We start from the raw sequence: 56,947 nt of genomic DNA, 5'->3' as shown, positions 1-56,947 counted from the left end.
CCCCGGCTTCGATCCGCACCGGATAGTTGCGCACACAGCCCTCGTCCGGCGCACACGCATGACCGGAATCGAGTTCGATGTTCCAGTTGTGCAGCGGGCAGGTCACCTTCTGCCCATGCACGATGCCCTGCGAAAGGGGACCGCCCTTGTGCGGGCAGGCATCGGCAATCGCGTACACGTTGTCGCCTTCGGCACGGAACACCGCGATGTCGCCATCGGCATGCGCGACGACGCGCGCACCGAGTGCCGGGATTTCTTCAAGAGGACACAGTTTCTGCCAGGCCATGGCGATCTCCGTTGCTGTTGTTCAGGTCGATAGTCTGGTAGTTGCGCACCAGGGGCGCTGTACGCTGCTCGGCCCAGGGATCGGGCGCGTCCTTCAGTGCAAACAGCAGGCGCTCGTACAGCGCCTTGCGGTTGGCGGCGTCTTCGACGACGCGCTTCTTCGCATGCTCGAGACCGACACGCTCGATGTAGTGGCAGGTGCGCTCGAGGTAATAGGCCTCCTCGCGGTAAAGCTGCAGGAAGGCACCGCCGTACTCCATCACCTCCTCGTCGCTGCCGACCTTGCAGAAGAACTGCGCGACCTCGGTCTTGATGCCGCCGTTGCCGGCCACATAGAGCTCGTAGCCGGAATCGACGCCGATGATGCCGACGTCCTTGATCCCGGATTCGGCGCAGTTGCGCGGGCAGCCTGACACCGCCAGCTTCACCTTGTGCGGACTCCACATGCCGAACAGCATCTTCTCCAGCTTGACGCCGAGATCCATCGCCAGTTGCGTGCCGAAGCGGCAGTGCTCCATGCCGACACAGGTCTTCACCGTGCGCAGGCTCTTGCCGTAGGCGTGACCGGAGACCATGCCGGCTGCGTTGAGGTCGGACCAGATCAGCGGCAGGTCGGCCTTCTTCACGCCGAGCAGGTCGATGCGCTGGCCACCGGTGACCTTGACCGTCGGCACCTTGTACTTCTCGGCCGCGTCTGCGATCGCACGCAGTTCGTCCGGCGTGGTCAGCCCGCCCCACATCCGCGGCACCACCGAGTAGGTGCCGTCCTTCTGGATGTTGGCGTGGGCACGTTCGTTGATAAAGCGGCTCTGCGGGTCGTCTTCGGCCTCGAACGGCCAGGTGGAGATCAGGTAGTAGTTGAGCGCAGGACGGCAGGTGGCGCAGCCGTTCGGCGTGCTCCATTCCAGCGCCCGCATGGTGTCCGGAATGCTGAGCAGCTTGTGCTGACGGATCGCCTCGCGCACTTCTCCATGCGTATGCTCGGTGCACCCGCACACTGGCTTCGCATACTTGTCGGTGGATTGGTAGGCGCCACCGACGGTCGAGGCGAGAATCTGCTCCACCAGGCCGGTGCATGAGCCGCAGGAGGACGACGCCTTGGTGTGCTTCTTCACCTCTTCGAGCGTGAACAGCCCCTTCTCGCGGATCGTCTTGACGATGGTGCCCTTGCACACCCCGTTGCAGCCGCAGATCTCGGCACTGTCGGGCAGGAGTGCGGCCTGGCTCTGCCCCTGATGGCCAGCGTCGCCCAGTTGTGACTGGGTGAAGCTCTGACCGAACATCAGGTGATCGCGCATCTCGGACACATCCTTGCCCTCGCGTACAAGCTGGAAGTACCAGGCGCCGTCGGCAGTGTCGCCCACCATCACCGCGCCCGCGAGCTTGTCGTCCTTGAGCACCAGCTTCTTGTAGACGCCACCGGCCCGGTCATGCAGCACGATCTCGTCGCAGTCGGCACCACCCTGGAAGTCGCCAGCGGAGAACACATCCACGCCTGTGACCTTGAGCTTGGTCGAAGTCACCGAGCCTTCGTAGCGGCCGATACCGAAGCCCGCCAGGTGGTTCGCGCACACCTTGGCCTGATCGAACAAGGGGGCCACCAACCCGTAAGCGGTGCCACGATGGTTTGCGCACTCGCCCACCGCATAGACACGCGGATCGGTGACCGTCTGCAGGGTGTCGGTGACGACGATGCCACGGTCGCAGAGCAGACGGGCCGACTCGGCCAGGCTGGTGCTGGGGCGAATGCCCGCCGCCATCACCACCAGGTCGGCAGCCAGTTCGGTGCCGTCCTTGAGCCGAACGGCGCCCACACGACCGCTGTCTGCCGCCACCAGTTCCGCTGTCTGCGCCTGCAGGCAGAACTTCATGCCTTTGGCTTCGAGCGAGGCCTGCAGCATGTCCGCCGCCGATTTGTCGAGCTGGCGTTCCATGATCCAGCCACCGAGGTGCACCACGGTCACCTCCATGCCGCGCAGAATCAGGCCGTTGGCCGCTTCGAGACCGAGCAGGCCGGCACCGATCACCACTGCGTGGCGGTGATGCCGTGCCGCGTCGATCATGGCTTCGGTATCGGCGATGTCGCGATAGGCGATGACACCCGGCAGATCCTTGCCCGGTACCGGCAGGATGAACGGCACCGAACCGGTCGCCAGCAGCAGGCGGTCGTATGCGACCTCGGTGCCATCATCGGCACGCACCGTGCGCCGCGCGCGATTGATCTCGACCACCTTGCGCCCGGCATGCAGGGTGATGCCGTTGTCGCGATACCAGTCGAGATCGTTGAGCATGATGTCGGGCAGGGTCATTTCCCCGGCCAGCACCGGCGACAGCAGGATGCGGTTGTAGTTGCCGTGCGGCTCGGCGCCGAACACGGTAATGTCGAAGCAGTCGGGGGCGTGCTTGAGCAACTCCTCCAGGGTTTTCACCCCTGCCATGCCGTTACCAACCATGACCAGTTTCTGTTTCTGCATGATGTACTCCTTCAGGCCGCGAGGATGCGTGCCGAAATGTCCGGGGTGGAAACCGTCGCCACGGCCAGCGCGGCGACTTCGCCCACAACGATGATCGCCGGCGAGGCCAGCCCTTCAGCACCGACGCGCGCAGGCAGGTCGGCGAGCGTGGCCTTGACGTGGCGCTGGCCGGGCAGAGTGCCCGATGCGATGGCAGCGGCAGGCGTGTCGGGGGGCAGGCCGGCGGCGATCAGCCGTGCCACGATATTGAGCAGGCGGGACAGCCCCATGTAGATCACCAGGGTCGTGCCGCCTTGGGCCAGCGCACGCCAGTTGGGCTCGTCGCAGCCCTCGCCGGAGGTACCGGTCACCAGCGTCACGCCCTGGGTGTAGGCGCGGTGCGTCACCGGAATGCCGACTGCGGCCGGCACCGAAATCCCTGCTGTCAGCCCCGGCACGACTTCGGCTTCGATGCCGGCTGCGGCGAGTGCTTCGACCTCTTCACCGCCACGCCCGAACACGAAGGGGTCTCCCCCCTTGAGCCGCAGCACGCACTTTCCGCGACGCGCATAGCGCACCATCAGCCGATGAATGAAACCCTGCGGCGTGGATGCCTTGCCGCCACGCTTTCCCACTTTCAGCACCCGCGCGTCAGGCCTCACCATGGCGAGGATCTCGTCGGAAACGAGGTCGTCAGCAAGCACGATTTCGGCCTTCTCCGCGAGCAGCCGGGCCGCACGCAGCGTGAGCAGGTCCGCGGCACCCGGTCCGGCACCGATCAGATACACGTTTGACATGTCCGTCTCCGGGTCAGGCTGCGCGTTTGAGCTGCTTGTTGTATAGGAACTCCATGATCGCCGCGCGGCACTCGCCGAAGTGATGATCGTGGGCCAGGGCGAGTCGTTCTCGCGGGCGCTCGATGTTCACCTCGAGGATCTCGCCGATGGTCGCCGACGGACCGTTGGTGAGCATGACCACGCGGTCGGACAGCAGCACGGCCTCATCGACATCGTGCGTCACCATCACCATGGTCGCCCTGGTGGCCGCGAGGATCTTCATCAGTTCATCCTGCAGATTGGCGCGGGTCAGCGCATCGAGCGCGCCGAAGGGCTCATCCATCAGCAGGATTCTTGGCTGCATCGACAGCGCGCGGGCGATGCCGACACGCTGCTTCATGCCACCCGAGATCTCGCTCGGATACTTGTTCTCGGCGTGCGTCAGGCCGACGAGTTCAAGCGCCTCGTGGGTACGCTCCCTGAGCTTCGCCTTGCCTTCCCTGGCCGAGAACACGCGCTCGACCGCGAGGTAGACGTTGTCGAAGCAGGTCAGCCACGGCAGCAGGGAGTGGTTCTGGAACACCACCGCCCGCTCTGGCCCGGGGCCTGCGATCTCGCGGCCGTCGCACAGCATCACGCCGCTGCTGGGCAGAGTGAGTCCGGAGATGAGATTGAGCAGCGTCGATTTTCCGCAGCCGGAGTGACCGATCAGGGAGATGCTCTCGCCTTCGCGAATCTCCAGATTGACGTCGCGCAGTGCGACGAACGGCCCCTTCTTGGTGTCGAAGGACTGACCGACACTTTCGATCTGTACGATACGTTTGGTCATGACGATCTCCTTAGCGGCTTTCGTAGCTGAAATGGCGGGCCACCATCATCAGGGCCTGCTCGAGAATCAGGCCGACGATGCCGATGATGAAGATGGCGATGATGATGTGCTCGACCTTGAGGTTGTTCCATTCATCCCATACCCAGAAGCCGATGCCGACGCCGCCAGTGAGCATTTCCGCGGCGACGATCACCAGCCAGGCGGTACCGATGGCCAGGCGCACGCCGGTGAGGATGTTGGGCAGGACTGCAGGGAAGAGGATTCGGGTGACCACCTTCCATTCAGACAGGTTGAGCACCCGGGCAACGTTCAGATAGTCCTGCGGCACCGAGCGCACGCCCGCCGCGGTGTTCATGATCATCGGCCAGATCGAGCAGATGAAGATCACCCAGATCGCGGCAAGGTTGGCCTCCTGAAACACCAGCAGACCGATCGGCAGCCAGGCCAGCGGCGACACCGGACGCAGCAGGCCGATGACGGGTTCGGTGGCCATGTTCATGAACTTGAAGCGACCGACAATGAAACCCAGCGGGATGCCGACCACCGCAGCGAGGCCGAAACCGACACCGACTCGCCCCAGCGAATACAGCACGTTCCAGCCGATGCCCATGTCGTTGGGGCCGTTGTCGTAGAACGGGTCGGCCAGCAGCTCGACTGCCGCATCCCAAGTCACCAGCGGCCCGGGAAAGATGTCGATCCGGCTCGACACCGCCCACCAGATCGCGAGCAGCAGCCCCATGCCGGCGGCCATGGCCACCAGGCTGCGCGCCAACCCGGACGCGATCGGGCGAAGTCGCTCCGCCAGTCCGGGCGCTGCCGGCTCGGTGACAACCGGATGAACCACCGCACGAGCCGCGGCATCCGCAGTCCCTGCCATGCTTTCGGTCGGCTCGGCAACAGGCCGGCCTGCAGTCACTGAAATCGCAGTCATATCCTTGTCCTTTTCTGTCGTCATGCACGGAATCAGGCGTTTGCCTTGGCAAGTGCATCGAGGCTGACCTTCATCGCATGCACCTTGAAGCCCTTGAGGTAATCCACCGGCCTGGACGGGTCGAAGCTCACGCCGTCGAAGAAGCGATCCGGCCCCATCGCGATCGGCGACGTGGCCTTTTCCAGCGTCCACGCCGCTGCGTGGGAGCCTTCGGTCTTGTAATCGATGGTCGGGATGGCGATGCCAAGATCCTTGGCTGCGTCGCGGTAGATGTCGCTTCGATAGACCTGTTCGGCCACTTTCCTGAAGTTGATCGCGCTCTCGATCTGGCCCCATCGCACCATCTGCGTAAGGAACCACACCGCATGCGAACGCCACGGGAAGGTCGCCGCGTAGCGGTAGAAGACGTTAAAGTCCGGCATCTTCTGCGGCCCCTCGGCCTTGGTGTACATCCAGGTCCCGGTCATCGAGTTTTCGACCACCGACGCCGGCGCATTGACGTAGGACTTGGCGGAGATGATCTTCACGACCTCGTCGCGGTTCTCGGGCTTGTCCATCCACTGCGCGGCCTCGATCAGCGCGCGCACCGCAGCCTTGTGCGTGTTCGGGTTCTTGTCGGCCCATTCGCGGGTGACGCCGAAGACCTTCTCCGGATTATTGTTCCAGATTTCGTAGTTGGTGATGATCGAGCGGCCAATGCCCATCTCCACTGCGCGCTGGTTCCACGGCTCACCCACGCAGTAGCCGACGATGTTCTTCGACTGCAGGTTGGCCACCATCTGGGGCGGTGGAATCACGATCAGACGCACGTCCTGGTCGGGATCGATACCGGCCGAGGCCATCCAGTAGCGGATCTCATAGTTGTGGGTGGAGACCGGGAACACCATGGCGAAGGTCATCGGCTCCTTGCCAGCCTTCTTGTCCTCCTCGATCACTTTCTTCAGCGCCAGCGCTGAGGTCGGGCGACCCTGCATCGCGGCCGGGTCGGCGGCGAGCATGCGCTCGTAGAGTTCATTCGACACGGTGATGCCGTTGCCGTTGAGGTCCATCGAAAAGGCGGTGACGGTTTCCTGCTGGTTGGCGCCGACCCCGAGCGTGGCCGCAAGCGGCATGCCGGCCAGCATATGAGCACCGTCCAGTTCGCCCAGCGAAACCTTGTCGCGGATGTTGGCCCACGACGCCTCCTTCGACACCTCGACATCAAGGCCGTGCTTCTTGAAGAAGCCCTTTTCCCTGGCGATCACGATCGGCGCACAGTCGGTAAGCGGGATGATGCCGAACTTCAGCGTGGTTTTCTCCAGCCCTTCCGAGCCTGCAGCCCAGACGCCGCCGGGAAAAAGACCGGACAGCATCGCTGCAGTGCCTGCCGCAGCACCGGCCTTAATAAAACCGCGACGGGTCAACTCGGGGGTTTTGTTCGTCTGCTTGGTCATCGTGAACTCCTTGATTGAAATCTGAAATGCAAGAAAGGCGCCCATTCCTGTTCGGCGCTTGCAGCGCGGAGGGAATGGACGCCTTTGTCCAGTGCTCGGGATTGTGTCGAACGCCGGACCATCGTTGATCCAGCTTTGCGTTTTCTAATGCAGTAAGCGTGCCAGTTCCGCGCATGAGGCCGCAGCCCCCGAAAACACTGGGATCAGGGGAAAATAGCGGTAACAGGTGCCAAGAGGCTGACGCACTGCTGCAGTGCAATGTCGCGGCACCTGCACAGGCTTAGTGCAGACGTGCGCCCTCAGCGTCCCATCGCCGGAGGGGCGAACTGCGACATCCGGGGCATGAGGAGATCCGTCTGAAGGCTGCCGTGAAGCGCGGGCTCACGCCCCTTTTCGGGGCCGCCACCCGCTGCTGCGGCTCAGTCGGGCTTGAGGAACTCGGCGAGCGAGAGCGTCGCCTCGGCAACATCGACAAGGCGACGATGCTGATCCATTGCGGTTTGTCGCAACAGTTTGTAGGCCTCGTCTTCGCTCAGGCCGCGCCTGGACATCAGCAGACCCTTGGCGCGCTCGACCAGCTTGCGTTCATTGAGCGCCGCACGCGCGGTATTGAGTTCATCGCTCATGTCCTGCAGTCGCTGCGACTGCAGCTGCATGAGATCGAGCACCGAACGCCCGAGCTTGGGACTGAGTCCGTCCGCCTCCACCAGCCCGGCTGCATCGCCCTCGGCGGGCGGCGCCGAGGTGGCCGACTTGTCGAAAAAAACCGCCAGCGGCGCCGCACTCTGTCCGCCGAGCGCCGAAAGTGCATCGAGAAAGCGCTTGTGATCGTGCAGATCGGAGCGCGCTTCGAGCAGCTTGGCCTCACACAGATGCAGCAGCGCATTGGTCGCACAGTCTTCGACCTGGCGCATCGCATCGATTCGTGAGGTGGTGCATTCGAACCAGCGTTCGCTGGCCTCGGCCGCCACGGGGGCACTCGACGCAGCGCAGGCGATGCGACGCATCCGTTCCACCTCGGCAATCGCGGGTGAGGTCTGGGCATTGCGCCAGATCGTGCGCAAGGTGGGATCGGCAAACTCTACAAAAATCTGGAAACAGCGGTCCTGGGCATCAATCAGGTGCGCGAGCCGCTGCTGCTCCGTAGCTTCGAAGCGACCGGCTGCAAAACCGGCTGCACCGGCCGCACGCTCCTGCCCGGCCAGCTCCTTGCCCTGCATGAAGTTGAACAGGGCAACCAGCGCCCGCGACACCGCCGGGTCTGCGGCGATATCTGCTGCCTCGAAAACCACCGCCATGAGACCAGCAATTAGCTCGGTAAAGCTGCGGGTGGCTTCTTCGACCCCGAGCGTGCGCCCCGCCACCCGGCTGCGCAAGGCCGGAAGCGCATCGAGGCCGTGCAGCACGTAGGCGATGCGACTGAACAGTCGCACGCCACCCGCCATACGGCCTGAATCGGTATCGAGCTGGACGAAGCGTTCGCGCGCAGCGGCTTCTGCCGCCACGCTGGCCTCAACCCGCTCCAGCCGCTGTGCGGCAAACCGACGCCCGGCCGACGCCAGATAGACGTTGGACACGCCACGCTCCTTCTGCAGCATGTGCACGAGCTCACTCACGCCCTTCACGAGACCACTGGTGATCTCAAGCTGCTCCAGGCCATGAATCTCGCAGCGTTTGGCCGCCACCAGAAAACCCAGCGCAGACTTCATCCCATCTCCTCCACGGACGCCCTATTCGCCTGACCCCGCTACCACATGCAACACCGCCGAAACACCGCGCGAGCCGACTCAGGCTCCGCGCTGACGCCTTGCCTCGAACAGACAGATGCCACTGGCCACCGAGACGTTGAGGCTCTCCACCGACCCCAGCATTGGGATTTTCGCCAGCACGTCGCAGGTATCGCGAGTCAGCCGGCGCAGTCCGTCGCCTTCAGCCCCCAGCACCCAGGCCACCGGCCCCTTCTGGTCGACATCGAACACCGACTGCTCGGCTTCACCGGCCGCACCGATGATCCAGACGCCCGCTTCCTGCATTTCGCGCAGTGCTCGGGCAAGGTTGGTGACGGTGATATAGGGCACGGTATCGGCTGCGCCACTGGCGACCTTCACCGCAGTGGCATTGAGCCCGACTGCGCGATCCTTGGGCGCAATCACCGCATGCGCACCCACTGCGTCCGCCACCCGCAGGCAGGCGCCGAGATTATGCGGATCCTGCACACCGTCGAGTACCAGCAGCAAGGCGGGCTCATCGAGTGACTCGAGCACGTCGGCCAGCTTGAGTTCACGATGCCGCCCATCGATACGGGCGATCACGCCCTGATGGCGACGGGTACCAACCATGCCGTCGAGGCGGTCCGATTCGCTCGGGATCAGGCGCACACCCTGGGCTTCGGCAAGCTGCTGTACTTCACGCGCGCGAATGTCCTGGCGCTGACTCGACAGATAGAGCTCGAACACCGCTTCCGGGTCACGCTTGAGCTTGCCGAGCACGGCATGAAATCCATAGATCAGACGCGACGCGGGACGCCCTGCATCAGCGCTGACGTCCGCTGCGACCGCTTCGTCGACCGCTGCGGTTTCATGACGTTTCGGCTTCGGCCTGTGCTCGCCGCGCACTGGCGGGCGTGCTGCGCGCGCGCCGTCCTCGCTGGGACGTGATCGGGAGCCGGAACGGGAGGGGGGTTTAGCCACGACGCTTGCCTTTCTTCTTTGATGTTGCAGCCGCTGCTGCGGCCTTCGGTTTTGATTTACGTGCTGCGGGTGCTTCGGTGCGGGCCGCTGCATTGGGCTTGCTGCCACGCCCGGCACGTGAAGCCGGGGCACGCTCGGCGGCCGGACGCGGCGCCGGCTCGGAAGCACTGCGCCCCTTGCGCCGGGTCGGCGCTGCAGACCCCGCATCCACAGGCGCATGGTCACGGGCGGTCTTGCCGCTGCGCTCGGTCGGCCGGCTTACGCCTTCGATCAGGCGGAAGTCGATCTTGTTGGTTTCCAGATCCACCCGCACCAGCTGTACCCGCACCCTGTCCGACAGCCTGAAGCGCGCGTTGGTGCGCTCTCCCGCCAGCTCGTGACGCGTCTCGTCGAAGTGGAAGTAATCACTACCGAGGTCCGAGATATGCACCAGGCCCTCGATGAAAATATCGTCCAGCGCGACGAAGAGGCCGAAGGGTACCACTGCCGATACGCTGCCGGAAAATTCCTCGCCGACGCGATCCTGCATGTAATAGCACTTGAGCCAGGACACGACATCGCGGGTCGCCTCGTCGGCACGGCGCTCGGTGCTCGAGCAGTGCGCACCGATCTCGTCCCAGTCACCGGGCTGGTAGCTGTCGCTCTTGAGCGCGGCCTTGATGGCACGGTGCACCAGCAGGTCGGGATAGCGCCGGATGGGCGACGTGAAGTGGGTGTAGGCGTCGTAGGCGAGGCCAAAGTGACCGAGATTGTCCGGGCTGTACACCGCCTGACGCAGCGAGCGCAGCATCACGGTCTGCAGCAACTGGGCATCCGGCCGTTCCTTGACCTTGTCGAGCAGCGCTGCGTAATCCTTGGCGCGAGGCTCGTCCCCGCCACCAATGCCCATGCCGAACTCGGACAGGAATCCGCGCAGCTTATCGAGCTTTTCCGGCGTGGGGCCTTCATGCACCCGATACAGTGCGGCCTGATTGCGCTCCTGCAGAAAATCGGACGCGCAGACGTTGGCCGCGAGCATGCACTCCTCGATCAGGCGGTGGGCGTCGTTGCGCACCTCGGGCACGATGCGCTCGATCTTGCCGCCATCGTCGAAGATCATCCGCGTCTCGGTGGTCTCGAAGTCGATCGCACCGCGCTTGGCGCGCGCCTTGAGCAGCACCCGGAACAGCTTGTCGAGGTTCTGCAACTGGGGCAGCAAGCCGCCGACCTCTTCCAGCGCCGCTGCGTCATGGTCGTACAGCGCCGCAGCGACCTTGGTATAGGTCAGGCGCGCATGAGAGAACATCACGGCCGGATAGAAGCGGTAGGCCTTCACCACCCCGGTCATCGAGATGCTCATGTCCGCGACCATGCACAGACGCTCGACCTGGGGGTTGAGCGAGCACAGCCCGTTGGAAAGCTTCTCCGGCAGCATCGGAATGACGCGGCGCGGGAAGTAGACCGAATTGCCGCGGTCGTAGGCGTCCTTGTCGAGCGCGCTGCCGGTTTCGACGTAGGCGGAAACGTCGGCAATCGCCACGATCAGCCGGAAGCCGCGCCCCTGGCGTTCGCAATACACCGCATCGTCGAAGTCGCGCGCGGTCTCGCCATCGATGGTGACCAGCGGCAGGCCGGTAATGTCCTCCCTGCCAACCCAGTCCTTCTTGCGCACCTTGAGCGGCAGCTTGCGCGTTTCCGCCTTGGTCTCGGAAGAGAATTCATAGGGCAGGTCGTGCTTGCGCAAGGCGATCTCGATCTCCATGCCGGGGTCGGCATAGTTGCCGAGCACCTCGACCACGCGACCGATGGGCTGCGCAAACTTGGTCGGCTGTTCGATCAGTTCGACCGTCACCACCTGGCCCGGCGTCGGCTTCTTGCCGCCTGGCGCCACCAGGATGTCCTGAGCGAGACGCTTGTTCTCCGGCACCACCAGCAGGACACCATGCTCGTTCAGCACACGTCCGACGACGCGCGCGTTGGCGCGCTCAAGGATCTCGACAATCCTGCCCTCTGGCCTGCCGCGGCGGTCCTGCCCGGCAATGCGGACAATCACGCGGTCGCCATGCAGCACCTCGCGCATGTCCTTGGGCCCGAGGAAGATGTCGGGGCCGCCGTCATCACGGCGGAGGAAACCGAAGCCGTCCGGGTGACCCTCCACCCTGCCGCGGATCAGGTCGGCCTTGTCCGGGATCAGATAGGCGTCGCGCCGGTTGCGCACCAGCTGGCCGTCACGCTGCATCGCGCGCAGACGGCGGTCGAAATGCTCCAGCTCGTCGGCGGTGATGTCGAGCGCACGGGCGAGATCGTCGAAAGACATCGGCACGCCCTGATCAACCAGGATCTGTTCGATGTATTCGCGGCTGGGCAAGGGGAGCTCGTATTTGAGCGATTCGCGCTCGAAGAACGGGTCGGCACGACGAATCGCGCTCGGCCCCTTGGCACGGCTGCTTCTGCGTCGCCCGGCCTTGGGTGCTTCAACAGCGGCTTCGGGAACGGCATTGGTTTTTTTGGTGTTTCTGGTCATTGACTTTCTTCTTTAAGTGCTTATAATGCGCGGCTCTTGCCCAGATGGCGGAATTGGTAGACGCACTAGTTTCAGGTACTAGCGCTGCGAGGCGTGGAGGTTCGAGTCCTCTTCTGGGCACCAGTTTCGCAGGAAAGCCGCTCTTCGGAGCGGCTTTTTTGTTTGTATTGTACGCAAGCGCGTACGGGAAAATCGACTGGCAGCTTTGCCAGTCCGCCGCGACGTGCAATCTTCTTCGTCGAATTCACGATCCGGGAAAAATTTTCAACGCTGGCCTTCCATCCACGAAAAGACCCGGCTATAATGCGCCTCCCTGCCCAGATGGCGGAATTGGTAGACGCACTAGTTTCAGGTACTAGCGCTGCGAGGCGTGGAGGTTCGAGTCCTCTTCTGGGCACCAGTTTCAAAGAAAAGCCGACCTTGTGTCGGCTTTTTTCTTTTCTGCGCACCGGAAGCAAACATCCGGTGAAGCCGGCCTTGCGGCCAGCTTCACATTCAGCGCTTTCAGGCACCAAAGGGATGACGACGCAAAATGGTCTCGTCACGCTCGGGACCGGTCGAAATCACGTCGATCGGCACTTCGCAGATCTCTTCGATGCGGTGCAGATAGGCACGTGCCTCCTGCGGCAGCGCATCCCAGCTCTGAGCACCAAAAGTCGTGCCACTCCACCCTGCCATGGTTTCGTAGATCGGCTCGCAGCTGGTCACCTCTTCGGAACCCATCGGCAGCAGATCGATACGCTTTCCGTCAAGCATGTAACCGGTACACAGCTTGAGCTCCGGCAGTCCGTCGAGCACATCGAGCTTGGTGATGCACAGACCCGTCACACCGTTGATGATGATCGAACGCTTGAGCGCAGCCAGATCAAGCCAGCCGCAGCGGCGCTTGCGCCCTGTCACGGTGCCGAACTCACGCCCCTTGGTCGACATCTGCTCGCCCGGCACACCCTTGGTGTCGATATCGAGCTCGGTCGGGAACGGACCACCGCCGACGCGGGTGCAATAGGCCTTGGTAATACCCAGCACATAGTGCAGACGGCCCGGACCCACGCCGGAACCCGCTGCAGCCTGGCCGGCCACGCAGTTGCTCGAGGTCACGAACGGGTAAGTCCCGTGATCGATGTCGAGCAGCGTACCCTGCGCCCCTTCGAACAGCAGGCTGCCACCATTCTTGTTGACCGCATACAGCTCGGCCGAGACGTCGGCGACCATCGGCAGGATCTTCTCTGCGTCGCGCATCGCTTCGTCGAAGACGGTCTGAAAATCGACAGCATCGGCGCCGAGATGCTGGGTCAGCACGAAGTTGTGATATTCGAGGTTGCTCTTGAGCTTCTCGGCGAAACGCTCACGATCGAACAGGTCATACACCCGCAGTGCGCGGCGTGCGACCTTGTCTTCATAGGTCGGCCCGATACCCTTGCCAGTCGTGCCGATCTTGTCGCACGCGGATTTCTTTGCCTCACGGGCGCGATCCAGCGCCGAGTGATAACCAAGAATCAGCGGACATCCCGGGCTGATGCGCAGGCGCTCACGCACCTTGATGCCACCGGCCTCAAGCGTTGCGATCTCGGACAGCAGGTGGTGAACGTCCAGCACCACACCATTGCCGATATAACAGGCCACACCCTCGCGCACGATGCCCGACGGCACCAGATTGAGCTTGTATTCCTTGTCACCGATCACCAAGGTGTGACCGGCATTGTGCCCGCCCTGGAAGCGGACCACGCCCTGGGCGTGATCGGTCAGCCAGTCAACGATCTTGCCCTTGCCCTCGTCGCCCCACTGGGTACCGACAACCACCACGTTCTTCGACATCTATTTACTCTCCCTGAAGCGGCTCGACCGTCCACCGGCCTCCCCGCATCACAAGCTGCCGGTCGCATCCGGCTTCGTTCCAGGTTCCATCGTGACCCGGCAGTGTGGTCACGACGATTTCGCCCTGCTCTCGCAGGACGGCAATTTCGGTCAGCAGCGCCGCATCCTGCGCATGTGGCGCAAGAATGGCACCGATCGCATCGGGGTCAGGCAGACGCAAGGCCAGTTCGCGCAGATCGAGACTGAATCCGGTCGCCGGCCGGGCGCGCCCGAAGGCTTCCGCCACACGGTCGTACCGCCCGCCCAGCGCCAGCGCTGCAGGCGATCCACCACCGTAGGCCGCGAACACGACACCACTGTGGTAATGATAGCCACGCAAATCGGCCAGATCGAAACTGATCGGCAGATCGGCAAGTGCAACGGCCAGCTGACGCAGATCGTCGAGCGCGGCAGCAATCTCGGCATCCTTCGGCAGACGGGCAGCAGCCAGCTCAATCACTTCCGGCCCGCCATAGAGCTCGGGAAGCATCAGCAGTGCGCTGCGCACCGGCTCGGCAACATCGACCAGCATCTCGCGCAGTCCGGGGACATCCTTGCTCTGCAGGAGATCGAACAGCATCTCCTCGCGCCCCGGCACCAGTCCGGCACGCCCGGCAAGCGCATGGAACAGGCCCACATGCCCGATGTCGATGCGAGTCGCAGGCACGTCCGCCAGGCGCATCACCTCGGCCAGCAGGCGCAACACCTCGATGTCGGCTTCCATTCCGGCGTGACCGTAAAGCTCGGCGCCGAGCTGCAGCGGCTCGCGGGTCGCAGTCAGCGTCGACGGCAAGGTATGCAGCACGCTGCCGCAGTAACACAGGCGCGTCACCCCCTGACGATTGAGCAGATGGGAGTCGATACGCGTGACCTGAGGCGTCATGTCCGCGCGCACCCCCATCGTCCTGCCCGACAACTGGTCGACCAGCTGATACGTACGCAGACGCAGGTCGCGGCCGGCGCCGGTGGTAAGCGAATCGAGATACTCAAGCAGCGGCGGCATGACCTGCTGGTAACCGCGCACGCGGAAAGCGTCGAGCAGCTTGCGGCGCAGGCCCTCTAGCTTGTCGGCTTCGGACGGCAAAGCGTCCTGTATGTGATCGGGCAATACCCAGCGCATGAAAGGCTCAACCAAAGACGTACAACAGGATCAGCCCCGCCAGCATCGACGACAGACCGATAAAGCGGATCTGACCGTCAGCCATGCGGGCGAGACGTAAAAAGGTTTCGCGCCAGGTAGCTGGCGCGACGAAAGGGACGATGCCTTCGATGATCAACATCAGCGCGAAGGCCGTCAGCAGGGTAGCACCCATTGGAGATCAGTTCCGCCCGGTCCCCTTGGAGTTCTTCATGAACTTGAAGAAATCCGAACTCGGATCGACAACCATCACGTCATCCTTGCCCGAGAAGCTGGCGCGGTAGGCCTCCAGACTGCGGTAGAAGGAGTAGAACTCCGGACTCTGACCAAAGGCTTCGGCATAGATCGCCGTCGCCTTGGCATCACCCGCACCCTTGGTCCGCTGCGCATCACGATAGGCTTCGGCGATGATCACCTCACGCTGACGGTCTGCATCTGCACGGATCTTCTCAGCTTCGGCGGCACCCTGCGAACGCAGTTCGTTGGCGACCCGCTTCCGTTCGGCTTCCATCCGGCGGTAGACCGACTCGGACACTTCCGACGGCAGATCGACCCGCTTCAGACGTACGTCGATGATCTGGGCGCCGATCTTGCGCGCATCCTGGTCTGCCTTGGCCCGCATGTCTTCCATGATCTGGTCACGCGCACCGGATACAACGTCGTGCACCGTGCGCTTACCGAACTCTTCACGCAAACCGGCATTGACGGTCTGTGTCAGTCGAATGCGCGCACGCGCTTCATCGCCCGCCACCGACTCGTAGTACAGACGCGGATCGATGATGCGCCACTTCACGAAGTGATCGACCAGCACGTTCTTCTTTTCGGACGTAATGAAACGCTCGGGCTCAGGCGTATCCATGGTCAGGATGCGCTTGTCGAAATAACGTACGTTCTGGATCAGCGGCAACTTCACGTTCAGGCCGGGCTCGCTGATGACGTCCTTCACTTCACCAAGCTGGAACACGATCGCGAACTGACGCTGATCGACTGTAAAGAGCGACATCGAGGCAACGGCTGCGAGAAACAGCAGCACGCCGCCAATCAGAGACATCTTGTCACGCATCAACGCTCTCCCCGCTCACGGCTGCGCAGCAGGTCGCGACTACGCGGGTCCAGGCTGCCGGCCGGTGCATTGGTTGCTGCAGGCAGGGTCACCTGCGGGTCATTCACAACAGCAGGCGCGGTCGTGCCGGCCTGCTGGATGATCTTGTCCAGCGGCAGGAACAGCATGTTCCCGTTGCCCTTGGCATCGATCATGACCTTGCTGGTACTGGCCAGCACCTGCTGCATCGTTTCGAGGTACATGCGCTCACGCGTCACTTCGGGCGCACGCTTGAACTCGGTAAACACCTGGTCGAAGCGGCTCGCCTCACCCTCGGCGTTTGCGATGACACGCTCGCGGTAGGCATCGGCCTCTTCCAGCAAACGCGAGGCAGTACCACGGGCACGCGGAATCACGTCGTTGGCGTAGGCCTCACCTTCGTTCTTCTGGCGCTCGCGGTCCTGACCGGCCTTGACGGCATCATCGAACGAAGCCTGAACCTGCTCGGGCGGCTGGGCGTTCTGCATCGTCACTCGGCTGATCTGGATGCCGGTCTCGTAGCGGTCGAGAATGCCCTGCATCAACTCCTGCGCCGTCGCTGCGATTTCTTCACGTCCCTCGTACAGAACGAAGTCCATGCGGCTCTTGCCGACGATCTCGCGCATGCCGGTTTCGGCCACCTGAGCAACAGCCTCGTCCGGGAAGCGGTTGTTGAAGACGTAGTTCTCGGGGCTCTTGAGCACGTACTGGACCGCGAACTGGATGCTGATGATGTTTTCGTCATCGGTCAGCATCAGCGCTTCGCGCAGCGCCTTGTTGCGTTCGGAGCCGCGATAGCCGACTTCCACCGTACGCACGCCGGTCAAGTCGACGATCTCGTGCGTCTCGATCGGTGCCGGCAAGCGCCAGCGCAGACCGGGATCGGTAGTTTCGGTGAACTTGCCCAGACGCAGGACCACGCCGCGCTGGTTGGCATCTACGGTGTAGAAACCGCTCGCAAGCCATACGACCACGACCAGCGCCAGCAAGGCACCGATGCCGCCACCGAACTGCTTGAAGGAGAAATTTGGGAGTTGCGGGCCGTCGCCACCGCCACCATCGCCGCCACCGCCCGAGCCATTGTTGCGCCCGTTGCGCTTGCCGCCGAACATGCCGGAAAGACGTTGATTGAAATCGCGCCAGACTTCCTCTAGATCAGGAGGTCCCTGGTTACCGCCGCGATTGCCTTCGCCGCGATCACCGTCGTTTCCGCGGTTACCCCAGCGTGGATCGTTGAGTGACATGAGAATGCCTGTTATCACTGTTGCAATGGAAAGTTATTGACGGAGTCAGCTTGCTGTTCTAGTTCGGGTGCAACTGCCTCTTGCGCGGCCTCGGCCAGCGCAGCGCGAATCAGATCCAGCCCTTCGCCGGTTCTTGCGCTCAAAAAAACGCGCCTGATTCTATCACAGTCATCCCGCTCGACTGCCGCCCCGGCGTGGGTGAGATCAATCTTGTTCCACACCAGAATCTGCGGCACTTCAGCAGCGCCGATCTCCGACAGCACGTCGTTTACTGCCGCAATCTGCGCGTCACGGTCTTCACTCGCCGAATCGACCACATGAAGCAGAAGATCTGCCTGGGCCGTTTCCTCGAGTGTCGCCTTGAACGCAGCAACAAGCGCATGCGGCAGGTCACGGATGAATCCGACCGTATCCGACAGCACGACGTTCCCCGTGCCGACAAAAAGTCTGCGCGAAGTGGTGTCGAGCGTGGCGAAAAGCTGGTCTGCGGCATAGCCGCCAGCCTTGGTCAATGCATTGAAAAGCGTGGACTTTCCCGCGTTCGTGTAACCCACCAGGGACACCGACAGCACATCGCGGCGATCGCGCGCACGGCGACGGGTACGTCGCTGCTTCTCGATCTGCTTCAAGCGCAGCTTGAGCATTTTTACACGGGTACCGAGCAGGCGACGGTCGGTTTCGAGCTGCGTCTCCCCTGGTCCACGCAAACCGATACCGCCCTTTTGCCGCTCAAGGTGGGTCCAGCCCCGCACCAGACGGGTCGCGAGATGGCTGAGCTGGGCGAGCTCGACCTGCAGCTTGCCCTCGTGACTGCGCGCGCGCATGGCAAAGATGTCGAGAATCAGCGCAGTGCGATCGACGACGCGATGCTGCAGCGCACGCTCAAGGTTTCTTTGCTGACCGGGCGACAGGGCGTGATTGAAGATGACGAGATCGGCCTCGTGCGCACGCAGCGCCTCGGCGATCTCCTCGACCTTGCCGCGCCCGGCAAACAGCGCCGGATCCGGTGCGGCACGACGGCCAGTGACGACCGCCTCCACGCTGGCGCCGGCACTCATTGCCAACAGCTTCAGCTCGGACAGCCGCTCGTCGAACGCCCCCTGGCGCAGGTCGAGCTGAACGAGAATGGCCCGCTCGCCGCTTCCGGGACGCTCAAACATCGTGCGCAACCCCAGCGGACAGGTTCAGGCCCTTCAGCAAAAACGGGAGGGAAATCAGTTGGCGCCCTCGCCCGGCTCCTGCTGCTGAATGGTCACCGGACGGGCGGGTACAACGGTGGAGATGGCGTGCTTGTACACCATCTGCGTGACGGTATTCTTGAGCAGTACGACGTACTGATCGAAGGATTCGATCTGGCCCTGCAGCTTGATGCCGTTCACGAGATAGATCGAAACCGGGACATGCTCACGGCGCAGGGTGTTCAGGAACGGGTCTTGTAGAAGTTGCCCTTTATTACTCATTGTGGAACCTCGATATTTTGTGTTTATAAGAATGTATAGGATTTATTGTTGCACCGCCACATGACAGTATGCGACCAAATCCAGGTGTGGATACAAGGATTTTGCCAATCAGGCTTTGGTCGCATACGGATTGTGCGCAGTACGGAACTGGATGCGCAAGGGGGTACCCTGCAGCTTGAATGCTTCCATGAAGGCACGCTCAAGGTAGCGCACGTATGACGTCGGCAGATTCTCCAGCGAATTTCCGTGGATCACGATGATCGGTGGGTTCATGCCGCCCTGGTGGGCATAGCGCAGCTTCGGGCGCGACGTGCCATGTCGCGGCGGCGCCTGCTTGGCGATGGCGGCCTGCATGATCCGGGTCAGCTGAGGCGTCGACAGATTCGACATCGCCGCGGCATACGCAGCATCGACCGACTTCAGCAGCCCGCCCACACCGTCGGACCTGAGCGCAGAGATCTGGTGAAAGCGGGCGAAAGACAGGAAGCCCAGCTTGCGCGTGATCTCCTGCTTGAGCTGGTCGCGCTGATAATCGTCGACGGCATCCCACTTGTTGATCGCAACAACGAGCGCCCGCCCCGCTTCCAGCACGAAACCGGCGATATGCGCATCCTGGTCCGAGATGTCCTGCGATGCATCCAGCACCAGCACGGCGACGTTCGCCTCCTGGATGGCTTGCAAGGTCTTGATCACCGAGAACTTTTCAACCGCTTCGAACACGCGGCCACGACGGCGCAGACCTGCGGTATCGATCAAGGTGTAGTTCTTGCCACCGCGTTCGAACGGGATCGCGATTGCGTCGCGGGTCGTGCCCGGCAAGTCGAACGCGATCACGCGCTCTTCCCCGATCAGGGTATTGACCAGCGTGGACTTGCCGACGTTGGGACGGCCAACGATGGCGACAGCCGGTCCGCTGTCCTCGCTTGACTGGGGCTCATCGTCCAGCGGAAAGGGCGCGAGCACGAGGTCGATGAGCTGCTTGATGCCATCGCCATGGGCCGCGGACACCGGCAAGGGCGCGCCAAAGCCAAGCGCATGAAAATCCGCGGACGCGAGGGAGCGCTCCAGACCTTCGGCCTTGTTGACCACGAGGTGCACCGGACGCCCGGAGCGCCGCAGGCGCACCGCGATCTGCTCGTCGTGAGGCGTACGCCCTGCGCGACCGTCCACCAGAAACAGGAGCACGTCGGCCTCGGCGATTGCCTGCTCGGCCTGCCGTGCCATTTCGTGCATGATGCCGTCCTTGGCGACCGGATCGAAACCGGCCGTATCGACGACGAGGTAGTCACGATCGCCGACGCGCCCGATGCCGTAGTGGCGATCGCGGGTGAGGCCTGGCTGATCGGCCACCAGCGCATCACGCGTGCGGGTCAGCCGGTTGAACAGAGTCGACTTGCCCACATTGGGACGGCCGACGAGGACGATGGTAGGTTTCACTGAGCGTATTCCGACTTAACGCACGTCGTAGGCGACAATATCGCCATCGCGCGTCTGAACCACAAAACCACTGCCCAGCAGTCGCAGATCAGCGACCACCGGGCTGCTGTCGGCGCGGTCACGGGCCACAAAGGCACCGTCCTCACGACTGAGCAGATGGATATATCCTTGGCCATCGCCGACAACGACATAGTCGCCGACGATGAGGGGGCGCGACACCGCCCGCCGAAGCAGTGCATCCTGCTTCCACATGCTTGCACCACTATAGACATCGAGCGCGTTCACCGCATCGTGGTCATCCGTAATGATCGCGAAGCGGGCGTCGCGATCCATGCCGACGCTGCTCGAGAACTCGCGCGACCACAGGGCATTGCCGTTGCTGCCGTCAAAGCAGGCGGCCCGCCCCTGATAGGTCACTGCGCACACTTCGCGCCGGCCGATGACGGGCGTTCCGGCCACGTCAGCAACGCGCTCAAGTTCGGTCGAGCCACGCGGCGAAGCCACACTCAACTCCCACAGCGCGCCGCCGTTGGCGAGGTTCACCGCGACCATCTTGCCGCCCGGAAAGCCGGCGAGTGCCACGCCGCCCTCGAGCACCACGCCCGCGTAGGAGCGCAGGGCAAGCGGCGGATTGTTGCGCTGATAGACCCAGCGCTTGCTGCCATCACGCGCATTGAGCGCGATCAGACGATGATCGGAACCACGCAACACCACCACATCGTCGTTGACCGCCGGCGGCGCCAGCACTTCGGCACCAATCGGTGCGCGCCAGCGCTCCGAACCATTGGCTGCATCGTAGGCAATTGCCACGCCCGAAGACGTCACCACCACGGCAAGCTTGCCGTCGCTGCCGACGCCGGCAGACAGGTCGGTGTCGGCATCTGTACGCCACACTGCCCGCCCTGCCTCGAAGCGGGCTACATCACCATCGGTGGCAGCCGCATAGACACTGTCACCCACGACGGCGGGATGGAACACATAGGGACCGGACTCACCAATGCTCGCTTGCCAGACCACACGCAGGCCGGCAGTCGGCTTGAAGTCGACGAGTTCTGCGGGCTTGGGCGCGCTGCTTGCGAAAGGATTCAGCGAAGAACAACCGGCAAGCAACACAAATGCGCCCAACAGCGGTACGGTGCGCAGGGATGAAAATTTCATGGCTCAACCTTCCAGCGATTCAAGTTTGATGCGCACGACCTCGCGCAGGGTCACCGCCTCTTCGCCAGCGGTAGCCAGCGCATCGATCGCGGCCTGATAGGCAACACGAGCCTCGGCCGGCTTGCCCTGGGCGGCAAGCGCATCACCGCGCAGATCTTCGAAACGGGCCTTGTACGCACTGTCAGGAACCGGCTGCAGCCGCGCCAGGGCCTTGTCAGCCGCGTCCTGCTGCAACAGCACGGCTGCGAGGCGCAGACGCGCAAGCTCACGCAATGCGGGGTCCTTGCCTTCATCTGCGGCCCACTCGAGCTGCGAGCGGGCATTGTCCAGATCGCCCTTGGCAAACTGCACCGAGGCGGAAAGCAAGGCGCCGAGCTGCGCGTAGGCGGTGCTGCCGTAGTCGCCGATCAGACGGCCGGCTGCATCACGTGCCTTCTGCGCATCCTGCTCGGCCGCGGCCTGCTGCAGGCTGTAATAGACGGCGCCGGCTTCGGCCGCAGTCTTGTTGGAATACCACTGCCAGACCTGCCAGCCGACCGATGCCAGTGCAGCCACCACCGCAATCGTCGTCACCAGCTTGCCATACTGCGCCCACCAGGCCTTCAGTTCGGAAATCTGCTCCTGCTCTTCCAGGTCATACACCGCCATTGTCAGCCCCTTCGTCGCCTTCTTCGTTAAACAGGACCTCTGCCACTGTCTCAGCCAGCAGGTCCAGTGCTACACGTTGCTGCGCACCGCGTCCGCGCAAGGGCTTCACGCCCACTTCACCCGCCGCAGCCTCGTCCTCACCGATCACGAGCGCGACCGCAGCACCGCTGCCGTCGGCCTTTTTCATCTGCGACTTGAAGCTGCCTCCACCGCAGTGCAGCGTCGCCGCAAAGCCGTGCCCACGCAGCGCCTCGGCAGCGCGGAAGGCCAGGCGCCGCGCTTCGTCACCCATGTGCACGACGTAAACATCGGGCACCACGCGCTCGGCCTCGCCGCCGCATTCCTTCCACAAGGCGAGCAGGCGCTCGACCCCCATGGCAAAACCGGCTGCAGGCTGGGGCTTTCCGCCGAGCTGGCTGACCAGTCCGTCGTAACGCCCACCGGCACAGATGGTGCCCTGCGCGCCCAGCCGGGTAGTAACCCACTCGAACACGGTGCGGTTGTAGTAATCGAGGCCCCGCACCAGCCGATGATTGATCCGGTACGGAATACCGGCGTCCTTGAGCAGCACCTGCACGGCTTCGAAGTGCTCGCGCGACTCGTCGCCGAGATAGTCAGCCAGCTTCGGCGCAGCCTCGACGATGTCCTGCAGCTCGGGATTCTTGGTATCGAGGATGCGCAGCGGATTGGAGTACAGGCGACGCTTGCCATCCTCGTCCAGACGTTCCTGGTGCTGTTCGAGGTACGTGATCAGCGCCGCACGGTGCAGGGCACGCTCTTCGGCCGAGCCCAGCGAGTTGATCTCGAGACGGACGTCCTCGAGTCCGAGGTCGTCCCACAGCCGGGCACACATGATGATGTGCTCGGCATCGATATCCGGACCGGCAAAGCCGAGGGCTTCGATGCCGATCTGGTGAAACTGCCGGTAACGGCCTTTCTGCGGACGTTCGTGACGGAACATCGGGCCGTGGTAGTACAGGCGCTGCGGGCCGCCCGACGCCACCAGGTTGTGCTGGATCGCGGCACGCACGCAGGACGCAGTGCCCTCGGGGCGCAGCGTGAGGTGTTCCCCGTTGAGCGCATCCTCGAACGAATACATTTCCTTCTCGACGATATCGGTCACTTCGCCGATCGCGCGCTTGAACAGCGGCGTCGGCTCGACGATCGGCATGCGGATCGGGCGGTAGCCGTAGCTGCGCAACCAGTCGCGCACGATGTCTTCGAAGTGTTCCCAGATTTCGGCCTCGTCGGGCAGGATGTCGTTCATCCCGCGTACGGCCTGCAAGGTCTGACTCATTGATGATTCTGCTTGTCGTTGTCTTGTTCTTGTCGGGGCCGGCGTTCAACCGGCCTTGCGGGTGTAGCGGGTGGCGACGTAATCGTCCACGATCGCCTTGAATTCGGCGGCGATATTGTCGCCACGCAGGGTGACCGTCTTCTGCCCGTCAACAAAGACCGGAGCAGCCGGCGTTTCACCGGTACCGGGCAGCGAGATGCCGATGTTGGCATGCTTGCTTTCGCCCGGACCATTGACCACGCAGCCCATCACCGCGAGCGTCATGTTCTCGACGCCGTCGTACTGGTCACGCCAGGTCGGCATCTGTTCGCGCACGTAGTTCTGAATGCCGGATGCCAGTTCCTGGAAGAAGGTGCTGGTCGTGCGGCCGCAGCCGGGGCAGGCCGTGACCATCGGCGTGAACGCACGCAAGCCCATGGTCTGCAGGATCTCCTGCGCCACCACCACTTCCTGAGTGCGGCTGCCGCCGGGCTCGGGGGTGAGCGAGATGCGGATGGTGTCGCCGATACCTTCCTGCAGCAGCACGGCCAGCGCGGCGGTGGAGCCAACGATGCCCTTGCTCCCCATGCCGGCCTCGGTCAGCCCGAGGTGCAGCGGATAGTCGCAGCGCACGGCGAGGTCGCGATACACTGCAATCAGGTCCTGCACGCTCGAAACCTTGGCCGACAGGATGATGCGATCGCCCGCCAGACCATATTCCTCGGCCTTCGCGGCCGATTCGAGCGCAGACACCACGAGCGCCTCGCGCATGACCGCACCGGCGTCGCGCGGCTCGGCACGCGTCGCGTTCTCGTCCATGATCCGCGCCAGCACCGACTGATCGAGACTGCCCCAATTGACGCCGATGCGCACCGGCTTGTCGTACTTGCACGCAATCTCGACGATGGCAGCGAACTGCGGATCGCGCTTGCTGCCCGCACCAACGTTGCCGGGGTTGATACGCAGCTTGGCCAGCGCCTCGGCGCAGGCGGGGTGCTTCGACAGCAGCGTATGGCCGTTGTAGTGGAAATCGCCCACCAGCGGCACATCCATGTTCAGCGCCAGCAAGCGGTCGCGGATATGCGGCACCGCACGTGCGGCCTCTTCGTTGTTCACCGTGATGCGGACCATCTCGGAGCCGGCGCGGGCGAGTTCGGCCACCTGCATCGCGGTACCGAGAACGTCGGCGGTGTCGGTGTTGGTCATCGACTGCACCACCACCGGTGCCCCTGCGCCCACGGCAACCTGTCCGATACGGACCAGGCGCGTGCTGCGGCGTGGGGAGGGCGCGGAAATCAGGCTGGATTGCGTCATGTCATTGAACCGTGAGACGTGCGACCGAAACCTTGGTGTGAGGCACAAGGTCGACCGGTTTACCGTTGAATTCGAGCCGGACGCTGCGCGCATTGCCGATCACGAGCGAAAACGGCGGCGCCCCCTGAACGGTCCGCGAGCTTCCGGGAACGCCGATGCCCGAGAACAGGATTGCGCCAGATGCGTCCTTCACTTCGACCCAGGACTCACCGGAGAACACGAAGCGTAGCGGCGGTGGCGCATCGGCGGCAGGCGTAGCAGCATCGACCGGCGCACCAGCAGACACGGCGGGATCGGCCACTGGCGGCACGACCGGTGCAGCCGCGGCAGCAGGCGTCGGAGGCGTTGCAGATTCCGGCACAGCCACCGGCGCTGCGGCGGGCTCGGCAAGCGGCGGATCAAGCTCAACTGCGACCGGCGCAGACGCAGCCAGCGCTTCTTCCGCCTCGCTCTGCGTCATGGGCGCCATGCCTGGCTCGATGACGTCGACTTCGGACTGCATCGGCGTTTCGAACCAGCCGAAGTACCCGCCGGCCGAAATCAGCACCAGCAGCAGGCCTGCAACCACCGCCGCCGGCACAACGTTGAACTTGAATCCGCGATTGGCGGGCATGTCGCCTTCGGCGTTCGAAACCGGCGTCAAGTCGACTGCTGCGGACGCTTCGGCCCCAACCGCGGCCAGCACCACCTCCGGATCCAGCCCCAGATGCCGGGCGTAATTGCGCACGAAGCCGCGCACGAATGCCGGCCCCGGCAGGATCTCGTAATGCCCGCTCTCGATCGCAACCAACTGCCGCATCGAAAGCTTCAATGCCTGAGCGACCTCTTCAAGCGACTCGCCACGCACTTCGCGCGCCTTGCGCAGCATGGTACCGGCAGGCGTCTGTGCGGTTTCCGTCGTCGTGACGGTCTCGGACTGCGTGCTACTCACTCGTACTTCCCTTGCATCATCAAGACATGTTCCGCGGAGTCGGCGAACCGGCTACGCAACTGTTCGGCGTAACTGGCCTCGGCATTGCGCTCGCCAAGCTTGCGCGCGGTGCGCAAGCCGAGCCAGACCGATGCAGCCGTTGGCCTGAGCTGCTGATGCAAACGGTTGAGCTGTTCGTGCGCAGTCTGAAAGTCGCCCCGCCGATACGCGATTGCAGCCAGCTGATAGAGCGCCTCGCCATTGGCAGGATCGGCCTGTATCGCGAGCATGAACTGCTGCTGCGCCTCCGCGTCCTTGTTCAGCCGCAGTTTGCACAGGCCTGCATTGGTGTACGGGCGCGTCGGATAACGATAGTAAGGGTTGCGGGCAGCGCGGGCAAAGCGCTCCAGCCCCTCGGTCTCACGCCCCTGCAGGCACAGAAACCAGCCGTAACTGTTGTTGAAGTCGGGATCGCCAGGCGCGGCATTGAGAGCCCGGGTAAAGTACTCCCCAGCCGAGCCGTTCTCGTCGATCATCATGTAGGTCAGCCCGAGGAGATGAAAGGCCGGCGCATAAGACGGGCTTTCAGCCAAGGCGAGCCTGCCCTCGTCGAGCGCGACGTCATAGCGCCCGATCTCGAAATAGGCCTGACCGAGATCCACATGGACGCGAGCGCGAGCATCAGGCCCGGCCGCCGGCTGAACATCCGACATCGGACGCGATACGCCGACTGCATCGCCGCTAATGCTGGAAGTCGGCGCCGTGACACAGCCTCCCAGCCCAAGCACCGAAACCAGTAACACCAGCGGCAACATCCTGAACGTCATCAGCGAACCTCCGTCGACTGCTTCAGGCGCACCACCGTGCGCCGGGTTTTGTCCTGAACCTGACCGGCCAACTGGCCGCAGGCAGCATCGACATCGTCACCACGCGTCTTGCGTGTCGTGGTCACGATACCGGCATCGATCAGGATACCTGCAAAGCGCCGAATGCGGTCCGCCGGGGAGCGCAGAAAACCCGAATTGGGGAAGGGGTTGAAGGGAATCAGGTTGAACTTGCATGGCACGTCACGCACCAGCGCAACCAGTTCGTGCGCATGCGCATCACTGTCATTGACGCCTTCGAGCATGACGTATTCGAAGGTGACAAAGTCACGTGGCGCACGATCGAGATAGCGTACGCAAGCAGCCATCAGCTCGCGCAGCGGGTACTTCTGGTTGATCGGCACCAGACGGTCACGCAGCGCGTCATTGGACGCATGCAGCGATACGGCCAGCGCAACCGGACATTCGTCGCGCAAGCGGTCCATTGCGGGCACGATGCCCGAGGTCGACACTGTCACCCGCCTGCGCGAGAGCCCGTAGGCGTGATCGTCGAGCATCAGGCGCAGTGCGGTCACCACGTTGTCGAAATTGGCGAGCGGTTCGCCCATGCCCATCATCACCACGTTGCTGATGATGCGGCCATTGTCCTTCTCGCCCGACTCGAGGTCGGCTGCCTCGTCGCGCGCCGCCCCCAGCAACTTGTTCGCAAGCCACAGCTGGCCGATGATCTCGGCCGCGCTCAGGTTGCGGTTGAAGCCCTGCTTGCCCGTGGAGCAGAAGGCGCAATCGAGCGCACAGCCTGCCTGCGAGGAAATGCACAGCGTGCCGCGGCTGGTTTCGGGAATGAACACCGTCTCCACCGCATTGGCGTTACCGACATCGAGCAGCCACTTGCGCGTACCGTCGGTCGATACCGAATCCCGTACAGGCACCGGCGGCTGGATCAGGGCAACATCCTTGAGTTTCGCCCGCAGCGATTTCGCCACGTCGGTCATCGCGTCGAAGTCGTCGCAGCCTTCATGATGCATCCAGCGCATCACCTGGCGCGCGCGAAACGGCTTCTCGCCCATCCCGGCAAACCAGGCGACGAGACCATCGACATCGAAATCGAGCAGATTGACCGGTTTATTCATCATTACCTCCAATGCAAACGGCCCGCACGCGCGGTTCGCGGTGCATCACCGCGAAGCGGGCGAAGCGGGCCACAAGCATGGACCGCTTAGCGGGAGTAAACGTTCATGCCCGGGAAGAAGAAGGCGATTTCGTTCGCAGCCGTTTCCGGAGCGTCGGAACCGTGCACGGCGTTGGCGTCGATCGAATCGGCGAAATCAGCACGAATGGTGCCCTTGTCGGCCTTCTTCGGGTCGGTGGCGCCCATCAGCTCACGGTTCTTGGCAATGGCGTTCTCGCCTTCCAGAGCCTGGATCATCACCGGGCCGGAAACCATGAAGGACACCAGATCCTTGAAGAAGGGACGCTCTTTGTGGACGGCGTAGAACTGGCCGGCCTCGAGCTCGGACAGGTGAACCATCTTTGCTGCGACAATCTTCAGGCCGGCTTCTTCGAAGCGGGCGTAGATCTGGCCGATCACGTTCTTGGCAACTGCGTCGGGCTTGATAATGGAAAGGGTGCGTTCGATGGCCATGGGGACAGCTCCGGTCTATGTTGAAAAAAGCCTCGTATTTTAGCAGGTTTTACGGAACCGCCGCATGAGAGCCCGCCCACACTGCAAGCAGATGTGACGCCTGCCCAAAGGCCCGGTGACACCTCCCTCGCGATAGCGGGAACCTCTCGCGATCGTCTTGGGTCATTCACCAACACTACGATCAACGGCGTGACCTGCGGCCCACCGACGTCGCGCCCGATGCAGAAGACTGCCCACTCGTGGAGCCTCAATGCTCACTGCGCTTGCCCTGATCGGTCTGACTGCGCTTCTCGCCCCCTGGCTGGGCAAGGTGCTTGGCACGCGCGCCGGCTGGCTGCTGGCGCTTGCGCCGCTGTACGGATTCGGCTGGCTGCTGAGCCAGATCGCGGCCGTCGCCAGCGGCAATTCCGTGCTCGCATCCGTCGCCTGGATCCCTGCGCTCGACGTCGCCCTGTCCTTCCGTCTCGATGGCCTGTCGATGCTGTTCGGCCTGCTGGTAACCGGGATCGGCACGCTGATTGTTCTTTATGCCGGCAGCTACCTGTCCGACCACCATCACCTCGGCCGCTTCTACGCTTTCCTGCTTGCGTTCATGGCCGCCATGCTCGGCCTGGTGCTGGCCGACGACCTGATCGCGATGTTTGTGTTCTGGGAGCTCACCAGCGTCAGCTCCTACCTGCTGATCAGCTTTCAGCACGAACGTGCAGCCTCTCGCCGCGCCGCGCTGCAGGCGCTGCTGATTACCGGCGGCGGCGGGCTCGCGCTGCTCGCCGGATTGATCCTGCTCGGCCTCACAGCAGATGCTTGGCAGTTCTCGGCCCTGTCGGCGGCGGCGATCGAGGGACATGCGTTCTATCCGGCCATCCTGGTGCTGGTGCTGCTGGGCTGCTTCACCAAATCCGCTCAAGTCCCCTTCCACTTGTGGCTTCCGAACGCGATGGAGGCGCCGACCCCCGTTTCCGCCTACCTGCATTCAGCCACCATGGTCAAAGCAGGCGTGTATCTGCTCGCACGACTGAACCCGGTGATGGGCGGCGAGGACGGCTGGGGCACCATCCTGGTCGTGGTCGGCGCTGCCACCTCCCTCGTCGGTGCCGTACTTGCGCTGCGCCAGACCGACCTCAAGCGCATCCTCGCCTACACCACGGTCACGGTCCTCGGTCAGCTCACCATGCTGATCGGCACCAATACCACCTACGGCCTCCAGGCATTCGCCATCTACCTGCTGGCGCATTCGCTTTACAAGGGGGCCCTGTTCATGGCCGTCGGTGCCGTCGACCATGCAACGGGCACCCGCGAACTGGGACGCCTGGGCGGGCTGATCAGGTTCATGCCGCTGACCGGCGCCGCGGTCGCACTGGCCGCCTTCTCCAACGCCGGCCTGCCGCCCTTTTTCGGCTTCATCGCAAAAGAGTTCAAATACACCGGGTTGATCGAGATGGGCCCGCTGGGCTGGGCAAGCACAGCAGTGATGATTGTCAGCAATGCGCTCCTGCTGGCCGCCGCGGGCCTGGTGTTCATCCGCACCTTCCTTGGCCGCCAGGGCGCTTATCCTCGCGCCCCGCACGAGGTCAGCCTGCTGATGTGGCTGGGCCCGATGCTGCTGGCGATTGGCGGCTTCCTGCTCGGCGCCTTCAACGGGATCGCAGAGGTGTGGCTGATTGACAGCGCAGTACAGGCGGTGGCCCGCGACGCGGTTCCGGTCAAGCTGTACTTGTGGGGCGGCACCACCCCGGCGGTCGTCGCCAGCGTGATCACGGTCTGCCTCGGCGCCTTCATCTATCTGCAGCGTCGCCTGGTTCGTCACTGGCTGGCGCGCTGGCGACGTGTGTGGCTGATCAGTGGCGATCTGCTGTGGGATCGCCTGCTGAAGCGCATCTTCATCATCGCCGGAAAAGTCGCCGACCGCTTCCAGCATGGCTCATTGCGTCAGCACATCGCCCTTCTGGCCCTCGTGACTGCAGTGTTCGCCCTGCTCGGCACCGTGCTCGCCAGCAAGCACGGTGCGCGTCTGCCCGCCACAAGCGAACTGTCCTGGCTGGCGATTGCCGGCTGCCTGCTGGCGGTGCTCGGCGCGGCAGGCGCCGCGGCGATGCGCGACCGCATCGCGCTGATCACTGCGCTCGGCGCCAGCGGACTGGGCATTGGACTGTTCTTTCTGGCGGTGGGCGCGCCGGACGTTGCGATCACACAGATCATGGTCGAAACCCTGACCGTGATCTTCCTGGCGCTGGTGCTGAATGGTCTGCCAGCAGTACAGATCATCGGCTGGCGCAATTCACGACGGCGCCGCCTGCACCTGATCGTCGCCGCAGGCTTCGGCATCGCGGTGACGCTGATCATCCTGACCGCCATCGGCCAGCCACTGCCCGGAGGTCTCGCCGACTGGTACCTGGCAAACAGCCTGCCGGGTGGTCACGGCGCCAACGTCGTGAATGTCATCCTGGTCGATTTTCGCGCCTTCGACACGCTCGGTGAAATCCTCGTGGTGGCGCTCGCTGCGCTGGCTGCCGCACTGCTGCTGCGCCCTGACAACGATGTGCAGCGCGGCGGCGACGAGGGCAACCCGGAGTTCGGCAGCGTGATGCTGCGCCAGGGACTGCGCCCGCTCGCGGGCCTGCTGCTGCTGATTTCCCTCGTGCTGCTGTGGCGCGGCCACAACCTGCCCGGCGGCGGATTCATCGGCGGCCTGGTTGCCGTCTGTGCCGCCGTCCTCCTCGCCCTGGGTTACGGGGTCGGTTGCACGCGCCGCCTGCTGCACGTTCAACCCAGCGTCATCACCGGATCCGGCCTGGCGCTTGCCGCGGGCGCCGGCCTGTTCGGTCTCGCCGACGGCCGGCCCTTCCTTGGCAGCGCCTGGCTGTTCCCGGGCGGGCTTCCTCTGGGCAGCCCGCTGCTGTTCGATGTCGGCGTATTCCTCACGGTATTCGGCGCAGTCACCCACATGCTGTTCAGACTGATGGAAAAGGAGGTTTGAGATGGAAATCGTCGCTGCGATCACCGCCGGCCTGCTCGCCGCCATTGGTGTGTGGATGTTGCTCGACCGCAATCTGGTCCGGGTCGTCCTGGGTATCGTGCTGCTCGGCAACAGCATCAATATTGCCGTGCTGACCGCAGGCCGGCTTGGCAACCGTACCGCCGCTTTTGTCTCTTCCAACGGCGTGCCCGAACTGGCCGCCAATCCGCTGCCCCAGGCCCTGGTGCTGACCGCGATCGTCATCGGCTTTGCCCTCTTTGTCTTCGCTCTGGCAGTGCTGCGGCGCACCTGGGAGCTGCATGGCAGCACCGCGACTGACCGTGTCACTGAAGTCGCTGAAGCCCCCTCGCCCGACCTGGACGAGAAGGCGCCGCGATGAGCCCCTCCCCTCACCTGCTTCTTGTTGCCCCCCTGCTTCTGCCGCTGGGCACGCTGATCGCCTGTCTGCTGACCCGTGGCAACCACCGCGCCTGCGCCGGGCTGAGCCTGCTCGGTGCGGCCGGACTGATGGCGGTCGGACTGGCACTGGTCGCATACGCCGGCCGGGGCGACATCCTGGTCAGTCAGATGGGTGGCTGGGCAGCCCCTTACGGCATCACGCTGGTGGTGGACCGGCTGTCGGCAGCGATGGTGGCGATTACCGGGGTGATCGCGACGGCCACCGTGCTCTATTCGCTCGCTCATGACACCGACCCTGCGCGCGGCCGCGACTTTCACCTGCTGACTCACGGCCTGCTGGTTGGCGTCTGCGGCGCCTTCATCACCGGAGATGTGTTCAACCTTTACGTCTGGTTTGAAGTGCTGCTGGTCGGCTCGTTTGCGCTGATCGCCCTGGGCGGTGACAGGCGTCGATTGGCGGGTACCGTGGTCTACGTGATTCTCAACCTGATCGCCACGCTGATGTTCCTGCTCGCTGCCGGCCTTGTGTACGGCAGCGCCGGCACCCTCAACATGGCCGAACTGGCGGCATTGTTCGCGGCTGGCGACACCCCGCCAGGCGTGCAGGCGCCCTTGGTGCTGATGCTGCTCGCCTTTTCCATCAAGGCCGCGCTGTTTCCGGTCTTCGGCTGGCTGCCCGCGTCCTACCATGTTGCGTGGACGCCGGTATCCGCGCTCTTTGCCGGGCTGCTGACCAAGGTCGGCGTGTATGCGCTGATTCGGCTGGTCACCCTGTTGTGGCCGGATGCCGGACTGGTGCATGAGGTGCTGCTATGGGTGGCGTGCGCCACCATGCTGATCGGGGTGCTCGGCGCTGCGGCCCAGACCGAGGTCAGGCGCATCCTCTCCTTTCACATCGTCAGCCAGGTCGGCTACATGGTGCTCGGTCTGGCGCTGGCTACACCGCTGGCGCTGGCCGGTGCGGTGTTCTACCTGATCCATCACATCGTCGTGAAGGCAAACCTGTTCTTCATCGGCGGCATCGCCGCGCGCATGACGGGCTCCGAACGCCTCCCCGCAATGGGCGGACTCTATGCCCGCGCACCGTGGCTGGCCCTGATGTTTGCCATCCCTGCGCTCTCGCTGGCCGGCATTCCGCCGCTGTCGGGCTTCTGGGCAAAGTTCGTGCTGGTGCGGGCGGGGCTTGAGACCGGCGCCTGGATCGCGGTTGGCATCGCGCTGCTGACGGGCATCTTCACCCTGCTGTCGATGAGCAAGATCTGGAACGAGGCCTTCCTCAAGGCACATCCGCTGGGCACGGCAGGCAGCCGCACGCTTAGCGGACAGGCTCCGGCATGGTGGGCCGCAGCTGGCCTGGCTGCGATCACGGTCGGTATCGGCATCGGCGCGGGACCGGTGATGGACTTCGCCAGCGCCGCCGCAGAACAGCTTGCCCACCCCGCGCACTACATCAGCGCCGTGCTCGGCGCGCCAGGGAGGTGATCATGGCGCTTCTTCACCTTGCCCTCGCCTTCGGACTGGCAGCCTTCGCCGACATGCTGAGCCCGCTCGGGGTGCTGGCCACCTTCATGATCGTGTTCGGCGTACTGCGACTCTCCGGCGACCTCTTTGGCATCCGTCGTTACGCTCTTCGAGTCGAGTACGGCGTCCGTTTCGTCGTCTGGTTCATCGGCGAGATATTCAAGGCCAGTTTCGATGTCGCTCGCCTTGTATTGCGCCGAAGGATGAACACCCGGCCGGCCGTGGTGGCGATCAGACTGAAGCGTGCTGACGACGGCATCGCCACACTGATAGGCGCACTGCTGACCCTCACGCCCGGCACCCTTGCGCTCGACTACGACCGCGACAGCCAGCTCATGTACGTACATGCGCTCGACGCCGATTCGCAGGACGCGGTCGAGCGGGGCGTGCGCAGGATCGAATTCCGGCTGCTGAGATGGATCGATGCGGGATCAACGACGGAGGGTGGAGCATGAGCTTTGAGCTGGCCGGTGCAGCCTGGGTGATTCCACTCGCATTCGCCCTGCAGGGCGTCAGCGCTGCGCTGATACTGGCACGCCTGCTGCGAGGCCCCACCGGCCCCGACCGCGTGGTGGCAATCGATGCGCTGACCCTGCTCGGCACCGCCGCGCTGGGGCTGTTCGCGCTCCACTCGCGCCAGGCGGTGATGCTCGACGCCGCCGTCGTTCTGGCGCTGGTGTCCTTCATCAGCACCACTGCCTTCATGCTGATGTTCAGGACACGCGAAGCCGAGTCGCCACCAGCGGCATCGATCAAGGAGGAGCGCGACCAATGACTCAGACACTGCTCGGCATTCTGGCAAGCGGCCTCATCCTGGCCGGCGCACTGCTTTGCCTGATCGGTGCGATTGGCCTGGTGAGGCTTCCCGACTGCTACAGCCGCATGCATTCCGCAAGCAAGGCGGGTTCACTGGGGGCCGCCCTGGTACTCGTGGGCGTCGCGGCAGCCAGCAGCGGAGAGATGGCGCTTGAGGCCGTGTTTGCGGTACTGGTGCTGCTCGCCACTGCGCCGCTGGCAGCACATGCCGTCTCCAGATCTGCCCACCGTGCTGGCCACAAACCTGAAACCGGCCCCCTTGGGGACGCCCTCACTGACCACCAGACAGGGTGCAGCACACCGCCGGCAGGCGGGGAATGACTCAGGAGGACTCGCGCGCGGACGCCTCGGCGGTTTCCGCTGCATCGGACTTGTCGTAGGTGCTCCAGCCCTTGCCCTCAGGCTTCGGCAACAGGGCAGCACTCAGCCGGCTATGCATGTGTGCCTTGGCCAGAAAATGTGCGGTAATCGGCGCAGACAGGAACAGGAACATCGAAATCAGCAGTTCGTGGACCGAAAAACTCCCCTCTTCAGCCAGAAAATAGGCGATCGATGCCAGCAGGGTCCCGCCCACACCAAGCGTGGTGGCCTTGGTCGGCGCATGCAGACGGGTCATCAGTTCAGGCATGCGAATCATGCCCCACGACCCCACAAGCAGAAACACCGCGCCGATGACGATCAGCGCAGAAATAACGACTTCAGCCAGAATGGGCATCTCGCTGTCACTCCTTATTCGATGATGTTGCCGCGCAAGACGAACTTGGCGTAGGCAACCGTGGATACGAAGCCGTACATGGCAAAGATCAGCGCCGCCTCGAAATACACCGGGGTCGTTTCACTGATGCCATACAGAATGATCAGGGCGATGACGTTGATCACCATGGTGTCGACCACCAGCACACGATCCAGAATGCTGGGTCCGCGCACGACCGACCACAGGTTCATCAGCAGGGCGAGCGAAATTGCGCCGAATGCAAAGGTCAGGGCATGCTCGATCATTCGAATATCTCCAACAGCCGCGCCTCATAGCGCGTCTTGATACGCTGCACGGCAGCGTCCGGATCAGGTTCGTCCAGACAATGAACCAGAAGGTGGCGACCGTCTGCGGACAGGTCGCAGCTGACGGTGCCCGGCGTCATCGTGACGGTGCCGGCGAGCAGCGTGATGGCCTCCGGCTGGGTCAGCGCCAAGGGCACGGAGATCCAGCGCGGCCGCAGCGACGACACCTTGGCGAACACGATCAGGCGCGCAACCTCGATATTGGCGACCACGATGTCGCCCATCACGATCAGGAAATAGCCGACTGCCTTGCGATAATTGCGCACACGCGGCCGGTCGGGCCAGAAGCCGGACGTCAGCAGCGGAAACAACACCCCAAGGAAGACGCCGAGCACCACATTGCCAAGGCTGAGGCTGTTCTGCAGCAGCACCCAGATCAGGATCAGCAACAAGGTCATCAAGGGGTGCGGAAGCCAGTTGAGCGCTTTCGCCTGATGCGTCTGAGGCTGGTGAGCCTGCGTCTCATGCTCCATCATTCGTACCCTCCAGCCTCACCCATCACCGCATCGATGTAGTACGCGGGATGATAGATCTGCTCTGCAGCCTGTTCGATCCAAGTCATCATAGGCCCGGCGAATGCGGTCAACAACACCAGCGCCGCCAGCAGGGTGCCAATCGACACCAGTGGCAGCACCGATCGACGCTCCGCGAGCGGCGAATCCTCCGCCAGCACCTGCGCATCCGGCGCGTTCTTCCAGAACACCGCGCTGCCTGCACGTCCGAAGCCGATGATGCACAGCAGGGAAGACACCAGGATCACCGCCCAGATCAACACTGCATTGGGTGCCGTGCGTGCGCTGTCGAGAATCATCAGTTTGCCGATGAAGCCGGACAGCGGCGGCATGCCGCACAGCGCGATTGCCGCGATGAAGAAGAACACCGCCAGCAACCCGCGGTCGGCGAACTCGCCCCCCGGCGACAACCTGTCGGCGCAGGCACGCCGCACCGCAACCTCTCCCGCGATCAGAAACAGCACCGCGGCGGCGAGCGTCGAGTGCATCAGGTAGTACAAGGCCGCGCCTGTGGCCTGCGGCGAAAACAGCCCCACCGCGGTCATCAGGGTTCCGGTGGAGCCGATCACCGCGAAGCTGGCAAGCTGGGTCATGCTGCGCGCCGCCAGCACACCGATCATGCCCAAGGCCAGTGTAATCAGCGCCGCCGGCAGCAGCCAGGGTTCGGCAAGCCCGGACGACATCCCCGCCCCGTCGCCGAAGGCCAGCGGAAACAGCCGCAGGATGGAATACGCCCCCACCTTGGTCATGATCGCAAACAGGGCAGCGACCGGCGCAGGCGCGTTGGAGTAGGCACCCGGCAGCCAGAAGTGCAGTGGCACCAGCGCCGCCTTGATGCCGAACACCATGAGCAGGAGCAGCGCGCCGGTATTGAGAATCGCGCGATCACCCTGTGCAAGCTCCGGCACCTTGAGCGCAAGATCCGCCATATTCAGCGTACCGGTCACACTGTAAATGAGGCCCACCGAGATCAGGAACAGCGTCGAGCCGACCAGATTGACAACCACATACTGCACCCCGGCGCTCATGCGGTCGCGACCGCCGCCATGGACCATGAGACCGTAAGACGCGATCAGCAGGATCTCGAAGAATACGAAGAGATTGAAAAAGTCGCCGGTCAGGAATGCGCCGTTGATCCCCATGACCTGAAACTGCCACAGCGCATGAAAATGACGCCCCTTCGAGTCCCAGCCGCCGATCGCATAAAGCAGCACCAGCAGCGACAGCAGCGCAGTCAGGAGCAGCATCAGCGCGGACAGGCGATCGAGCACAAGCACGATGCCAAAAGGCGCAGGCCAGTCGCCCAGCGCGTACATCTGCGGGGGTTCGGACGACGCCGAGAGCATCAGCGCGACTGCGAGCACAAGCTGGAGAGTGCAGGTTGCCACCGACAGGACACGCGCCAGCACGATGTCGTAGCGCGCGACCAGTACGAGCAGCGGCCCCATCAGGGCCGGCAGCAGGATGGCGAAGACGATCCACTGGGTCACCGTCCGCCCTCCGACACTTCCACCGGCAGCACCGCGGACTCACCCTGGCCTGGATGGGACAGCACCGCACCATCGATATGATCAGAATCGTTCTCGAGATAGCTGCACAGCGCCATCACCACCAGAACCGCCGTCATCCCAAATGAAATGACGATGGCAGTCAGCACCAGCGCCTGCGGCAAGGGGTCCGTGTATGACGCGGCCAGACTCGAAATCACCGGGGGTGCGTTGGGCGCAAGACGCCCCATTGCAAACAGGAACACGTTGGTCGCATACGACAACAGCGCGATACCGAGCACGACAGAAAACGTGCGCGCCCGCAACAGCAGATAAACGCCAGCAGTGGTCAGGCCACCAATGGCACTCGCCACAAGAAATTCCATTTCAGTGCTCTCCAGTGGCAGGCACGACGCGCGACGGATCGACATCCATCGGCTCGCGATTGACCAGCAAGTGTTCGGCATGACGGCCCACGCGCGAGAGATTGGCGAGCGCGAGCATGGTTGCACCTACGACAACCAGAAACACCCCGGTATCGAAGAACATGGCAGAAGCAATGTGCAACTCACCAATCAGGGGCAGGTCCAGGTGCCACGCCGTGCTGGTCAGGAACGGGTAGCCCACCACCAGCGAACCCAGGCCCGTTGCCGCCGCGATCAGCACCCCGACCCCGATCAGTGCGTGATAGTCCACCTTCATGCGTTGTGCAGCCCAGCCAAAACCACTGGCCATGTACTGCACGATCAGCGCCACCGCGACCACCAGGCCGGCAATGAAGCCGCCCCCAGGCACATTGTGCCCGCGCAGGAAGACATAGAAGCCGACCATCAGCGCCAGCGGGAGCATCACCCGCGTCGCGACCGCCAGCATCATCGGATGCCGGTCCGCGGCGCGCGCCTGATCGGGCTGCCAGGCCTGCAGGCGGTGACCTGCAGCGCTGGTCATCAAGCCATCGAGCAGGGCAAAGATCGCGAGCGCGGCAATCCCCAGCACGATGATCTCGCCAAAGGTATCGAAGCCCCGGAAATCCACCAGGATGACGTTCACCACGTTGGTTCCGCCGCCACCGGGGACCGCTTGCTCGAGATAGTAGCCCGACAGGGTCTCCGCATCGCGCGTGAGCACGGCCCATGCGGCCCCGCCCACACCGCCACCGGCAGCCAGCGCGAGCAGCGCATCACGCCAGCGCCGGGGCGCCGCCGACTCGCGCGGCGAACGCTTGGGCAGGAAGTTCAAGGCCAGCAACATCAGGATGACCGTCACCACTTCGACTGAAATCTGCGTGAGCGCGAGGTCGGGGGCGGAAAGATAGACGAAGCCGATCGACACGATGAGTCCGATCACGCCCGCGACCACCAGCGCCTGCAGTCGGCGCTGGTGCATCACCACGACGGCCGCACACGAACCCATCAGCAGGATCCAGCCAACGACCGCGACCGGCGTTGCCGGCACCAGAACACGCTCGCCAAGCGCATGGCTACTGCCGTGGAAGACGGCGAAACCGACAAGCAGCATCGCGGCCAGCATCAGGGCCAGATAGCGCTGCATGGAACCGTTGTGCAAGCCGTGCGTGATGCCTTGTGCCAGGCCGACGATGGCGGCGATGAGTTCGTCAAACACGCGCTTGGCCTGCGGATGCGGCCCCGCCTGCCACAACGCGCGAACCTTCGGGTAGGCGCGGATCATCAGCGTGCCCACACCGATCGCGATCACGCTCATCCCCAGCGCGGCAGTGAAGCCATGCCATTGAGCGAGATGGTAATCGAGCACCTGCCCACCCGTGACCGCCCGGGACACCAGTGCCACGATCGGGCCTGCCAGCGTATCGGGGAACAGCCCGATGAGAATGACGAGCGCCACCAGCACCGCCGGGGGCAGCCACATGCCGACAGGCGGGTCGTGCGGCCGATGGGGATAGTCATCACGGACCTTGCCCCAGAACACATGAGCAACGTAGCGGAACGAATACGCCACCGAGAAACAGGCGGCCAGGGTCGCAATACTTGCCAGCACCCAGCCCTGCCCGGCCCATTCAGTGTGCGCGGCCTCGTGCAGCATCATTTCCTTGGACAGGAAGCCGTTGAGCAAGGGCAGACCGGCCATGGATGCGGATGCAATCATCGCCAGCGTCGCCGTGACTGGCATCAGGTTCATCAGCCCGCCAAGACGACGAATATCGCGGGTACCGGCCTCATGGTCCACGATGCCGGCGTTCATGAACAACGCAGCCTTGAAGGTCGCGTGATTGAGGATGTGAAACACTGCCGCGGTCGCGGCCATCGGTGTGCCGAAGCCAAACAGCATCGTCACCAGTCCGAGATGACTGACGGTCGAATACGCCAGCAGCCCCTTGAGGTCATCCTTGAACAAGGCGATGAACGCACCCAGCAGCATCGTCACCAACCCCGTGGTCGCAACGATGTAGAACCACTCGTCCGTGCCGGACAGCACTGGCCACAAGCGAGCCATCAGGAACAGGCCGGCCTTCACCATCGTTGCCGAATGCAGATAGGCCGACACCGGCGTGGGCGCAGCCATGGCATGCGGCAGCCAGAAATGGAACGGAAACTGGGCCGACTTGGTAAAGCATCCCACCAGAATCAGCACCAGCGCCGTCAGATAGTACGGAGACGCCTGAATCTGCTCGCCGCTCTGGAGAATCACCGTCAGGTCGTAGGACCCCGCGATGTCACCGAGGATCAGCATGCCGGCAATCATCGCCAGACCGCCGCCGCCCGTCACAGTCAGGGCCATCCGCGCGCCCTGCCGCCCCTCAGGCAGATGCTTCCAGTACCCGATCAGGAGGAACGACGACAGACTGGTCAGCTCCCAGAAAATGAGCAGGAGCAGGATGTTGTCCGACAGCACGATGCCCACCATTGCCCCCTGGAAGAGCAGCAGGTAGGTATAGAAACTGCCCATCGGGTCGTCTTTCGACAGGTAGTAGCGTGCATAGACAATGATCAGCAGGCCGATGCCGAGAATCAGCCCGGCAAAGAAGAAGCCCAGCCCGTCGAGGAAGAAATTGACGTTGAGCCCGAGGCCGGGAAGCCACTCCCAGCTGGCATGAATCACATCGCCGCGAAACAGCGCCGGCGCGTGAGACATGAGCCCCACGAAGGCGAGCAGCGTGGTGACGAAGGTGCCTGTTGCACAGGCATTGCGCCCGGCGCGGATCATCAGCGCAGGCAGCAGCGCACCGATGAAGGGCAAGAGCACGATAAGGAGAAGACTCATTCCGGTTCCAGGAAAATCACTTCGGTTCCACTACGGGGCGGATGACGAGGGCAAAAAACAACCCGGTCCGGCCGGGCATTATTGAGCAAAAGTATATCTGCAGGTAAACGCCGCTTCCAGATGGCGGGAGCGCAAATGACCACCGGACGTGCATTGCGGTTCCCCGGCGGCCTGCAGATTGCGTTCTGAGTGCGCCTCGTCACGCCCGCCTCCGCATTCCCGCCGGCGCCTGCAGGGGGAATCCGTGCGACCGTCTTCGAGCCGGCGCACGACACCGGCGCCCCCGCGCCAGCCGGGCTGCACGGGCTCGACCCGCCGCGACAGCCCTTCACCCGTGCATCACGCATGAAGCGCCTGTTTATCAGCTTTTGCTGTTTCATTTCACTAGGCGAAATTGCGTCCCGCAGTTACCATTCACGCGTTACGCAACTCTGCAGGTCAACGTGTCCGCAAGAAAAATCGACGACGCCCCCGCACCGGCGGAGGCCAAGAACCCCATCCAGGTGATCGAGCGCATGATGAAACTGCTCGACACGCTTGCCGAGCACGCCGACCCCGTGCCGCTCAAGCTGCTTGCGCTGGAAACCGGGCTGCATCCGTCGACGGCACACCGCATTCTGGGTGCGATGACACAAAGCGGGTTCGTCGATCGCTCCGACCCTGGCGTCTATCGCCTCGGGATTCGCCTGCTGGAACTGGGCAGCCTGGTCAAGTCGCGGATTTCACTGCGGGAGACTGCCATGCCGGCAATGCTCAAGCTGCACGCAGCAACCGGCGAGAGCGTGAACCTTGGTATCCGCGCAGGTGACGAGATCGTCTACGTTGAGCGCACCTCGAGCGGACGCTCCTCGGTGCGCGTGGTGCACATCGTCGGCGCACGGGCGCCCTTGCACACCACCGCCACCGGCAAGCTCTTTCTGGTCGAGGACGGGATCGACAAGGTACGCGACTACGCCCGCCGCACCGGCCTGCCCCCGTCCACCCCGGAGTCGCTGACAACGATGCCGGCGCTGGAGAAGGAACTCGACAAGGTCCGCCGCCATGCGGTGGCCTTCGACCTCGACGAAGTCGAAGCCGGCGTGCGCTGCATTGCTGCAGGCATTCGCGACGACAGCGGCGAACTCATCGCCGGCCTGTCGCTATCGACCCCCTCGGAGCGTTTCAATCCGGACTGGGCCCCGCTGGTGCGTGAAACCGCCAACGAGATTTCCAGGTCGCTGGGCTACATCGCAAAGTAAGCATGCGCCCGCCTGAGACCCAGGCGGGCTGTCGACCTCAGCCCTGCTTCGCCTTGGGCGCAACCGCAACGCGCTCTGCCGACCGGCTGTCGATCCACTTGCGCACACGCTGCGCATCCGCCGTGCGGGTATAGCGCCCGACCGAATCCATCAGCACGATGACCACCGGCTGCTGGTTGATCCAGGCCTGCATGACCAGACAGCGCCCGGCTTCCGAGATATAACCCGTTTTCGAAACGCTGATCTCCCAGTCCGGGTTCTTCACCAGCGAGTTTGTGTTGCCGAAACGCAGCTGACGCCCACGCACCTCAACATAGCGCTCCGGGGTGGTCGAGAACTCGCGGATCAGGGGATAGCGTGACGCGGCCGCAACCAGGCGTGCCAGGTCTCGCGGGCTGGAGACGTTGGCCGGGTTCAGCCCGGTGCTGTCGTGAAACCGGGTATCGGTCATGCTCAGCAGACGCGCCTTGATGTTCATCGCGTTCACGAAGGCCGGCAGCCCGCCCGGATAGTGGCGTGCAAGCGTCGACGCCGCGCGGTTTTCCGACGACATCAGGGCGAGCCTAAGCAGTTCCTCGCGCGTCATGCGCGTGCCAAGGGACAGGCGTGAGCCGGTGCCCTTGAGCTGATCGATATCTTCCTCGTCGATGGTCAGCTCTTCGGACAGGCTGGGGCTGGCCTCAAGAACGACCATGGCCGTCATCAGCTTGGTGATCGACGCAATCGGCACGACCGCGCCACCGTTCTTTTCCAGCAGCACCTCACCGGTCGCCTGGTTTGCGACATAGAAGGCGGAAGACTTGAGCAGGGGATTGCCCTTGCTGTCCAGCGCCAGCTCCGCAGACTCCTCTGCCGCCGGCGCGCTGCGTTTCGCCACAACCTTCTTGGTCGCGCGTTTCGCTGTCGACTGCTTCGCCTTGCGGGTCGACGTTTTCGCGACCGCTTTCTTCTGACTTGCCTTGTTCGACGCGGCCGTAGTCGCTTTCGAAGTGGTCTTCGATGACGCGGCCAGCGCCGGACTCAGTCCGCCTTGGACCAGCACCAGGGACAGTAACGCGGCAAAGAGAATTCTGGGCTTCATCGTGGGGCTCTGAACGAAAACGACGTGTACGTTAATTCTTAACGAAAATAGGGAGATATCAAGCTTTTTTGAAGTGGCTTGTGAAAAAAGCCTAATTGATTGTTACATCAACGCTCGAACACCGCATTGAGATGACGCAATCTGAGTGCAGATTGTCGCCCCGCTGTCACAAGGACATCGCTCAGACCGAAGCATCGAGGCGCAGGAATGCCGCGACTTCATCGCGCCTTGCGAGTGTGTCCTGGTAGCCAAGATCCATCAGCGCACGGGTAAAGCTCTGCTCGAACAGCAGATAGCTCAACAGCGTCGACCCCTCGCGGCGCATGGCCCCAACCCCGCGCAAGACGGCACGCAGCAGCGGCGGCAGGGACTCGCGATGGTGGCCTGCAATCGCGTCGAGGCGCTGCGACGGTGAGATCACCAGGGTTTCGATCGGTCTCAGGCGGATGCCCGCTGCGGCACGCTGTGCTTCATTCAGGTAGCCAAGCGTCTCGTTGATGCGCTCCATGCGCTCCAGATCGACTGCGAGCCCATCAAGGAAGATGCTCGACAAGGTATGTCCGGCGATCTGCGCCGGCGACGGATAACTGTCGGTCCTCTGCCGCCCCTCCTCCGCCAGCCGCCCCGACCCGATCACCAGAATGCGGTCGGCCCCAAGGTGGATCGCCGGACTGACCGGTGCCAGCTGGCGCATGGAACCATCGCCGAAATACTCGCGATTGATGCGTGCTGCGGGAAAGACGAAGGGAATGGCGCTCGACGCCAGCAGATGATCCACCCCGAGGCGTGCGCGCGTGCCGATGCGTTGGGCACGGCGCCAGGGCTGTATGGACGGATGTCCCGAAAAGAACGCCAGACTCTCGCCCGAGGTATACCCGGAAACGGTCACACTCACGGCGTGCAGATGCCCGGCTTCGATGGACTGATCGATGGCGTTGAAATCGAGCGTGCGCTCGAGCAGTGCGCGCAGAGGGCTGTTGTCGAGGAGGGATCGCGGCGTCTGCCTGACCGCCCAGCCGGCGAAAAGCGCCGAGCCCCACCGCAGCCCAGAGCCCAGCAGCGCGGCCGCATCGGTGCGATAGACCTGACTCGCACGGAAATTGCGCCAGATCCACGACAGCTTGCGGACTGCAGCATTGAAATCGGCCGAATACACCGCCAGCGCAGTGGCGTTGATGCCACCGGCGGAGGTGCCGCAGAGAATCGGAAAGGGGTTTCCCGGACGTGGTCCGCGAATGTGACGAATGGCCTGCAGCACGCCGACCTGATAGGCCGCCCGTGCGCCGCCACCCGTCAATACGAGCGCTGCCCGCCCTGTTTTCTCATCCATGCCCGACCTCCCCTGAATCCATCATGGCACAGGCGCGAAGACGAGAAAACAGGTCCGGACGGCGTCAGTCCTCCTGACCCGCTTCGACCACCGTAAGCGCAGTCATGTTGATGATCCGGCGTACGGTCGCCGATGGCGTCAGGATGTGCACCGGCTTGGCTGCGCCGAGCAGGATGGGGCCGACCGTCATGCCTTCGCCTGCGGAACTCTTGAGCAGGTTGAAGGCAATGTTGGCTGCATCGAGCGTGGGGAAGATCAGCAGGTTGGCATCTTCACGCATGCGCGCGTTGGGGAACACCTGCAGACGGTGCTTGGCGTCGAGCGCCGAGTCACCGTGCATCTCCCCCTCGACCTGCAGTTCGGGGTGCTGCTCATGCAGCATGCGCAGCGCGATGCGCATCTTCTCGGCCGTCGGCGAATCTGCCGAACCGAAAGACGAGTGCGACAGCAGCGCAATGCGCGGCTCGACACCGAAACGCACCATTTCTTCCGCCGCCAGGCGCGTCATCTCGACCACCTGTTCGGGCGTCGGGTCGTAATTGACGTAGGTATCGGCCAGGAACAAGGTGCGACCCGGCAGATTGAGCAGATTGAGGGTGTAGCAATGCTTGGCATCCGCACGACGCCCGAGCACGGCTTCGACGAAGTCGAGGTGCAGGCGATGCATGCCATAGGTGCCGCAGATGAGGCCGTCGCCATAGCCGAACTTGAGCAGCAGCGACCCGATCAGCGTGGTGCGACGACGCACTTCCTTCTTCGCGTATTCGACCGACACACCCTTGCGCTCCATCAGCGAATGGTAGTGCTCCCACAGCTCATGGAATCGCGGATCCGAGTCGGGATTGACCAGCTCGAAGTCACGCTCAGCCTCGATACGCAGACCAAAACGCTTGATGTTGTTCATCACCACGTCGGGCCGGCCGATCAGGATCGGGTGCGCAAGCCCCTCGTCGACCACCGTCTGCACCGCACGCAGCACCTTCTCGGACTCACCCTCGGAGAAGATGATGCGCTTGGGCGCACGCTTTGCCGCAGCGAACACCGGCTTCATGATCAGACCGGAGTGCCACACGAAGTTGTTCAGCTGGGCGCGATAGGCGTCCCAGTCGGTGATCGGACGGGTCGCCACGCCGGACGTCATCGCGGCTTCCGCTACGGCCGGTGCGATCTTGACGATCAGACGGGGGTCGAACGGACGCGGAATGATGTATTCGGTGCCAAAGCCCGACACCTTCTCACCATAGGCCGCGGCGACGATATCGCTCTGCTCTGCACGCGCCAGCTCGGCGATCGCCTTCACAGCCGCGAGCTTCATCTCGTCCGTAATGGTGGTGGCACCGACATCGAGCGCACCACGGAAGATGAAGGGGAAGCACAGCACGTTATTGACCTGGTTCGGGTAATCCGAGCGGCCGGTGGCGATGATCGCATCGTCGCGTACTGCCAGCACTTCTTCCGGCAGGATCTCCGGGGTCGGGTTGGCGAGCGCCAGGATCAAGGGCTTCGGCGCCATCTTTGCCACCATCTCGCGCTTGATCACGCCGCCGGCCGACAGGCCGAGCACCACGTCCGCGCCCTCGATGATCTCGGCCAGCTTGCGCGCGTCGGTCTTCTTGGCATAGCGCGCCTTGATCGGATCCATCAGCGTGGTGCGGCCTTCGTACACCACGCCCTCGATGTCGGTCACCCAGATGTTCTCGACCGGGATGCCCAGCATCACCAGCAGGTCGAGGCAGGCGAGCGCCGCCGCGCCCGCACCCGAGGTGACGAGCTTGACCTTGTCGAGCGCCTTGCCCTGCATCTTGAGGCCGTTGAGGATGGCCGCGCCAACGACGATTGCAGTGCCGTGCTGGTCATCATGGAAGACCGGGATCTTCATCCGCTCGCGCAGCTTGCTCTCGATGTAGAAGCACTCCGGCGCCTTGATGTCCTCGAGGTTGATGCCGCCAAAGGTCGGCTCGAGCGCTGCGATCATGTCGATCAGCTTGTCGGCGTCGGGCTCGTTGATCTCGAGGTCGAACACGTCGATCCCGGCGAATTTCTTGAACAGCACGCCCTTGCCTTCCATCACTGGCTTGGCTGCGAGCGGGCCGATGTTCCCCAGACCGAGGACGGCAGTCCCGTTGGTGATGACGCCGATCAGGTTGCTGCGCGAGGTGAGGTTGGCCGCTTCGGCCGGATCCTCGACGATGGCATCGCAGGCGGCCGCTACGCCGGGCGAATAGGCCAGCGAGAGGTCGCGCTGGTTGGACAGCACCTTGGTGGGCGTAACCGAGATCTTTCCGGGACGCGGGTAGCGATGGTAATCGAGCGCCGCAGCGCGAATCAGTTCATCCATGAGTGTCTTCCGTCTCGTCTGTATTGTGGTTCTTGTGGTTTCTCGCGTGCAGCGCCCGACACCGGAAAAACATCCGGCTTCGGTCACTGCGCGGGCCGCAAGCTTTCAAGCATACACCTGTGAAACGCGTTTTCACATTGCGAAAAGCATTTTCAGTCACTGGCGTTTTCCCGAAAATGGGACCCGTGGCATAATGTTAGGCTTTCATCGGCTGCGGACTATCCTAGTATTTTCCGCAAGTCGTTTTGCAGGATGCATAGCGAGGCCCGCTGCGGCCAAGATTGTGCAGGCCTGACGCCCGCCGGCCGCAAGGCCTTTCGAGACTGATCGGGCTCGACCGACGGGGAACGGTTTCGCTTCAGCAAACTGGAGAGCTTTTCGCCATGAGTCAACGCTTCGCCGACGCAGCCCTGGCTGCAGCACCCGATTATGTCCGTCACGAAGGCCTGAAGAAATGGGTCGCGGAGATCGCTACCCTGACCGAGCCCGACCAGGTCGTATGGTGCGACGGCTCCCAGGAAGAATACGACCGCCTGTGCGCCGAAATGGTCGAATCGGGCATGCTGATCAAGCTCAACCCCGAAAAGCGCAAGAACTCCTATCTCGCTTTCTCCGATCCGTCGGACGTGGCGCGGGTTGAAGATCGCACCTTCATCTGCTCCAAGGACGAGGGCGATGCCGGCCCCACCAACAACTGGGAAGAGCCGTCCAAGATGCGCGGCACCCTGAACGAACTGTTCAAGGGTTCGATGCATGGCCGCACCATGTACGTGGTGCCGTTCTCGATGGGCCCGCTCGGTTCGCCGATCGCGCATATCGGCATCGAGATCTCCGACAGCCCCTACGTCGTCACCAACATGCGCACCATGACGCGCATGGGCAAGGGCGTTTTCGACGTACTCGGCACCAACGGCGAGTTCGTGCCCTGCGTGCACTCGGTGGGTGCCCCCATCGCCCACGGCGAGAAGGACAGCCGCTGGCCGTGCAACCCGACCACCAAGTACATCGTCCATTTCCCGGAAACGCGCGAGATCTGGTCCTACGGTTCGGGCTACGGCGGCAACGCCCTGCTGGGCAAGAAGTGCTTCGCCCTGCGCATTGCCTCGACCATGGCGCGCGACGAAGGCTGGCTGGCCGAACACATGCTGATTCTCGGCGTGGAAAGCCCCGAAGGCGAGAAAACCTATGTTGCAGCGGCCTTCCCGTCGGCCTGCGGCAAGACCAACTTTGCCATGCTGATCCCGCCCAAGAGCTTCAACGGCTGGAAGATCACCACCGTCGGCGACGATATCGCCTGGATCAAGCCGGGCAAGGATGGCAAGTTCTACGCCATCAACCCCGAAGCCGGCTTCTTCGGCGTGGCCCCAGGCACGTCCGAGAAGACCAACTTCAACGCCATGGCGACCCTGAAGGAAAACATCATCTTCACCAACGTCGCACTGACCGACGACGGTGACGTGTGGTGGGAAGGCATGAGCAAGGAAGCCCCTGCACACCTGATCGACTGGCAGGGCAAGGACTGGACGCCGGAAATCGCCAAGGAAACAGGTCGCAAGGCCGCTCACCCGAACTCGCGCTTCACCGCGCCGGCCGGCCAGTGCCCCTCGATCGACGACAACTGGGAGAACCCTGAGGGTGTGCCGATCTCGGCGTTCATCTTCGGTGGTCGTCGCGCCACCACGGTGCCGCTGGTCTACCAGGCCTTCAACTGGAACTTCGGCGTGTACATGGCCGCGACCCTCGGCTCCGAAACCACCGCTGCAGCCTTCGGCGCCCAGGGCGTGGTACGTCGCGACCCCTTCGCCATGCTGCCGTTCTGCGGTTACCACATGGGCGACTACTTCAACCACTGGCTGAAGATGGGTCACACGGTGGAGAACACACCGAAGATCTTCTGCGTGAACTGGTTCCGCATGAACGAGAAGGGCGAATTCATGTGGCCCGGCTTCGGCGAGAACATGCGCGTTCTGAAGTGGATCGTCGACCGCTGCAAGGGTCGTATCGCCGCCAAGGAAACCGCGCTGGGCTGGATGCCGCGCTTCGAGGACCTCGACTGGACCGATGCCGACGTCAGCAAGGCCGAGTTCGACGCACTGACCGAAGTGGACACCGCCGCGTGGAAGCAGGAGCTTGCGCTGCACAAGGAGTGGTTCGACAAACTCGAGGATCGCCTGCCGAAGCAGTTCATGCTCAAGCGCGAACTGTTTGAACTCGCGATGAACGCAGACTGATTCCATCCCGGCCGTCACGGCCGGCACGGACGACAAAGCGCCGATCCGTCGGCGCTTTTTTCTTTTCAAGGAACAAACGATGACGCCCCCGCAACTCGCCCGCCGAATGTCCGACATCCAGCCCTTCCATGTCATGGAGTTGCTGCGCCGCGCGCGCGAACTGGAAGCTGCGGGACGGGACATCATCCACATGGAGGTCGGCGAGCCCGACTTCCCCACCCCTCAACCGATCATTGACGCGGCCAGTCGATTCATTGGCGGCGGCGACGTGCACTACACGGCCAGCCTCGGACAACCCCGCCTGCGGGAAGCCATTTCCAGCTTCTACCGCACTCAGTTCAATGCGAACGTCCCGCCCGAGCGCATCATCATCACCGCAGGCGCCTCAGGCGCCCTGATGCTGGCGCTGGCAGCAACAACCGACCCCGGCGACGAATGGCTGCTGCCGGACCCCGGCTACCCGTCGAACCGCCATCTGGTGAGAGCGTTCGAGGGCGTGGCAACGAGCTTGCCGGTCGATGCCGCCACCCGCTATCAGCCGACGCCCGAACAGATCGACACGGCCTGGGGACCCCGTAGCCGGGGACTGATGGTCGCGAGCCCGTCCAACCCCACCGGCACCCTGCTGACCGGCGCCGAACTGGTCGCGCTTCATCGCAGCACTGCGGCGCACGGCGGTCTGCTGCTGGTCGACGAGATCTATCAGGGGCTGACCTACGGCGTCGACAGTTCAACCGCGCTGGCACAGGCGGAACTGGCCGAGGCGAACAACGTATTCGTGGTGAACAGCTTTTCGAAGTATTTCGGGATGACGGGCTGGCGCCTGGGCTGGATGGTGGCACCGCAGGCCTATGTGCGGGAGATTGAGAAGCTCGCGCAGCATTTCTTCATCTCGGCCTCGACCCCGGCACAGCACGCTGCACTGGCGGCATTCGAACCCGCGACACTGGAAATTCTGGAGGCGCGCCGGCTTGAATTCGGACGTCGTCGCGACGCCCTGGTGCCGGCTTTGCGGGAACTCGGCTTCAATATTGCTACCGAGCCGCAGGGAGCGTTCTACATTTATGCGGACGTATCCGCACTGACCTCGGACAGCGAGCAACTGGCGCGCCGCCTGATTGAAGAGGCAGGCGTGGCCGCGACGCCGGGACTGGACTTCGGCCATCACCGCCCGCGTCAGCACCTGCGCATCGCCTATACAACGCGAAGCGAGCGACTGCTTGAAGCAGTCGCTCGCATGCGTACGGTTCTTTAAGCAGCCAGGACCGCAGCCTCAGGCGGGGCGAACCCGCCTGCAGACTCAGGCAGCGCCGTCGGACTTGCGGCCAGCGGCAGTGGTCAGACGCTGCTGCATGGCCATGACCTTGCGGGCATAGGCAGCAGCGGGATCACTCAGGGCGCCACCGTAGTACTGCAGCGCGGACTTCATGCTGCCATAGCGGCGCAGGCCTTCCTGCAGCACCAGGGTGCCGACACGCACGTTCAGTTCGGGATCGAACAGCGCATCTTCGCCCCGCTCGTCACCGATCTTGTCCATGTGGAAGCGCGGGATGACCTGCATCAGGCCCTGCGCGCCCATGGAGCTCTCGGCAAAGGGGTTGAAGCTTGACTCAATCGCCATGACCGCCACGATCAGCAGCGGATCAATGCCGACATGCCGCCCCGACTCCTCTGCCGCCAGCAGCACGGGCTCGAGGGCAACGGTCGACACTTTGTAGCGCCGCGAAACCCAGTCACGTACGCGGGCCATTTCGCGCGACAGCGTGACATCTTCTTCGACAACCTTGGCGCTGACCTTTTTGGCGGCAGGCGCTGCGGCTACAACGGGGGTTTCTGCTGCATTGGCTTCGGAAACCAATGCGTTGAAGGAAGTGGCCTGTTCGCCGTCGAGACGGCCGGAGCCGATGAATACGACTGCTACCAGACCAAGCGCCAGCAAACTGCCGTGCGCCATTCGAAACAGACCGGAACTGGCTGAGCGCCAGACGCGTTCAAAAGACGTTGCGTGATTCATGGTGTCCTCCGTGCTGTGGCCGGAACACATCGCTGCCAGACTCAGGTAGGAGCCATGACGAAACCGGGAAGGTCACCCGGTGTGCGGGCGGCTTGATGGCCGGTAAGCCAGGAAGCCGTGCGAGATGTTCGGTCGCCAGTAGGTGTAAGACAGGAGCCGCAACCAGACTCCGGTCCCGCGGTGCGCACGTCCATGACTGAAGTGCCGTGTCGCTTTAGCGAGCCCCGGCAACGCACCGAAAATTGATTGGTTTAAAACAATGCTGCAATGCAATGTGCGCGGAGTCTATTGATCTGATTGATTTTTGTCAAAATCGACCTGTTGCAGTGGCGCCACAACACCGGCCCGAACCCAGTCAAAGCAAGGCCCCGGGTCGGTCTTGCGTCCGGGCGCGATGTCCGAATGGCCGGCGATTTCGACCCCGGGATAACGCCGTCGCAGTCGTTTAAGCAACGCAGCAAGCACATCGTATTGCACGCTTTCGAACGCCTGGTTGTCGCAGCCCTCAAGCTCGATTCCGATCGAAAAATCGTTGCAGCGCTCTCGTCCGCGCCAGGAGGACACCCCCGCGTGCCAGGCCCTGGCCTCGGTGGGAACGAACTGGATCAGCTCGCCGTCACGGCGGATGAAAAAATGCGCCGACACCCGCAAGTGACTGATGGTTGCGTAATACGGGTCTTCGTGCGGATCCAGTGAATTGGTAAACAGTTGAATCACGCCGGGCCCGCCGAAACGCTCGGGCGGCAGGCTGATGGCGTGGATGACGACCAGCGAAATCCGCTCGCCCGTCGGGCGGGCGTCGAAATTCGGGGACACGATCCGTCTCACTCCGCGCATCCAGCCTTTCACTCTGCTCACTCCCTCGTCCGCAAACACCCTGGCAGGACCGCAGGCCGCGATCCCGGGCACAGGATTCTAGTCGATCGGCGCACGTCGGGCGGCCCCTCGTCCACCTGCCCTGGTCACCCGGGCCCGTCCGCACAGCGCCAATCGCTTACAATCGACACCCTGCTTTCCCACGCCAGACACCCATGAGCTACAGCCGCCCCGCCTTCGAATCCAAACTGTGCCCGCCCGACGCATTGGCATCGCGCTGCGCGCAGTTGCCGCAACCACTGGTCTTTACCAACGGCTGCTTCGACATCCTGCACCGCGGCCACGTGACCTATCTTGCGCAGGCACGCGCACTGGGTGCGGCGATGGTGGTGGCACTCAACACCGACGCGTCAGTCAAGCGACTGGGCAAGGGCGATGACCGTCCGCTCAACCCGCTGGAAGACAGGATGGCCGTCATGGCCGCACTTGAGAGCGTCGATCTTGTCACCTGGTTCGACGAAGACACGCCGATCGAGCGCATCCTCGCGGCGCACCCCGCCATTCTGGTGAAGGGCGGCGACTGGGCGCCCGAGGCCATCGTCGGCGCCCCCGAGGTGCTTGCCTGGGGCGGCACGGTGCATTCGATTCCATTCGAGGTTGATCGCTCCACGACGGCGCTGATCGGTCGCATCCGCGACGGCGGGTGAGCCGGATGCACGCTGCAGGCGCCAAACAGACGCCGCACCCCGCCCCCCTTGCAGCTAGAATGCCCCCCGATGCCCGCTAAATCCGCCTCCGCACTCCACATCCTCGAACACGTTTTCGGCTATACCGCCTTCCGCGGCGAGCAGGAAGCCATCGTCGGGCACGTGGCCGGCGGCGGCGATGCACTGGTGCTGATGCCCACTGGCGGCGGCAAGTCGCTGTGCTACCAGGTGCCGGCCCTGATGCGCGAAGGCACGGCCATCGTGGTGTCACCGCTGATCGCGCTGATGCACGACCAGGTGAGTGCGCTGGTGGAGGCCGGCGTCAATGCGGCCTTCCTCAACTCCAGCCTCGACGCCGAGTCGGCGCGCGCGGTGGAGCGTGCGCTCTACGACGGCAGCCTCGATCTGCTCTACGTGGCGCCAGAGCGTCTGATGACGCCGCGCTTTCTCGATCAGCTCGACCACCTGCGCGACACCAACCGGCTTGCCCTGTTCGCCATCGACGAAGCGCATTGCGTGTCGCAGTGGGGGCATGACTTCCGCCCGGAATACCTGCAGCTCTCCATCCTGCCCGAGCGCTACCCGTCGATCCCGCGCATCGCCCTCACCGCGACCGCCGACCGCCAGACCCGCGAAGAGATCGCCACCCGGCTGCGGCTGGGCGAGGCACGGCGCTTCATCTCGAGCTTCGACCGGCCCAACATCCGCTACACCATCGTCGAGAAGGACGACCCGCGCCGCCAGCTGATCGGCTTCATCCGCGAGGAATACCCGTCGGACGCCGGCATCATCTACTGCCTGTCGCGGCGCAAGGTGGAGGAAACCGCAGCCTGGCTGCAGGAACAGGGCATCAACGCCCTGCCCTACCACGCCGGCCTGCCGCAGGAAGTGCGCGCCGAACACCAGAACCGCTTCCTGCGCGAAGACAGCATCGTGATGGTGGCCACGATCGCCTTCGGCATGGGCATCGACAAACCCGACGTGCGCTTCGTCGCCCACCTCGACCTGCCCCGCTCGATCGAAGGCTATTACCAGGAAACCGGACGCGCCGGGCGCGACGGCCTGTCGGCGCAGGCCTGGATGGCCTGGGGCGCACAGGATGTGGTGCAGCAGCGGCGCATGATCGACGAGTCCGAGGGCAGCGAAGAGTTCAAGCGCCTGGGACGCAACCGGCTCGAGGTGCTGGTCGGACTGGTGGAAGCGACCACCTGCCGGCGCCAGCACCTGCTGGCCTATTTTGGCGAAAGCTCGGCCCCCTGCGGCAATTGCGACAACTGCATCAGTCCGCCCCAGACCTGGGATGCCACCGACGCCGCGCGCAAGGCCCTGTCCTGCGTCTATCGCACCGGCCAGCGCTACGGCGCCGGTCACCTGATCGACGTGCTGCGTGGCGAGAGCACCGAGAAAGTGGTGGAGCGCGGCCACGCCGACATCAGCACCTTCGGCATCGGCAGCGACCTCGACGAAAAACGCTGGCGCACGGTCTTCCGCCAGCTGGTTGCGCGCGAACTGGTCGCGGTGGATCACGAGCGCTACAACGCACTCACCCTGACCGACCTCGCCCGTCCGCTGCTTCGCGGCGAGGCCGAGTTCCTGCTGCGGGTGTCGACCGAGAAAACCCGCAGCCGCAGCCGACGCAGCGCAGCACGCCTCGACATCCCGGGCGGCATCCCGACCACCCTGTTCGACAGCCTGCGGGCGTGGCGCGCAGCGCTGGCCAAAGAACGCAACGTGCCCGCCTACGTGATCTTCCACGATGCGACCTTGCGTGAGATCGCCCTCGCCCGGCCCGACAGCATGGCCGCTCTGGGTGGCATCACCGGTATTGGCGACCGCAAGCTCGAAGCCTACGGTGAAGACATCCTGAAGGTCGTCAGCGAGACCGGTTGAAGACGCACGACGCGCATCGTCGCCACCGTCGGGACGGGCGCTACGGTGTGATCAAGGTCAGTTCCGACGCAATTCGCTCAAGCTTTTGCGCCGGAATGCCGTAAGATTTCCAAGCGCATATCAACGGACCCGGGGCGCAACACGCCCCGCCATTCATGGCCTCACTGGATCAGTTCAGCGTACTCGTCATCGAAAGCCAGCCCACCATGCGTGCGCAGCTCAGGACCATGCTGTCCTCGATCGGCCTTGCCGAGGTGCAGTTCGCGGTTTCTGCGGGCATGGCGGTGCGGCGCCTGCGTGAGCATCGCTACGACCTGATCCTGTGCGAATACAACCTCGGGGACGGCCAGGACGGGCAGCACCTGCTGGAAGACCTGCGCACCCACGAGATCATTCCGCTCGACACGCTGTTCGTCATGATCACCGGCGAACGCAACTACGAGCGGGTGGTGAGCACCGCCGAGCTGTCGCCCAACGACTACATTCTCAAGCCGCTTGCAGCCGAAGCCTTGCGCGCACGACTGATGCGTGCGCTCGACAAACGCGACGCCTTCCTTCCTGCGTGGCACCTGATGGCCATCGGCGACACACCGGAAGCAATCACCTATTGCAAGGAGGCTGTCGACAGCTATCCGCAGCACATTGTCGACTTCATGCGCCTGCAGGCTGAGCTGCACGTATCCGCGGGCCAGATGGCCGAAGCCGAGGCGGTCTACCGCGAGATTCTGAGCGGAAAATACATTCCGTGGGCGCGCCTCGGCCTGGCCCGCACGCTGTTCCTGAGCAAGCAGTACGATGAAGCCGACCGCATCCTGAGCGAACTGATCGCCGAGAACGATCGCTTCATTGCCGCCTATGACCTGCTGGCCCGGGTGCGCGAAGACACCGGCCGCCCCGAAGCCGCACTCGACGTCCTGCGCACCGCAAGCGAACGCTCGCCCTACCGGGTAACCCGCCTGCGCCACGTGGGGGCGCTGGCCCTGACGGTAAGCGACCCGGCGGTAGCCGAAGAAGCCCTGGCGGAAGTCGTGCGCAAGGGCAAGTACTCGGACTTTCGCGACCCGGAAGATCACGTCCGGCTGGTACAGGCGCAGCTTGCGCTGAACCGTGTGGACGCTGCCAGCGCGACCATCACCGACCTTGACCGCAGCATGGGCGGGCAACCCAAGGCAGACCTGTGCAAGGCATTGTCGACCGCGATGCTCCACAGCCACACCGGCGAGGCTGCACGCGCCCGTGAAGCCCTGCTCGGCGCGGCCAAGGCTGCCCCGGGTGCGGCAAACATGTCGGTCGGCCTGAAGCAGGAGCTCATCAAGGCCTGCTTCGATCATCAGCTTGGCGATGCCGGCGGCGAGATGGTGATGAATATCCTGCGCACATCGGCCGACGAACGCACGGTGGAAACCACCCGCACACTGCTGAAGTCCCGCGGCCTCGAGAAGCTGTCGAAGGAGATCGAGCAGCGCATTCAGACCGAAGTGAAGGACCTGATCTCGGTCGGCGCAGAGAAGGCCCACGCGGGCGACTACGACGGCGCCGTGGCAGAGATGATGAACGCGGCACGCAAGATGCCCGGCAACCCGCATGTACTGTTCAACGCCGCGCTCGCCCTGCTGCGTCACATCGAGCACCGGGGCTGGAACGAGGCCTTCGCCAGGCAGGCGCGCGCACTGATCGAGCGCGCACGCAAGCTCGCGCCCACCAGCAACCGCCTGTCTGCGATCACCGAGTTCATGCACGGACTGATCAAGCGCTATGGCATCCGGCCGGAACGCATCACCGACAGCGCCGACAAGGCGGCACTTTTCCGCAGAGCCAACGCCCGCAAATGACGCTTGCCCCACTCCTGAGCACGCTGAAGCGTGCCGCGCGCATCCTGCCGCTGCTGTTCCTGCTCGCAGCCTGCACGCCAACCGGGTCGAACACCGACGCGTCGGGGCTCCCGCCCGAAGCCATCGACACCCTGCGTCTCATCCAGAATGGCGGTCCCTTCCCCTATCGCAAGGACGGCACGGTCTTTCAGAACCGCGAACGCCTGCTGCCCGATCGCCCGCGCGGCTACTATCGTGAATACACCGTTCCCACTCCGGGCGCGCGCGACCGGGGCGCCAGACGCATTGTGACCGGCGGCAGGCCCCCCGAAGTGTTCTACTACACTGCAGACCATTACCGCAGCTTCCGCCGCATCGAGCCCCGCCCATGAGCACATCCACAGCCCCCCGGCCACTGACCGCACTCCTCGCAGACCTCTCCCGCGCAGGCGTACGCCCCCTGCCGCCGGGCAGCGCCGAGCGCCTGACCGCCGCCGCATCGCAGATCGGTTTCAGTTGCGCACGCATCGACCTGGGTGACTGCGAGGACAAGGCCGCACTGCTGACCCGCATCGCCACTGCACTCGAGTTTCCGCGCTGGTTCGGTCACAACTGGGACGCCCTTGCCGACTGCCTCGGCGACCTCAGCTGGCGCCCTGCCAAGGGCCATGTCCTGTTGCTGGAACACGCCGGCAGCTTTCGCGAGCGCCACACCGAAGACTTCGAAACCCTGCTTGCCATCCTGCGCGAAAGCGCCACCCTGTGGGCTGGCGAGCAGCTTGCCTTCTGGACCTTCGTCGACCTGTCGGGCCCCGACGCCGGCTGAACCGGCCGGCTGCCCGCGCACTTTCCATCCCATTGATCCGTATCGCTTTCCGACAGCTTCGGCAGGGGACTTGAAACTGTTCGCCCAGACCCTATATTTGTCTTGAAGCCGGAGGATTCACCGGCAAACATCAAGACAAGGAGAGCGAACATGAGCAACCTTTCCCGCCGTGACCCCCTCGACGATCTTTTCCGCGGCTTCTTCGTCCGCCCGGTGGATTTCGGCAATGTCGCCAACACCGAAGCGCCGCAGATGCGCGTTGACGTCAAGGAGAACACCGAAGGCTACGAGGTCCACGCCGAACTCCCGGGCATGAAGAAGGAAGACATCCACGTCCATATCGATGGCCCGGTGGTGTCAATCAGCGCCGAGCGCAAGCAGGAAAAAGAGGTCAAGGATGGCGAGCGAGTCCTTCGCACCGAACGTTACTTCGGCAAGGTTTCGCGCAGCTTCCAGCTCGGCCAGGATGTCGATGAGGCCAAGGCCGTGGCCAAGTTCAACGATGGCGTGCTGGAACTCACGCTGCCGAAGAAGCTTGCCGCGCAGGCCAAGCGCCTGACGATCGACTGATTTGCGGCCCTGATCGCCTTGCACAAGCGGAAGACCACGGTCTTCCGCTTTTTGTTTACACCTGCGGCCACTACAATCGGGGCATCGTTTCCGGAGAAACCCGATGTCCGCTGCCAGCATCACCGCATCCACCCCTCCCGCCCTCAAGGCCGAGATCCTTGCCGAAGCGCTGCCTTACATCAAGCGCTTCTTCGA

52 protein-coding genes and 2 tRNA genes (2 of these 54 only partly in view) are annotated in these 56,947 nt (G+C 63.6%); 18 read left to right on the top strand and 36 right to left on the bottom strand.

The genetic code is table 11. The annotated features are described in order from the left end of the window. The 9 genes from nirD to rnr all read right to left on the bottom strand — a co-directional run. Positions 1-286 carry the 5' portion of a nitrite reductase small subunit NirD gene (nirD, locus tag AC22G6_RS08005; RefSeq protein WP_487366345.1) on the bottom strand. Its footprint begins 20 nt before the window's first position, so only the first 286 of its 306 coding nucleotides appear in the window; it begins with the start codon at positions 284-286; the stop codon falls past the left edge of the window. Next, a complete protein-coding gene (gene nirB / locus AC22G6_RS08000) occupies positions 258-2,759 on the bottom strand; it encodes a nitrite reductase large subunit NirB (RefSeq protein ID WP_487366344.1) in 2,502 nt (833 codons plus the stop codon). Before nirB ends, nirD begins: the two co-directional genes overlap by 29 nt. 11 nt (positions 2,760-2,770) lie before the next feature. Next, the gene (gene cobA, locus AC22G6_RS07995) at positions 2,771-3,535 is read right to left on the bottom strand and encodes a uroporphyrinogen-III C-methyltransferase (protein WP_487366343.1); all 765 of its coding nucleotides are present in this window, start codon (positions 3,533-3,535) and stop codon (positions 2,771-2,773) included. 13 nt (positions 3,536-3,548) lie between these two features. Beyond that, positions 3,549-4,343, bottom strand: coding sequence for an ABC transporter ATP-binding protein (locus tag AC22G6_RS07990; protein ID WP_487366342.1), 795 nt, complete (start codon positions 4,341-4,343; stop codon positions 3,549-3,551). A gap of 10 nt (positions 4,344-4,353) precedes the next feature. Further along, positions 4,354-5,274, bottom strand: a complete 921-nt coding sequence (gene ntrB / locus AC22G6_RS07985; protein ID WP_487366341.1) for a nitrate ABC transporter permease — start codon at positions 5,272-5,274, stop codon at positions 4,354-4,356. Positions 5,275-5,306: 32 nt separating this feature from the next. Next, entirely contained in the window at positions 5,307-6,707 is a 1,401-nt protein-coding gene (locus AC22G6_RS07980; protein ID WP_487366340.1) for a CmpA/NrtA family ABC transporter substrate-binding protein, read from the bottom strand. A gap of 419 nt (positions 6,708-7,126) precedes the next feature. Beyond that, complete coding sequence (locus AC22G6_RS07975) at positions 7,127-8,416, bottom strand: nitrate regulatory protein (protein WP_108950781.1); 1,290 nt, start codon at positions 8,414-8,416, stop codon at positions 7,127-7,129. 78 nt (positions 8,417-8,494) lie between these two features. Then, a complete protein-coding gene (rlmB, locus tag AC22G6_RS07970) occupies positions 8,495-9,217 on the bottom strand; it encodes a 23S rRNA (guanosine(2251)-2'-O)-methyltransferase RlmB (protein ID WP_108977134.1) in 723 nt (240 codons plus the stop codon). Between the two features lie 172 nt (positions 9,218-9,389). Then, positions 9,390-11,900, bottom strand: coding sequence for a ribonuclease R (rnr, locus tag AC22G6_RS07965; RefSeq protein ID WP_487366339.1), 2,511 nt, complete (start codon positions 11,898-11,900; stop codon positions 9,390-9,392). A 38-nt stretch (positions 11,901-11,938) separates the two neighbouring features. Here rnr and AC22G6_RS07960 point away from each other — a divergent pair. Next, positions 11,939-12,023, top strand: a tRNA-Leu gene (locus tag AC22G6_RS07960). Between the two features lie 192 nt (positions 12,024-12,215). Further along, positions 12,216-12,300, top strand: a tRNA-Leu gene (locus tag AC22G6_RS07955). Positions 12,301-12,404: 104 nt separating this feature from the next. Here AC22G6_RS07955 and AC22G6_RS07950 read toward each other — a convergent pair. From AC22G6_RS07950 to ndk, 16 genes are all read right to left on the bottom strand, one after another. Continuing rightward, positions 12,405-13,715 carry an adenylosuccinate synthase gene (locus tag AC22G6_RS07950; RefSeq protein WP_108972958.1) on the bottom strand — a complete coding sequence of 437 codons (1,311 nt, stop codon included), beginning with the start codon at positions 13,713-13,715 and terminating at the stop codon, positions 12,405-12,407. A 4-nt stretch (positions 13,716-13,719) separates the two neighbouring features. Continuing rightward, the gene (locus tag AC22G6_RS07945; RefSeq protein ID WP_487366338.1) at positions 13,720-14,874 is read right to left on the bottom strand and encodes an ATP phosphoribosyltransferase regulatory subunit; all 1,155 of its coding nucleotides are present in this window, start codon (positions 14,872-14,874) and stop codon (positions 13,720-13,722) included. A gap of 7 nt (positions 14,875-14,881) precedes the next feature. After that, positions 14,882-15,067, bottom strand: coding sequence for a DUF2065 domain-containing protein (locus AC22G6_RS07940; RefSeq protein ID WP_108950777.1), 186 nt, complete (start codon positions 15,065-15,067; stop codon positions 14,882-14,884). Positions 15,068-15,073: 6 nt separating this feature from the next. Beyond that, a complete protein-coding gene (gene hflC, locus AC22G6_RS07935; protein ID WP_108950776.1) occupies positions 15,074-15,955 on the bottom strand; it encodes a protease modulator HflC in 882 nt (293 codons plus the stop codon). Beyond that, positions 15,955-17,217 carry an FtsH protease activity modulator HflK gene (gene hflK, locus AC22G6_RS07930; protein ID WP_487366337.1) on the bottom strand — a complete coding sequence of 421 codons (1,263 nt, stop codon included), beginning with the start codon at positions 17,215-17,217 and terminating at the stop codon, positions 15,955-15,957. The genes hflC and hflK overlap by 1 nt, the downstream gene beginning before the upstream one ends. A 14-nt stretch (positions 17,218-17,231) precedes the next feature. Beyond that, the gene (gene hflX / locus AC22G6_RS07925; protein WP_487366336.1) at positions 17,232-18,377 is read right to left on the bottom strand and encodes a ribosome rescue GTPase HflX; all 1,146 of its coding nucleotides are present in this window, start codon (positions 18,375-18,377) and stop codon (positions 17,232-17,234) included. A 54-nt stretch (positions 18,378-18,431) separates the two neighbouring features. Next, positions 18,432-18,677 carry an RNA chaperone Hfq gene (hfq, locus tag AC22G6_RS07920; RefSeq protein ID WP_108950774.1) on the bottom strand — a complete coding sequence of 82 codons (246 nt, stop codon included), beginning with the start codon at positions 18,675-18,677 and terminating at the stop codon, positions 18,432-18,434. 108 nt (positions 18,678-18,785) lie between these two features. Continuing rightward, entirely contained in the window at positions 18,786-20,114 is a 1,329-nt protein-coding gene (der, locus tag AC22G6_RS07915; RefSeq protein WP_487366335.1) for a ribosome biogenesis GTPase Der, read from the bottom strand. A 15-nt stretch (positions 20,115-20,129) separates the two neighbouring features. Then, entirely contained in the window at positions 20,130-21,272 is a 1,143-nt protein-coding gene (gene bamB, locus AC22G6_RS07910) for an outer membrane protein assembly factor BamB (RefSeq protein WP_487366334.1), read from the bottom strand. 3 nt (positions 21,273-21,275) lie between these two features. Further along, positions 21,276-21,920 (bottom strand): tetratricopeptide repeat protein, encoded by a 645-nt coding sequence (locus AC22G6_RS07905; protein WP_487366333.1) that lies wholly within the window; start codon positions 21,918-21,920, stop codon positions 21,276-21,278. Beyond that, positions 21,907-23,217 carry a histidine--tRNA ligase gene (hisS, locus tag AC22G6_RS07900; RefSeq protein WP_487366332.1) on the bottom strand — a complete coding sequence of 437 codons (1,311 nt, stop codon included), beginning with the start codon at positions 23,215-23,217 and terminating at the stop codon, positions 21,907-21,909. The genes AC22G6_RS07905 and hisS overlap by 14 nt, the downstream gene beginning before the upstream one ends. Before the next feature lie 45 nt (positions 23,218-23,262). Beyond that, positions 23,263-24,510 carry a flavodoxin-dependent (E)-4-hydroxy-3-methylbut-2-enyl-diphosphate synthase gene (gene ispG / locus AC22G6_RS07895; RefSeq protein WP_487366331.1) on the bottom strand — a complete coding sequence of 416 codons (1,248 nt, stop codon included), beginning with the start codon at positions 24,508-24,510 and terminating at the stop codon, positions 23,263-23,265. A gap of 1 nt (position 24,511) precedes the next feature. After that, positions 24,512-25,441 (bottom strand): helix-turn-helix domain-containing protein, encoded by a 930-nt coding sequence (locus tag AC22G6_RS07890; protein ID WP_487366330.1) that lies wholly within the window; start codon positions 25,439-25,441, stop codon positions 24,512-24,514. Then, positions 25,438-26,247 carry a type IV pilus biogenesis/stability protein PilW gene (pilW, locus tag AC22G6_RS07885; RefSeq protein WP_487366329.1) on the bottom strand — a complete coding sequence of 270 codons (810 nt, stop codon included), beginning with the start codon at positions 26,245-26,247 and terminating at the stop codon, positions 25,438-25,440. The genes AC22G6_RS07890 and pilW overlap by 4 nt, the downstream gene beginning before the upstream one ends. Continuing rightward, positions 26,247-27,377 (bottom strand): dual-specificity RNA methyltransferase RlmN, encoded by a 1,131-nt coding sequence (gene rlmN / locus AC22G6_RS07880; RefSeq protein ID WP_487366328.1) that lies wholly within the window; start codon positions 27,375-27,377, stop codon positions 26,247-26,249. Before rlmN ends, pilW begins: the two co-directional genes overlap by 1 nt. An 86-nt stretch (positions 27,378-27,463) precedes the next feature. Then, complete coding sequence (ndk, locus tag AC22G6_RS07875) at positions 27,464-27,889, bottom strand: nucleoside-diphosphate kinase (RefSeq protein ID WP_108950766.1); 426 nt, start codon at positions 27,887-27,889, stop codon at positions 27,464-27,466. Between the two features lie 250 nt (positions 27,890-28,139). Between ndk and mbhE the strand changes: the two genes are divergently transcribed. Genes mbhE through mnhG form a run of 6 tightly spaced genes read left to right on the top strand, consistent with a single transcriptional unit; the run spans position 28,140 to position 33,923 of the window. After that, a complete protein-coding gene (mbhE, locus tag AC22G6_RS07870) occupies positions 28,140-30,866 on the top strand; it encodes a hydrogen gas-evolving membrane-bound hydrogenase subunit E (RefSeq protein ID WP_487366327.1) in 2,727 nt (908 codons plus the stop codon). Position 30,867: 1 nt separating this feature from the next. Continuing rightward, a complete protein-coding gene (locus AC22G6_RS07865) occupies positions 30,868-31,245 on the top strand; it encodes a sodium:proton antiporter (protein WP_487366326.1) in 378 nt (125 codons plus the stop codon). After that, positions 31,242-32,747, top strand: a complete 1,506-nt coding sequence (locus AC22G6_RS07860; RefSeq protein WP_487366325.1) for a proton-conducting transporter transmembrane domain-containing protein — start codon at positions 31,242-31,244, stop codon at positions 32,745-32,747. The genes AC22G6_RS07865 and AC22G6_RS07860 overlap by 4 nt, the downstream gene beginning before the upstream one ends. Before the next feature lie 2 nt (positions 32,748-32,749). After that, positions 32,750-33,241 carry a Na+/H+ antiporter subunit E gene (locus AC22G6_RS07855; protein WP_487366324.1) on the top strand — a complete coding sequence of 164 codons (492 nt, stop codon included), beginning with the start codon at positions 32,750-32,752 and terminating at the stop codon, positions 33,239-33,241. After that, positions 33,238-33,561 carry an MrpF/PhaF family protein gene (locus tag AC22G6_RS07850; protein ID WP_108950761.1) on the top strand — a complete coding sequence of 108 codons (324 nt, stop codon included), beginning with the start codon at positions 33,238-33,240 and terminating at the stop codon, positions 33,559-33,561. Before AC22G6_RS07855 ends, AC22G6_RS07850 begins: the two co-directional genes overlap by 4 nt. After that, entirely contained in the window at positions 33,558-33,923 is a 366-nt protein-coding gene (mnhG, locus tag AC22G6_RS07845) for a monovalent cation/H(+) antiporter subunit G (RefSeq protein ID WP_487366323.1), read from the top strand. Before AC22G6_RS07850 ends, mnhG begins: the two co-directional genes overlap by 4 nt. Before the next feature lies 1 nt (position 33,924). Here mnhG and AC22G6_RS07840 read toward each other — a convergent pair whose 3' ends face one another. From AC22G6_RS07840 to AC22G6_RS07815, 6 genes are read right to left on the bottom strand one after another with little or no spacing between them, the layout of a single operon-like run. After that, positions 33,925-34,317: a Na+/H+ antiporter subunit G gene (locus AC22G6_RS07840; protein ID WP_487366322.1), complete on the bottom strand. Its 393-nt coding sequence runs from the start codon at positions 34,315-34,317 to the stop codon at positions 33,925-33,927. A gap of 14 nt (positions 34,318-34,331) precedes the next feature. Next, on the bottom strand, positions 34,332-34,601 hold the full coding sequence (locus AC22G6_RS07835; protein ID WP_108950758.1) for a K+/H+ antiporter subunit F: 270 nt from the start codon (positions 34,599-34,601) through the stop codon (positions 34,332-34,334). After that, positions 34,598-35,137 carry a Na+/H+ antiporter subunit E gene (locus AC22G6_RS07830; RefSeq protein ID WP_487366321.1) on the bottom strand — a complete coding sequence of 180 codons (540 nt, stop codon included), beginning with the start codon at positions 35,135-35,137 and terminating at the stop codon, positions 34,598-34,600. Before AC22G6_RS07830 ends, AC22G6_RS07835 begins: the two co-directional genes overlap by 4 nt. After that, the gene (locus AC22G6_RS07825) at positions 35,134-36,663 is read right to left on the bottom strand and encodes a monovalent cation/H+ antiporter subunit D (RefSeq protein WP_487366320.1); all 1,530 of its coding nucleotides are present in this window, start codon (positions 36,661-36,663) and stop codon (positions 35,134-35,136) included. The genes AC22G6_RS07830 and AC22G6_RS07825 overlap by 4 nt, the downstream gene beginning before the upstream one ends. Then, on the bottom strand, positions 36,660-37,046 hold the full coding sequence (locus AC22G6_RS07820) for a Na+/H+ antiporter subunit C (RefSeq protein ID WP_487366319.1): 387 nt from the start codon (positions 37,044-37,046) through the stop codon (positions 36,660-36,662). Before AC22G6_RS07820 ends, AC22G6_RS07825 begins: the two co-directional genes overlap by 4 nt. A 1-nt stretch (position 37,047) precedes the next feature. Further along, positions 37,048-39,900, bottom strand: a complete 2,853-nt coding sequence (locus tag AC22G6_RS07815; RefSeq protein WP_487366318.1) for a monovalent cation/H+ antiporter subunit A — start codon at positions 39,898-39,900, stop codon at positions 37,048-37,050. 443 nt (positions 39,901-40,343) lie between these two features. Between AC22G6_RS07815 and AC22G6_RS07810 the strand changes: the two genes are divergently transcribed. Beyond that, entirely contained in the window at positions 40,344-41,138 is a 795-nt protein-coding gene (locus tag AC22G6_RS07810; protein ID WP_108950753.1) for an IclR family transcriptional regulator, read from the top strand. A 37-nt stretch (positions 41,139-41,175) separates the two neighbouring features. Here AC22G6_RS07810 and pbpG read toward each other — a convergent pair whose 3' ends face one another. The 3 genes from pbpG to AC22G6_RS07795 all read right to left on the bottom strand — a co-directional run bounded on the left by pbpG (position 41,176) and on the right by AC22G6_RS07795 (position 45,887). Next, positions 41,176-42,219, bottom strand: coding sequence for a D-alanyl-D-alanine endopeptidase (gene pbpG, locus AC22G6_RS07805; protein ID WP_487366317.1), 1,044 nt, complete (start codon positions 42,217-42,219; stop codon positions 41,176-41,178). A 181-nt stretch (positions 42,220-42,400) separates the two neighbouring features. Next, a complete protein-coding gene (locus AC22G6_RS07800; protein WP_487366316.1) occupies positions 42,401-43,549 on the bottom strand; it encodes a patatin-like phospholipase family protein in 1,149 nt (382 codons plus the stop codon). Positions 43,550-43,613: 64 nt separating this feature from the next. Then, positions 43,614-45,887: an NADP-dependent malic enzyme gene (locus tag AC22G6_RS07795; protein WP_487366315.1), complete on the bottom strand. Its 2,274-nt coding sequence runs from the start codon at positions 45,885-45,887 to the stop codon at positions 43,614-43,616. A 383-nt stretch (positions 45,888-46,270) separates the two neighbouring features. Between AC22G6_RS07795 and AC22G6_RS07790 the strand changes: the two genes are divergently transcribed. Next, positions 46,271-48,118 carry a phosphoenolpyruvate carboxykinase (GTP) gene (locus AC22G6_RS07790; RefSeq protein ID WP_108950749.1) on the top strand — a complete coding sequence of 616 codons (1,848 nt, stop codon included), beginning with the start codon at positions 46,271-46,273 and terminating at the stop codon, positions 48,116-48,118. 79 nt (positions 48,119-48,197) lie between these two features. After that, entirely contained in the window at positions 48,198-49,373 is a 1,176-nt protein-coding gene (locus AC22G6_RS07785) for a pyridoxal phosphate-dependent aminotransferase (RefSeq protein WP_487366314.1), read from the top strand. Positions 49,374-49,418: 45 nt separating this feature from the next. Here AC22G6_RS07785 and AC22G6_RS07780 read toward each other — a convergent pair whose 3' ends face one another. Further along, positions 49,419-50,132 carry a transglycosylase SLT domain-containing protein gene (locus AC22G6_RS07780; RefSeq protein ID WP_108951528.1) on the bottom strand — a complete coding sequence of 238 codons (714 nt, stop codon included), beginning with the start codon at positions 50,130-50,132 and terminating at the stop codon, positions 49,419-49,421. Positions 50,133-50,417: 285 nt separating this feature from the next. Continuing rightward, the gene (gene ampD, locus AC22G6_RS07775) at positions 50,418-50,969 is read right to left on the bottom strand and encodes a 1,6-anhydro-N-acetylmuramyl-L-alanine amidase AmpD (protein ID WP_487366394.1); all 552 of its coding nucleotides are present in this window, start codon (positions 50,967-50,969) and stop codon (positions 50,418-50,420) included. Between the two features lie 194 nt (positions 50,970-51,163). On the opposite strand from ampD, the gene rfaE2 reads away from it, so the two are divergent. The 7 genes from rfaE2 to argB all read left to right on the top strand — a co-directional run. Next, positions 51,164-51,655, top strand: a complete 492-nt coding sequence (gene rfaE2 / locus AC22G6_RS07770; protein WP_108950747.1) for a D-glycero-beta-D-manno-heptose 1-phosphate adenylyltransferase — start codon at positions 51,164-51,166, stop codon at positions 51,653-51,655. A 69-nt stretch (positions 51,656-51,724) separates the two neighbouring features. Then, positions 51,725-53,545 (top strand): DNA helicase RecQ, encoded by a 1,821-nt coding sequence (gene recQ, locus AC22G6_RS07765; protein WP_487366313.1) that lies wholly within the window; start codon positions 51,725-51,727, stop codon positions 53,543-53,545. 155 nt (positions 53,546-53,700) lie between these two features. Further along, positions 53,701-55,377, top strand: coding sequence for a response regulator (locus tag AC22G6_RS07760; protein ID WP_487366312.1), 1,677 nt, complete (start codon positions 53,701-53,703; stop codon positions 55,375-55,377). After that, on the top strand, positions 55,374-55,748 hold the full coding sequence (locus AC22G6_RS07755; RefSeq protein ID WP_487366311.1) for a guanyl-specific ribonuclease: 375 nt from the start codon (positions 55,374-55,376) through the stop codon (positions 55,746-55,748). Before AC22G6_RS07760 ends, AC22G6_RS07755 begins: the two co-directional genes overlap by 4 nt. Continuing rightward, positions 55,745-56,182, top strand: coding sequence for a barstar family protein (locus AC22G6_RS07750; protein WP_487366310.1), 438 nt, complete (start codon positions 55,745-55,747; stop codon positions 56,180-56,182). Before AC22G6_RS07755 ends, AC22G6_RS07750 begins: the two co-directional genes overlap by 4 nt. A gap of 150 nt (positions 56,183-56,332) precedes the next feature. Beyond that, positions 56,333-56,752: an Hsp20/alpha crystallin family protein gene (locus tag AC22G6_RS07745; protein ID WP_108950742.1), complete on the top strand. Its 420-nt coding sequence runs from the start codon at positions 56,333-56,335 to the stop codon at positions 56,750-56,752. 103 nt (positions 56,753-56,855) lie between these two features. Next, positions 56,856-56,947: the 5' end (the start) of an acetylglutamate kinase gene (gene argB, locus AC22G6_RS07740; protein ID WP_108950741.1), read on the top strand. Its footprint extends 811 nt past the window's final position; the window shows 92 of its 903 coding nt (coding positions 1-92); its start codon is at positions 56,856-56,858; its stop codon lies off the right edge, out of view.

Source organism: Parazoarcus sp. PS-13 R2A (assembly GCF_057621855.1).
Note: the sequence above shows the minus strand (reverse complement) of the source record. Positions and strands in the feature narration are given on the sequence as shown.

Excerpts from the sequence above, each read along its gene's own strand:
- hflC (WP_108950776.1), bottom strand. The coding sequence starts at position 15,955 with ATGCGTGACAAGATGTCTCTGATTGGCGGCGTGCTGCTGTTTCTCGCA.
- ispG (WP_487366331.1), bottom strand. The coding sequence starts at position 24,510 with ATGACGCAATCCAGCCTGATTTCCGCGCCCTCCCCACGCCGCAGCACG.
- AC22G6_RS07830 (WP_487366321.1), bottom strand. The coding sequence starts at position 35,137 with ATGATGGAGCATGAGACGCAGGCTCACCAGCCTCAGACGCATCAGGCG.
- hflX (WP_487366336.1), bottom strand. The coding sequence starts at position 18,377 with ATGTTTGAGCGTCCCGGAAGCGGCGAGCGGGCCATTCTCGTTCAGCTC.
- rfaE2 (WP_108950747.1), top strand. The coding sequence starts at position 51,164 with ATGAGCTACAGCCGCCCCGCCTTCGAATCCAAACTGTGCCCGCCCGAC.
- AC22G6_RS07835 (WP_108950758.1), bottom strand. The coding sequence starts at position 34,601 with ATGATCGAGCATGCCCTGACCTTTGCATTCGGCGCAATTTCGCTCGCC.
- ampD (WP_487366394.1), bottom strand. The coding sequence starts at position 50,969 with ATGCGCGGAGTGAGACGGATCGTGTCCCCGAATTTCGACGCCCGCCCG.
- rnr (WP_487366339.1), bottom strand. The coding sequence starts at position 11,900 with ATGACCAGAAACACCAAAAAAACCAATGCCGTTCCCGAAGCCGCTGTT.
- hisS (WP_487366332.1), bottom strand. The coding sequence starts at position 23,217 with ATGAGTCAGACCTTGCAGGCCGTACGCGGGATGAACGACATCCTGCCC.
- AC22G6_RS07790 (WP_108950749.1), top strand. The coding sequence starts at position 46,271 with ATGAGTCAACGCTTCGCCGACGCAGCCCTGGCTGCAGCACCCGATTAT.
- mbhE (WP_487366327.1), top strand. The coding sequence starts at position 28,140 with ATGCTCACTGCGCTTGCCCTGATCGGTCTGACTGCGCTTCTCGCCCCC.
- hflK (WP_487366337.1), bottom strand. The coding sequence starts at position 17,217 with ATGTCACTCAACGATCCACGCTGGGGTAACCGCGGAAACGACGGTGAT.
- pilW (WP_487366329.1), bottom strand. The coding sequence starts at position 26,247 with ATGACGTTCAGGATGTTGCCGCTGGTGTTACTGGTTTCGGTGCTTGGG.
- AC22G6_RS07780 (WP_108951528.1), bottom strand. The coding sequence starts at position 50,132 with ATGAATCACGCAACGTCTTTTGAACGCGTCTGGCGCTCAGCCAGTTCC.
- ndk (WP_108950766.1), bottom strand. The coding sequence starts at position 27,889 with ATGGCCATCGAACGCACCCTTTCCATTATCAAGCCCGACGCAGTTGCC.
- bamB (WP_487366334.1), bottom strand. The coding sequence starts at position 21,272 with ATGAAATTTTCATCCCTGCGCACCGTACCGCTGTTGGGCGCATTTGTG.
- AC22G6_RS07905 (WP_487366333.1), bottom strand. The coding sequence starts at position 21,920 with ATGGCGGTGTATGACCTGGAAGAGCAGGAGCAGATTTCCGAACTGAAG.
- AC22G6_RS07840 (WP_487366322.1), bottom strand. The coding sequence starts at position 34,317 with ATGCCCATTCTGGCTGAAGTCGTTATTTCTGCGCTGATCGTCATCGGC.
- AC22G6_RS07785 (WP_487366314.1), top strand. The coding sequence starts at position 48,198 with ATGACGCCCCCGCAACTCGCCCGCCGAATGTCCGACATCCAGCCCTTC.
- ntrB (WP_487366341.1), bottom strand. The coding sequence starts at position 5,274 with ATGACTGCGATTTCAGTGACTGCAGGCCGGCCTGTTGCCGAGCCGACC.
- AC22G6_RS07855 (WP_487366324.1), top strand. The coding sequence starts at position 32,750 with ATGGCGCTTCTTCACCTTGCCCTCGCCTTCGGACTGGCAGCCTTCGCC.
- hfq (WP_108950774.1), bottom strand. The coding sequence starts at position 18,677 with ATGAGTAATAAAGGGCAACTTCTACAAGACCCGTTCCTGAACACCCTG.
- nirB (WP_487366344.1), bottom strand. The coding sequence starts at position 2,759 with ATGCAGAAACAGAAACTGGTCATGGTTGGTAACGGCATGGCAGGGGTG.
- recQ (WP_487366313.1), top strand. The coding sequence starts at position 51,725 with ATGCCCGCTAAATCCGCCTCCGCACTCCACATCCTCGAACACGTTTTC.
- AC22G6_RS07950 (WP_108972958.1), bottom strand. The coding sequence starts at position 13,715 with ATGTCGAAGAACGTGGTGGTTGTCGGTACCCAGTGGGGCGACGAGGGC.
- cobA (WP_487366343.1), bottom strand. The coding sequence starts at position 3,535 with ATGTCAAACGTGTATCTGATCGGTGCCGGACCGGGTGCCGCGGACCTG.
- AC22G6_RS07755 (WP_487366311.1), top strand. The coding sequence starts at position 55,374 with ATGACGCTTGCCCCACTCCTGAGCACGCTGAAGCGTGCCGCGCGCATC.
- AC22G6_RS07865 (WP_487366326.1), top strand. The coding sequence starts at position 30,868 with ATGGAAATCGTCGCTGCGATCACCGCCGGCCTGCTCGCCGCCATTGGT.
- AC22G6_RS07990 (WP_487366342.1), bottom strand. The coding sequence starts at position 4,343 with ATGACCAAACGTATCGTACAGATCGAAAGTGTCGGTCAGTCCTTCGAC.
- AC22G6_RS07980 (WP_487366340.1), bottom strand. The coding sequence starts at position 6,707 with ATGACCAAGCAGACGAACAAAACCCCCGAGTTGACCCGTCGCGGTTTT.
- AC22G6_RS07940 (WP_108950777.1), bottom strand. The coding sequence starts at position 15,067 with ATGGGTGCTACCCTGCTGACGGCCTTCGCGCTGATGTTGATCATCGAA.
- AC22G6_RS07945 (WP_487366338.1), bottom strand. The coding sequence starts at position 14,874 with ATGCGCTGGGTATTGCCCGATCACATACAGGACGCTTTGCCGTCCGAA.
- AC22G6_RS07975 (WP_108950781.1), bottom strand. The coding sequence starts at position 8,416 with ATGAAGTCTGCGCTGGGTTTTCTGGTGGCGGCCAAACGCTGCGAGATT.
- AC22G6_RS07760 (WP_487366312.1), top strand. The coding sequence starts at position 53,701 with ATGGCCTCACTGGATCAGTTCAGCGTACTCGTCATCGAAAGCCAGCCC.
- AC22G6_RS07850 (WP_108950761.1), top strand. The coding sequence starts at position 33,238 with ATGAGCTTTGAGCTGGCCGGTGCAGCCTGGGTGATTCCACTCGCATTC.
- AC22G6_RS07860 (WP_487366325.1), top strand. The coding sequence starts at position 31,242 with ATGAGCCCCTCCCCTCACCTGCTTCTTGTTGCCCCCCTGCTTCTGCCG.
- AC22G6_RS07815 (WP_487366318.1), bottom strand. The coding sequence starts at position 39,900 with ATGAGTCTTCTCCTTATCGTGCTCTTGCCCTTCATCGGTGCGCTGCTG.
- AC22G6_RS07745 (WP_108950742.1), top strand. The coding sequence starts at position 56,333 with ATGAGCAACCTTTCCCGCCGTGACCCCCTCGACGATCTTTTCCGCGGC.
- mnhG (WP_487366323.1), top strand. The coding sequence starts at position 33,558 with ATGACTCAGACACTGCTCGGCATTCTGGCAAGCGGCCTCATCCTGGCC.
- AC22G6_RS07800 (WP_487366316.1), bottom strand. The coding sequence starts at position 43,549 with ATGGATGAGAAAACAGGGCGGGCAGCGCTCGTATTGACGGGTGGCGGC.
- AC22G6_RS07820 (WP_487366319.1), bottom strand. The coding sequence starts at position 37,046 with ATGGAATTTCTTGTGGCGAGTGCCATTGGTGGCCTGACCACTGCTGGC.
- pbpG (WP_487366317.1), bottom strand. The coding sequence starts at position 42,219 with ATGAAGCCCAGAATTCTCTTTGCCGCGTTACTGTCCCTGGTGCTGGTC.
- AC22G6_RS07750 (WP_487366310.1), top strand. The coding sequence starts at position 55,745 with ATGAGCACATCCACAGCCCCCCGGCCACTGACCGCACTCCTCGCAGAC.
- rlmN (WP_487366328.1), bottom strand. The coding sequence starts at position 27,377 with ATGAATAAACCGGTCAATCTGCTCGATTTCGATGTCGATGGTCTCGTC.
- AC22G6_RS07795 (WP_487366315.1), bottom strand. The coding sequence starts at position 45,887 with ATGGATGAACTGATTCGCGCTGCGGCGCTCGATTACCATCGCTACCCG.